Consider the following 55,390-nt stretch of genomic DNA (forward strand, 5'->3'; position numbering starts at 1 on the left):
GACCAGCAGCAGCGGTGCGCCGACACGCGAAGAAACCAGCCCCGCCACGATGGCGAGGAGAAGCAGCACGCCGGCCAGCAGGATCAGGTCGTTGACGGCCTCCACGGCATCTCCGAATCGGTCGGGCCGGACAGGGTCCGGCGGCAGTCGGGGGATCGGGCTGGCGGAACGGGATTAAACCGCGTCCCGGTGAACACATATGTGATTTGATCGCCACGGAACAACCCTCCCGGATGCTCGAAACCACCCGGACGGGTCGAAATCCGGGACCGGAGAACGGCGCATCCATGCGCCCGGGACGCGGTGCTTCCCTTCCACGCCGGCCCGTGTCACGACTGACGCACCATGAGCATCGTGAACTTCTATGCCGGCAGCAGCCTCGACCGTGCCGCGGTGAAGCGGCGGGATGCGGCATGGCTGGCCGGCCGCCTCGCCGCCGCCGGCACGCGGCTGGTGCCCGTCTGGCGCGGCAAGCATCTGGTGGACGGCCCGCGCGAGGCGCCGCAGCCGGTCTGGCTGGACCCGGCGGAGAGCTGGTGGCGGGAGATCGCCGCAGCGGAGCCGGTGTTCCTGGGGCTGGAGGGGGAGACCGCCTGTTTCGCCGTGGACCTGTCGCCGCTGGAGGACCCGGCCGCGCACCCCCGGCTGGGCGGACTCGGCGCCTTCGTCGATCTGCGCACCCTGTCGCCGCTGATCGGAGAGCGGGCCGGCAGCCTGTTCGCCTATGCCCGCGGGCTGCTGCTCTGGCACGGGCGGCACCGCTTCTGCGGCGTCTGCGGCAGCGCCACCATCGTGGCCGACGGCGGCCATGCCCGGCACTGCACGGATCCTGCCTGCGCCACCCACCATTTCCCGCGCACCGATCCCGTGGTCATCATGCTGATCACCGACGGCGACCGCTGCATCCTGGGCCGGCAGCCGAAGTTTCCGCCCGGCTTCTATTCCTGCCTCGCCGGCTTCGTGGAACCCGGCGAGGGCGCGGAGGAAGCGGTGGCGCGGGAGAGCTGGGAGGAAGCCGGCGTCCACATCACGGATGTGCGCTACCATTCCTCGCAGCCCTGGCCCTTTCCGGGGCAGCTCATGCTGGGCTTCACGGCGCGGGCGACCAGTTCCGCCATCACCACCGACCCGGAGGAGATGGAGGACGTGGCCTGGTTCGAGCGCGACTGGATCAAGGCCAACCGCGGCAGCGACGGCTTCCGCCTGCCGCCCCGTGACGCCATCGCCCGCCGCCTGATCGATGACTGGCTGGACGGCGCGGGCTGATCCCTACGGCGACCCGCGGCAGGCTCTCCTCCCGCACTCTTGCAAGTCAGTCTCAGTTGCGGTAGCGGAGTCGGGTATCCGCCGCATCGGGAGACTGTGCCGTGAAGGTCGAGAACCCCTGCGTGAAGCTCTGCAAGTTCGATGCCCGGGGCATGTGCCTGGGCTGCTTCCGCGACAAGGCGGAAGTGAAGGGCTGGAAACGTCTGGGGGAGGCGGAGCGCAGCGCCGTGCTGGAGCGCATCCGCCCGCTGGTCGCCCTGCACCCGGCGGGCAAGGACAGCGCCGGCAGACGCGGCAAGGAGCGCAAACGGCTGAAGAAGCTGGACCGCCGGATCGCCAGGCTGGAGCGCAAGCTGGCGGAGGCGCGCAGCGAGCGCGCCCGGCAGACGGCCGTCGCGGCCTGACGTCCAGGCCCGCCTGAACGGCAGCCCCGCGGATCAGGCCAGGGCGGGCAGGCCGGCGCGACGGCGCATCCGCTTGAAGGCGACCCGCGCGGCAAGGTCGTGCAGCATCCCCTGCGGCTTCAGCCCGCTGGCCTTGAACACCATGGCGACCATCCGGTCCAGGTGCTGGGGCCGGTAGTAGCTGTAGGCGTGCAGCATGTATTCCCGGGTGTTGACGGCCCGGTCGTAGGGCTGCTGCCAGTGGTTCGCCGCGTAATAGGCGTAGGCCAGCTCGTCGTCCTCGGTCTCGTTGATCCGGGACAGGGCGATCCACAGGCGCTGGAAGCGGTTCAGCCGCTCGCGCTCCAGATAGCGCTTCAGGTAATCATAGAACAGCTTGTAGTGGCGCAGCTCGTCCGCGGCGATGTGCTTGCAGATCAGCTTGAACACCGGCTCGTCGGTGCTGTCGCCCAGCGCCGTGTAGTAGCTGGAGGTGCCGGTCTCGACGATGCAGCGGGCGACCAGTTCGCCCGAGCGGGAGCCGCGGGCCGACGTGGTGGCATCGGTGTCGATCCGGTAGCCGTCGCGGAACCGCTGCACCGCGTCCTGGAAGCTCCAGGCGGGGTCCACGGCCTCGGCCCAGCGGCCCAGCGCCTCACCGTGCTGCACCTCTTCCACCGCCCAGGCGCGCGCGACCTCCTGGAACTCCGGATCGTCAGCGAAGATGTTGCAGAGATAGTCGGCGTAGATGTGCCCGTTATATTCGACGAGGGCCGCCGCCTTGGCCACCTTCAGCATGGCCGGATCGACCTTGGAGGGGTCCAGCCGGTCCCAGGGCAGTTCGTCGATCGTCCAGTGCCTGTACGCCATCGGAACGCGCCGTCTCCTCGTTGGGCCCGGCGCCGGGCGCCAGGATCGTATGACCATCGCGCGGCGGCTTGCGAGCGACCCGCAACCGCCGCGGCACCGCTGAAGATTGGCACGTCCGCCGGGCTATGCAACAGCCGACCCGGCAGGCCCCCCCCCGGCGGCCGACCATGCCGCAGCCCGATCGGGCGGGGGAACGGGCTGCGGCCCCTCCCCCGGAGGGAGGGAGCCGCTGGCCGGTGTCAGGCCGCTTCGGCGTCCTGCTGGGAGGCGATCAGGTCCAGCTTCGCCTGGGTCGTCACGAGCCGGGTCTCCAGGGCGCGGCGCTCGACGTCGGAGGTCGCGTCCTCGATATCCTCGCGCAGATCGCTGATCTGTTTTTCCAGCGCCGCGGTATCGGACTTCAGCAGCGCGTCCAGGTCGGAGGCTTCCTCCGCCAGCACGGTGCAACGGGTGTCCGTCACCTCGGCGAAGCCGCCGGCCACGAAGATGCGGCGGCTGACGGTGGTCTGGTTGTCGCCGTAGACGTCGATGATGCCCGGACGCACGGTGACGATCATCGGCGCGTGTCCCGGCAGCACGCCGAACAGACCGTCGGCCCCCGGCACCACCACCATCGCCACCGGCTGCGAAACCAGCAGCTTCTCCGGGGACACCAGTTCGAACTCGAGCTTGTCGGCCATCATGACCTCCCGATGTCAGATTTCAGAAGCCCGGGGCCGGGGGCGTGTGCCCGCCGGCACCGGCCGTCCGTCCTCTGATCACGCCGCCTCGGCGGCCATCTTGCGGGCCTTGGCGACGGCGTCCTCGATGGTGCCGACCATGTAGAAGGCCGCCTCCGGCAGGTGGTCGTACTCGCCGGCCACGATGCCCTTGAAGCTGCGGATGGTGTCCTCGATCGGCACGAACACGCCCGGGGAGCCGGTGAACACCTCGGCGACGTGGAAGGGCTGCGAGAGGAAGCGCTGGATCTTGCGGGCGCGGGCCACGATCAGCTTGTCCTCTTCCGACAGCTCGTCCATGCCCAGGATGGCGATGATGTCCTGCAGCGACTTGTACTGCTGCAGCACCTTCTGGACGTCGCGGGCGACCTTGTAGTGCTCCTCGCCGACGATGCGCGGGTCGAGCGCGCGGCTGGTCGAGTCGAGCGGGTCCACCGCCGGGAAGATCGCCTGTTCGGCGATGGCGCGGTTCAGCACCGTCGTCGCGTCCAGATGCGCGAAGGAGGTCGCCGGGGCCGGGTCGGTCAGGTCGTCGGCGGGCACGTACACGGCCTGCACCGAGGTGATCGAGCCCTTCTTCGTGGAGGTGATGCGCTCCTGCAGGGCGCCCATGTCCGTGGACAGGGTCGGCTGATAGCCCACCGCGGAGGGGATGCGGCCGAGCAGCGCCGACACCTCGGCGCCGGCCTGGGTGAAGCGGAAGATGTTGTCCACGAAGAACAGCACGTCCTGGCCTTCCTCGTCGCGGAAATATTCCGCGATGGTCAGGCCGGACAGGCCGACGCGGGCGCGGGCCCCCGGCGGCTCGTTCATCTGGCCGTAGACCAGGGCCACCTTGGAGCCGGCGGTGTCGCCGCTCTCGTTCAGCTTGATGACGCCGGAGTCGATCATCTCGTGGTAGAGGTCGTTGCCCTCACGGGTCCGCTCGCCCACGCCCGCGAAGACCGACACGCCGCCGTGCGCCTTGGCGATGTTGTTGATCAGCTCCTGGATGGTCACGGTCTTGCCGACGCCGGCACCACCGAACAGGCCGATCTTGCCGCCCTTCAGGTACGGGGCCAGCAGGTCGATGACCTTGATGCCGGTGACGAGGATCTGCGCCTCGGTGGACTGCTCGATGAACTCCGGGGCGGAGCGGTGGATCGGGTAGGTCTTCTCGGCCTTCACCGGACCGCGCTCGTCGATCGGCTCGCCGGTCACGTTCAGGATGCGGCCCAGCGTGGCCGGACCGACCGGCATGGAGATCGGGGCGCCGGTGTCCACCACGTCCTGGCCGCGGGTCAGCCCGTCGGTCGTGTCCATGGCGATGCAGCGCACCGTGTTCTCGCCGAGATGCTGCGCCACCTCCAGCACCAGGGGCTTGCCCTCGTTGGTGGTGCGGAGGGCGTTCAGGATCGGCGGCAGGTCGCCGTCGAACTGGACGTCCACGACGGCGCCCAGCACCTGGGTGATGCGACCGGCGGTATTGCTCGGCTGGGTGGCGATAGCGACCATGGGGTGAACTCCCTCGGAACCTTGCGTCGAGTAACCGTGACGTCGTGTCGGTGTTGCGTGCGTGCCTGCGCCGGGATCAGACGGCCTCGGCGCCGGAGATGATCTCGATCAGTTCCTTGGTGATCGAGGCCTGGCGCGTCCGGTTGTAGACCAGCGTGAGCTTCTTGATCATGTCGCCCGCGTTGCGCGTGGCGTTGTCCATGGCGGTCATCCGCGCGCCCTGCTCGCTCGCGGCACTCTCCAGCAGTGCCGAGTAGACCTGGACGGCCAGGTTCCGCGGCAGCAGCTCGGCGAGGATCTTCTCCTCGTTCGGCTCGAACTCGTAGAGCGGCTTCGCCTCGGCCGTCTCCGCCGGTTCGGTGGCGACGGCAGGGGCGAACGGGATGACCTGCTGGGCCGTCACCACCTGGGTGATGGCCGAGCGGAACTTGTTGTAGATGACCGTGGCGACGTCGAACTCGCCGGCCTCGAACAGCTCCAGCACCTTGGCCGTGATCCTGTCCGCGTCGGCAAAGGAGAGCCGGCGGCGGCCGACATCCTCGAAGGAGTGGACGATCATCCCGGCGTACTCGCGCCGCAGCAGATCGCGGCCCTTGCGGCCGACGCAGAGGAGCTTGACCGTCCTGCCCTCACCCGTGAGGCGCTTGATGGTGCGCCGCGCCTCGCGGACGATGGTGCTGTTGAAGCCACCGCAGAGACCGCGGTCGGAGGTCACGACCACCAGCAGGTGGACCTGATCCGAGCCGGTCCCCGTCATCAGGCGGGGACCGCCGGTGGCGCCGGAGACGTTGGCGGCCAGGGAGGCCAGCATCCGGGCCATGCGGTCGGCGAAGGGCCGGCCGGCCTCGGCCTGCTCCTGGGCGCGGCGCAGCTTGCTGGCCGCGACCATCTTCATCGCGGAGGTGATCTTCTGCGTGGATTTCACGCTTCCGATCCGGTTTCGGATGTCCTTGAGGCTAGGCATGCCGGCCCTTTGTGGTTCTTGGCCCCGAACTCAACCCTGGCGGGGGCGGATCAGACGAAGGTCCTGCCGAAGTTCTCGAGGAAGGCCTTCAGCTTCTCCTCGGTGTCCTTGGTGATCTGCTTGTCCGTCCGGATCGCGGCGAGGATGTCGGCGCCGTTGTCGCGCATGACATCCAGCAGGTGCGCCTCGTAGCGGTTGACGTCCTCGACCTTGACCTTGTCGAGGTAGCCCTTCACGCCGGCATAGATGCTGACCACCTGCTCCTCGACCGCCATCGGGCTGAACTGCGGCTGCTTCAGCAGCTCGGTCAGCCGGGCGCCGCGGTTCAGCAGGCGCTGGGTCGTGGCGTCGAGATCGGACGCGAACTGGGCGAAGGCCGCCATCTCGCGGAACTGGGCCAGCTCCAGCTTGATGCTGCCCGCGACCTGCTTCATCGCCTTGATCTGGGCGGCGGAGCCGACGCGGCTGACCGACAGGCCGACATTGATGGCGGGGCGGATGCCCCGGTAGAACAGGCCGGTCTCCAGGAAGATCTGGCCGTCGGTGATGGAGATGACGTTGGTCGGGATGTAGGCCGACACGTCGCCGGCCTGCGTCTCGATCACCGGCAGCGCGGTCAGCGACCCCGCCCCCTTGTCATCGTTCATCTTCGCGGCCCGCTCCAGCAGGCGCGAGTGCAGGTAGAACACGTCGCCCGGATAGGCTTCGCGGCCCGGCGGACGGCGCAGCAGCAGCGACATCTGGCGGTAGGCGACGGCCTGCTTGGAGAGATCGTCGTACACGATCACGGCATGCATGCCGTTGTCGCGGAAGAACTCGCCCATGGCGCAGCCCGTGTAGGGCGCCAGGAACTGCAGGGGCGCCGGCTCGGACGCGGTGGCGGCGACGACGATGGAGTATTCCATCGCGCCCGTCTCCTCCAGCGTCTTCACGATCTGGGCGACCGTGGAGCGCTTCTGGCCGACGGCCACGTAGATGCAGTAGAGCTTCTTCGACTCGTCGTCGCCGGCGTTGATCGTCTTCTGGTTGATGAAGGTGTCGATCGCAACGGCGGTCTTGCCGGTCTGGCGGTCACCGATGATCAGCTCGCGCTGGCCGCGCCCGATCGGCACCAGGGCGTCGATCGCCTTGATGCCGGTCTGCATCGGCTCGTGCACGGACTTGCGCGGAATGATGCCCGGGGCCTTCACCTCGACGCGGCGCATCTCGGCACCCTGGATGGGGCCCTTGCCGTCGATCGGGTTGCCCAGGCCGTCCACCACGCGGCCGAGCAGGCCGCGGCCGACGGGGACCTCGACGATGGCGCCGGTCCGCTTGACGGTGTCGCCTTCCTTGATGTCGCGGTCGTCGCCGAAGATCACCACGCCGACATTGTCGGTCTCAAGGTTCAGGGCCATGCCCTTCACCCCGCCGGGGAATTCGACCATCTCGCCGGCCTTGACGTTGTCGAGGCCGTAGACGCGCGCGACACCGTCGCCGACCGACAGCACCGTGCCGACCTCGGCAACGTCGGCTTCGGTGCCGAAGTTCGCGATCTGCTGCTTCAGGATCGCGGAAATCTCAGCCGCGCGGATTTCCATTATCCAACCCCTTTCATGGCGAGTTTCAGCTTGGTCAGCTTCGTGCGCACGGAACTGTCGATCATGCGCGAGCCGACCTTGACGACCATTCCGCCGATCAGCGACGGGTCCACCCGGAGATCGACGGAGACCTTGGAGCCCAGCGCCCGACGCAGCGCGTCGGTGAGGGCGTCAAGCTGCTCCTGCGACAGCGGGCGGGCGGCGACCACACGGGCCGTCTGCTCGCCGCGGCGCCGGGCCAGCTCGGCCAGAAAGCCGTCGATCATGCCGGAAAGGGCGAAGAGGCGCCGGTTCCGGGCCACAAGGCCCACGAACTGGCGCACCAGCCCGGACACGTCCACCTGTGCCAGCACCGCATCCATCGCGCGGGCCTGGTCGGACCTGGAAAGCAGCGGACTACGCACGACACGGCGGAGATCCGCACTTTCGGCCATCAGCTGCTTCAGCAGAGCGAGGTCCTGGGCCGTCTGGTCCAGAGCCTTGTTCTCGTCGGCCAGTTCGAACAGAGCGGTCGCGTAGCGCGCCGCAAGTCCGGATACGCCTGTCCCTTCGGTTGCCACCTGGTAACCTCGGCTAGTCCGTCAGACCTGAAGAATTTCAGGGCTTTAGCAATAAGCGGGCGAGCCAGGAGGATACCCCCCTGACGTCGGGCGAGCGAGCACATAACACAGCGAAGAATGCGGTGCAACTGCAACAGGACACGCTGCCGCCGCGACACGGGTGCAGGCGGCTTAAGTGGGTCTTAACCCCTCGGCGCGCAGTCTTCCTCTTGCGTGTGCCGGGTTCCGGCCGCACGCCACCCCGACTGTCCGGAGGGGGGTGTCGGGGAGACCTCCGCTGACCCATGAGCGCACCGCAGCATCCATGACCGTCGTGCCCTTCTCCCTCGCCCGCTTCACCCCCGCCGATCTGGCGGAATGGAACTCGGTGGCCCTGCCCAAGCTGGACCGGGGTCTCTGGGAGTCCGTGACCCGCAGCTCCGGTCCCGACTTCGACCGGCTGGTCGTCCACTTCCCGAATCTGGACCGGCCCGTGTTCCGCTTCGAGCGGGACCGTCGGGGCGGCTACCGGCTGCTCTTCAATGACCGCCGCGGCTGGTACGAGATCGGCAGCGGCGACAGCGCCGGGGAGTGCCTGTCCGTCTGGAAGGGCCGGCTGCCGCGCAGCCCGCAGCGCCAGCCCGAGGACGCCAGCACCATCGCCTGACGGTGCCTGCCGTCTGGCGGTACCTGACGTCTGACGGTGCCTGACGTCTGACGATGGCACCCGGCCTCAGGCCTTGGCCGGGCGGCCCAGGGCAGCGGCGGCGAAGGCGGCCAGCCGCGCCAGCGGGCCGCGATCGATCAGCAGCACCAGCGCCAGATAGAACAGGGCGCCGGCCGGCACCAGCAGGGCCAGTGCCGGCAGCGCCGGCCAGTGCGGCACCAGCCAGAGGCGGGCCGCCAGCAGCAGGGCCGCCATCAGGCAGGCCCCCGCCACCGGCAGGGCGGCCGGGCCGAACTGGTCGCGCCAGCGCACCCCCGCGCCGACCCGTACCATCCAGGCGTTCAGCGGCAGCACGGCGACGAAGCGGGCCGCCCAGACCGCCGCCGCGACGACCACCCCCGCCTCTCCGAAAGCCACCAGCAGCGCGACGCTGACCGCGAGGCCGATCGCGTTCTGCACCGCCAGCCAGCGCGGCCGGCCCACCGCCGTCAGCGCCGCATTGCCGAACTGCCGCACGAGCTGCGCCATGGCGACGATGCAGAGGATGCGGACCAGCGGCACCGCCGGATCCCAGCCCGGCCCCAGGACCAGCGCCACCACCTCCGGCGCCAGCGCGAACAGGCCGGCGAACAGCGGCTGGGTGACGAGCGCCGTCAGCTCCGTCGCCTGCCGGAAGCCGCGGGACAGCGCCTCGCGGTCATCCTGGCGGCGGGAGAACAGGGGCAGCGCCAACTGGTGCAGGGCACTGCCCAGGATCATCCGGGCCGTATCCACCAGCCGCATGGCGACGGTCAGGTAACCGACCGCCGCCGGACCCAGCAGGTAGCCGACGATCAGCACGAACAGGCGCAGGTTCGCCTGCCAGAGGAACGACGCCACGAAGGCCGGCAGCGCGAAGCCCAGCAGCTCGCGCAGATGGCGCAGGGAGAGGACCAGCCGCGGTCGCCGTGGCGGGTCGATCCAGAGCGCCAGCGTGGCCGCGGCCGCCATGGCGATCTGCTGCGCCACCAGCGCCCAGACGCCGAATCCCCAGAGCGCCAGGGCCAGCCCGGCCGCTGCCCCGGCCAGCCGGCCGAAGAGGGAGCGCGCCGCCACGCGCTTGAAGCGCAGGTCACGCCGCAGCAGGGCCGTCATCACCCCGTTGGCGCCGCCGAAGACGAGGCTCAGCCCCATCCAGGCCAGCACCGGCGCCAGCCCCGGCGCCTCGAACAGCCGCTCCGCCGCCGGCGCCAGGAACCAGCAGCCGGCGGCCATGCCGGCACCGAGCAGGAGGCTGGCCCAGAGCGCGCTGTCGGCATGGCGGTCGTCCAGATCGCGCCGCTGCACCAGGGCGTCGTGGAACAGCATCTCCGCCACCAGGTACAGCACCTGGACGATGGAGAGGGCGAGGCCGGCCAGCCCGAACTCGGCCGGGCCGATCAGCCGGGCCAGCACCAGGAGCGTCGCCAGCGACAGCAGCGAGACACCGCCGCTCTCCAGCACGACCCAGACGACGCCGCGCGCGGCGGCAAGGCGGCTGCCGCTCATCGGACGCCCCCGGGGATCGGGAGGCCGCGGACGGACGGAAGGGGTTCGGTCATGGCGGATCGCACGGCTGCGGGAACGGACGGCGTATAACGCCCGGCGGTCCCCGGCCGGCACGGCGCGGTCCGGCTAGCCCCGAAGAGCAGGCGCGCGGAAGAACAGGCACGCGGACAGCGGGAGGCACCCCCGGTGACTCCCGGCCGGTGACTCCCGGATTGCATCGGCCGGTCGATGGCGGCATGTTCACCCCATCATTCTGTCGCCTGCACCGCTGCGGCCCCTGCCCCTGCCGGATCAGGCGCGGGAGAGAGACAGATGCGTCAGTCGCGCCAGACCGACCAGCATGGCCGGCCGATCACCCTCTACGGGGCCGAGGACTGGCCCGCGCTGCGCCGCGCCGGGCGTCTGGCCGCGGAGGCGCTGGACCATGTCGCCGGCCTGATCCGTCCGGGCATCAGCACCGCCGAGCTGGACCGCCAGTGCGAAGCCTGGATGCGGGAGCGCGGGGCGGTGCCCGCCACCCTGGGCTATCACGGCTACCGCCATGCGAGCTGCATCTCCATCAACCATGTCGTCACCCACGGCGTACCGTCGGAGGACAAGCGGCTGGTCGAGGGCGATATCGTCAATGTCGATCTCTCCCCGATCCTGGACGGCTGGTTCGGGGACAGCAGCCGCACCTACTTCGTCGGCGAGCCCTCGCCGCTGGCACGGCGGCTGACCCGCACGGCCTGGCGGGCGATGTGGGCGGGAATCGAGGCGGTGCGCCCCGGCGCGCGCATGGGCGATGTCGGCCACGCCATCGAAGCCGCGGCCCGCGCCGAGGGTTTCACCGTCGTGCGCGACTTCTGCGGCCACGGCATCGGCCGCGTCTTCCACGATGCGCCGGAGGTGCTGAACTTCGGCCGCCCGGGCACCGGCGTGCTGCTGGAACCGGGCATGGTCTTCACCATCGAGCCGATGGTGAACGCCGGCGGTGCGGCCGTGAAGGTGATGGCCGACAAGTGGACGACCGTGACCCGCGACCGGTCCCTCTCCGCCCAGTTCGAGCACATGGTGGGCGTGACCGAGACGGGGGTGGAGGTCTTCACCCGCTCCCCCGCGGGACTGGACGGCGAGCCGGCCTGATCCCCTACGCCGCCGCAGCCCCCCGTCAGCGGGCGGGCGGCGGCGGTGCGATCACCGGCAGGCCGGACGGGGCCAGCGCGATCTCCACCGGCAGACGGGCGATCACGTCGCCGTCGCCCTGCACCGGCTCCCCGGCCGGGCCGTCGATGCCCACGCGCACGGCCGGCAGGACCCGGAAGCCGGGCAGGCGCTCCAGCAACCCCAGCACCATCCCGGCCGAATAGGCGAGCGCCGCCGCCCGGCCGCCGCATTCGAACAGGCAGGCGTGGAGCTGCGGCCGCTCCAGATCGGCCTGGGGGGCCAGCACGAACCGGCCGCCGTAGAAGTGCCCCTTGGCGACGATGCAGGAGGCGGCCCGGACCCGCTCCACCCCGCCTGCGGCATCCTCAACCGTCACGGTGTAGACCGGCCGCGGCCCGGCCAGAAGCTGCCCGAGCGTCTCCACCACATAGGCACCCTTGCCGGTCAGCCGCTTGAGCCGGGGGTTCACCCGCTCCACCACCGCCGCATCCAGCCCGGCACCGGCCATCATGGTGAAAAAGCGGCCGCCGGCGCGGCCCGGATGGATCAGCCGCACCGGCCCCGTCGCCAGAAGCGCCGCCAGCGCCGCCGGCCGCTCCGGCAGGCCCAGCTCCCCGGCCAGCACGTTGGCCGTGCCCAGGGGGATCACCCCCAACGGCAGTGGCGCCGGCCGCGCCCCCAGGCCGTTCACCACCTCGTTGACGGTGCCGTCCCCGCCCGCGGCGACCACGGCGTCCACGTCCGCCGCCTCCCGGGCGAAGCGTTCGGCGTCGCCGCGGGCGGCGGTCTCCCGCAGCTCCAGCCGGCAGCCGGAGTCGCGCAGGGCCTGGACGGTCCGGCGCAGGAATCCGGGGCGGCGGAACCCGGCGGTCGGATTGTGGATCAGCAGCAGGCGCCGGCCGGCCCCCGGCAGGGTAGGGGGCAGGCCCGGCAAGGAGGGAACAACGACGGTCACCACGACTCCATGTTACGGTAATGTGAAAAATAAATGAAATACCAAAGTCATCATCATGAAGGCTTGAAGAAATCTGCAAGAGGAATGTGACAACACGAATCAAGCCTTTGTCTTCGGATATATCTAGATGTATACCGCCGTCAACTTTACAAGCACCAGCCGTTCCATCCCTGGTCACGGACCATCTGCAAAGGGAGCCGCGCCATGCAGGCCGAGGAGACCGCCAGACAGTACCGGAGCATCTGGCTGTCGGACATCCATCTGGGCACCCGCGGGTGTCAGGCCGACTTCCTTCTGGATTTCCTGCGCCACAACGAGTCCGAGTACCTGTACCTGGTCGGCGACATCGTGGACGGCTGGCGCCTGCGCAAATCCTGGTACTGGCCGCAGAGCCACAACGACGTGGTGCAGAAGATCCTGCGCCGGGCCCGCAAGGGGGCGAAGGTCTTCCTGATCCCGGGCAACCATGACGAGGCGTTCCGGGAGTTCATCGGGCTCCAGTTCGGCGGCGTGGCGATCCAGGAGGACACGGTCCATGTCACCGCCGACGGCCGCCGCCTGCTGGTGATCCACGGCGACCAGTTCGACGCGGTGGTGCGCTACGCCAAGTGGCTTGCGCATGTGGGGGACACTGCCTACGTCCTGCTCCTGGGCATCAACACGGGCTTCAACTGGGTCCGGCGGAAGCTCGGGTTCCCGTACTGGTCCATCAGCGCCTACCTGAAGCACCGGACCAAGAAGGCGGTCGAGTTCATCGGGGACTTCGAGAAGGCGCTGGCCGACGAGGCCCGTCGCCGGCAGGTGGACGGGGTGATCTGCGGCCACATCCACCATGCCGAGATGCGGGACATGGACGGGGTGCTCTACTGCAACGACGGGGACTGGGTCGAGTCATGCACCGCCTTGGTGGAGCACGAGAACGGAAAGCTCGAAATCATCAACTGGGCCGAGGCTATCCGGGCGCGGGCGGCGATGAAGGTCGCGGCGTGAAGATCCTGATCGTCACCGATGCCTGGTTTCCGCAGGTCAACGGTGTGGTGCGGACCCTGGCGACGACCCGGACCGAGCTGGAGAAGATGGGGCACACCGTGGAGGTGATCGCCCCCGACCGCTTCCGCACCCTGCCGCTGCCCACCTATCCCGAGATCCGGGTGGCGATCCGGCCGGGCCGCCGGCTGGCGCGGATGATCGAGGAGGCGCGCCCCGACGCGATCCATATCGCCACGGAAGGGCCGCTGGGCTTCGCCGCGCGGCGCTTCTGCCTGCGCTACCGCATCCCCTTCACCACCGCCTACCACACCCGCTTCCCCGAATATGTCCGCGACCGGGCGCCGATCCCGCTGGCGCTGACCTACGCCATCGTGCGCCGGTTCCATGCCCCGGCGCATTCCGTGATGGTCGCCACCCCCTCCATCGAGCAGGACCTGCGGGCGCGCGGCTTCCGCAACATCCGGCGCTGGACCCGCGGCGTGGACACGGAGCTGTTCCGGCCGCGGCCGGAGGTGCGGGGAGCGGCCCTGCTGGACCTGCCGCGCCCGGTCTTCCTCTATGTCGGCCGCGTGGCAGTGGAAAAGAACATCGAGGCGTTCCTGAAGCTGGACCTGCCCGGCAGCAAGGTCGTGGTCGGCGACGGGCCGCAGCGGGCCGAGTTGCAGGCGCGCTACCCCAAGGTCCACTTCGCCGGGGCGCAGCATGGCGAGGATCTGGCCCGGCACTATGCGGCGGCGGACGTCTTCGTCTTCCCCTCGCGCACCGACACCTTCGGGCTGGTGCTGCTGGAGGCGCTGGCCAGCGGCCTGCCGGTGGCGGCCTATCCGGTGGCCGGCCCGGTGGACGTGCTGGGTCCCGCGGCCGAGGGGCCGGACCGGGTCGGCGTGCTGGACGCCGATCTGGGCCGGGCGGCGCTGGCCGCGCTGGAGATCGACCCGGTGCGCTGCCGCGACTTCGCCATGCACTATTCCTGGCAGGCCTCGGCGCAGCAGTTCGTCAACAACCTGCGCCCGCTGACCGAGGAAGTGCGCGCGGCCTGAGCGGAGAAGCCCGGCCGGGCTTCTTTCCGGGCCGGTTGACCCGGCAGGCCCTTTCTCCGGGCCGGTTGACCCGGCCTGGGGGGCCGGCGCAGGCTGGAGGGAACCCCCATTCTCCGGGAGAGGCCCGCCATGCCCGCCGCCATGATCACGCCGGCCTATGTCCGCACCATGGCCGCCTACAATGCGGAGATGAACCGCCGCATCTACGCCGCCGCCGGGCGGCTGGGCGAGGCGGAGCGGCGGCGCGACCGCGGCGCCTTCTGGGGCTCGATCCACGGCACCCTCAGCCATCTGCTCTGGGGCGACCGGATGTGGATGTCGCGTTTCGACGGCTGGGAGAAGCCGACCCAGCCCCTGAAGCAGAGCGGCGGGCTGCATGACGACTTCGCCGCGCTCACACAGGCCCGCGCGGCGGCCGACGAGGCCCTGTGCGACTGGGCCGGACGGCTGGAGGCCGACTGGCTGGCGGGGGAACAGCGCTGGTACAGCGGTGCCGCCGGTCGGGAGATGGCGGCGCCGCGGGGCTTCCTGCTGGCCCATATGTTCAACCACCAGACCCACCACCGCGGTCAGGTCCATGTCCTGCTGACCCAGGCGGGGCAGGACCCCGGCGACACCGACCTGTTCCTGCTGCCCCCGCTCGACTGATCCCCTCCCCCGCCGCCGGCCGTTACGCCCGCGCGGGAGGCGCTGGCCCGCCAGGGAGCCACCCCCAGCAGGACCAGTGCCCGGTCCAGGGCCACATCGAACGGCAGCGCCTCCACCGTCGCCCGGGACCGCAGCGCCTCGCAGGCGCGCAGCAGGGCTGCCCGCTCCGCCTCGACCTTCGCCGCCAGCCTTGCCGCCAGCGCCCCGCCGGCCCCGCTCCCGGCGCGGCGACGGGACAGGAGATTCTGCACGCAGCGGTCGGGCGGGGTGTCGAGCCGCAGCACATGCAGCGGATGCCGCGCCGCCAGCGCGGCACTGAGCCGTCCGTCCGCGCTCAGCGCCAGCCCCTCCAGCAGCACGTCGTCCCCGGCCGTGGCCCGCTCCGCCGCCAGCAACAGGGCCGCCGGCAGTCCGCCGTCGCGGGCCGGGATGGTGTCGCAGCCGCCGCAGGTCCCCCCGTACTGGCCCAGCACCACGAGCGGCCGGCCGCCGGCCGGGTGTGCCAGCCGGTAGGCGAAGGGCCGTGTCCGGCCGGGGCGGAACAGCGGTTCGGCCCGGCCCGGCCCCTGCCAGTCATAGGCGGCGAGGACACGGCGGACGATCTCGGTCTTGCCCGACCCGGCGGTGCCCCGCGGATTGACGATCAGGCCCATGCGGCTCCCTCCCGTGCTGGCGTCGCAGGGGGACAGTGGACCACCGATCCAGGGCACGGTGAACGCCGATCGCAGGCGGCGGCGGGAAAATCCCGGGCAGGCCGGAGACTTGCGGCGGACAGGCCCGCCGCCGGGATCAGAGGAAGCTGTAGGGGTCGATGTCCACCTGGACCCGGACGCCGGCGGGGATCTCCACCGCTGCCAGCCAGTCGGCGACGACCGGCTGCAACGCCAGCCCCTTGGGTCCGCGCAGCAGCAGCCGGCGGCGGTGCCGGCCGCGCAGGATCGCCAGCGGCGCCGGCGCCGGCCCCAGCACCGTCAGCTCCGGCCGGTCGTGCGGGGCGGCGCGGCCCAGGCGCAGGGCCGCCTGCTCCACCGTCCGCTCGTCCTCGCCCGAGACGATCAGGGCCGCCAGCCGGCCGTAGGGGGGCATCTCCGTCTGCCGCCGGGCCTCGGCCTCGTGCGCCAGGAAGGCGTCGCGGTCGTGCGCCGCCAGCGCCCGCATCACCGGGGTGTCCGGCATGTGGGTCTGGAGGAAGACCCGGCCCGGCCGGCTCTCGCGCCCGGCGCGGCCGGCGACCTGATGCAGAAGCTGGAAGGTCCGCTCCCCCGCCCGCAGGTCGCCGCCGGAAAGGCCGAGATCGGCATCCACCACCCCGACCAGGGTCAGCAGCGGGAAATGGTGGCCCTTGGCCATCACCTGGGTGCCGATCAGCAGGTCGATCTCGTGCGCCTTGACCCGCTCCACCGTCTCCTGCATCGCCCGCGGCCCCAGCAGCGTGTCGGAGGTCAGGACGGCGACGCGGGCGTCGGGGAACAGCTCCGTCACCTCCTCCGCCACCCGCTCCACCCCCGGCCCGCAGGCGACGAAGGACCCTTCGGCCCCGCACTGCGGGCATTCGTCGGGCAGCCGGGCGGTGTAGCCGCAATGATGGCACTGCAGGCGCCGGCTCAGCCGGTGCTCCACCAGCCAGGCGGTGCAGTTCGGGCACTGCAGCCGGTGGCCGCAGGCGCGGCACAGGGTCAGGGGCGCATAGCCGCGGCGGTTCAGGAACAGCATCGCCTGCTCCCCCGCCGCCAGCGTCTCCGTCAGGGCGTCGCGCAGGACGGGCGAGAGCCAGTGCCGCGGCGGTGGCGCCGCGTCGGGCCGGCGCAGGTCGATCAGGGTGACCTCCGGCAGTTCGGCGCCGCCGTGCCGGTCAGGCAGGTCGATGCGGCCGTAGCGCCCGGCCTCGGCATTCGCCAGCGTCTCCAGCGAGGGCGTGGCGGAGACCAGCACGATGGGGATGCGCCCCAGATGCGCCCGCGCCACCGCCATGTCGCGGGCATGGTAGACGACCCCCTCCTCCTGCTTGAAGGCGGGCTCGTGCTCCTCGTCCACGATGATCAGGCCAAGGTCCGGATAGGGCAGGAACAGGGCGGAGCGGGCGCCGACCACCACCCGCACCTCGCCCGAGGCGACCGCCCGCCAGGTGTTCCGGCGCAAGGGCGGCGGCAGGTCGGAATGCCATTCCGCCGGCCGCGCGCCGAAGCGGCGGGCAAAGCGGTCGAGCGACTGGGGCGACAGCGCGATCTCCGGCAGCAGCACCAGGGCCTGCCGCCCGGCCCGCAGCGCCGCGGCGATGGCCTCGAAATAGACCTCCGTCTTGCCCGAGCCGGTGACCCCGTCCAGCAGCGTGGCGGAATAGGCCCCGGCCGCCACCTTCTCCCGCAGCGTCTCCGCCGCGGCCGCCTGCGGGGGTGAGAGGGTGGGGCCGGGCAGCGCCCCGTCCGGCACGGCGAAGCGCGGCCCGCTGCGCAGCGGCACCGGCAGCAGCACGCCGGCATCGGCCATGGCGCGCACCACCGCGGGCGTGCAGCCGGCCTCGGCCGCCAGTTCCGCCGCCGGCCGCGGCGGCCCGTCCGCCAGCAGGTCCAGGATGCGCCGGCGCTGCGGCGACAGCTTGAAGCCGTCCGGCAGGTCGCCGTCCGCCCGCCCGTAGGCGGTCAGCACCCGCGGCCCCTCCAGCGCGGCGGAGACGCTGACGGCCATGCGCAGCACGTTGCCCGGCGGCGTCATGGTGTAGGCCGCGACCCAGTCCACGAACCGGCGCGACACCTCCGGCATCGGCGGCAGGTCGAACCGGCGCAGCACGGGCTTCAGCTTCGCGTCCGGCACCGCACCGGGGGCCGCGGGATCGCCCTCCCCCCAGACGACGCCGAAGACCCGGCGGGGCCCCAGCGGCACCTCGACATAGCTGCCGGGCGGCAGGTCCAGGCCGGGCGGGGCGCCGTAGTCGAAGGGTTCCGGAAACGGCAGCGGCAGCAGCACGCGCACGCGCCGCGCCGCCGGCGCGGGACGCGCGTCCTCCGCCTCCAGCCTGAACTCCGCCGCCTCCGGCACCCCGACCTCCGCACCCGCGATGCCCCGGTGTTAGCACCCCGGCGCCGGAGAGCGGAAGTGGCAGCCGGCGGGGGCAGGGGAGACGGGGGCCGCCGTTTTACTCGGCAGCGTCCGGGGCGGCAGCGCGGGCGAAGGCGCGGCGGGTGCCGTCCGGGTCCTGCCCGATCACCTTGAGGTAGGCGCGGGCGGGGCCGTCGGGTTCCGCCGTCCCCTGTTCCCACTGCCGCAGGGTCCAGACGCTGAGGCCGTAGGCGCGAGCGAAGGCCGTCTGGCTCAGACCGAGCCGGGCGCGCAGGACCTTCAGGTCGGGATAGGCCCGCCGCACGGCGAAGCCGGCCAGGTCCGCATCGCCGAGGTCGGGAGCGGTATCCGGGTCGTCGGCGATCTGCCGGCGGATGTCCGTATCGTCGGTCGCGTCCATCCGGGCGCGGTCGTCGGGCTCCACCCGGAGCGCATCCTCAAGGGAAAAACGCGGCATAGAGCCTCCTTTCCTTCCGGCTGGCCATCCGGGCGGAGATGATCCACCGGAACGGTCCGGCATCGGCATCGGACCGCCATGTGTAGACGACAGCCAGGGTATCGGCGCCGACGCGACCCAGCGCCACCAGACGCTCCTCGCCATACTCGAAGCGCCGGTCCGCCCTCTCGATCGTATGGCCGGCGAAGATGCGGGCGGCATACAGAAAACCGAAGCCCCGCTCCCGCCTTGTCTTCTCGTCCTTCGCCGGATCGAAGTCGAACAACGCCATGGAGCGAGGATAGCCGGCCCCCCGCCCCTGCACAAGGAAGCGTAGCGTTACAACCCACACGCCCTCCGGTCGGGGCTGTCGCCGGCGGGCCACAGGGATGCGGCGACGCTGCCGCGGCGGTGGCGGGCGCGGGGCGGCTCGGCTATGGTGCTGCCCGGCGGCGGTCCCGGCAGCGGGGCCGCCGTCGCGGTCCGGATGCCGGGGCAGCGCGCCACGCCGACCGGAGGGGGGAGGCAGGATGCCGGCGGCCGATGGCTGCCGGACGGAACCAGGACCGCGCCAGGATCAGGACCACGCCGGGATCAGAACCGTCTGAAGGTCGGAACCGCGCAAACCGCAGGACAGCGCCACCATGAAGTTCTTCGTCGATACCGCCGACCTTGCCGAAATCCGGGATCTGGCCGCCACCGGCCTGCTGGACGGGGTGACCACCAACCCCAGCCTGGTCGCCAGGACCGGCCGCCCCTTCGTGGATCTGGTGGCGGAGATCTGCGACGTGGTCAGCGGCCCGGTGAGCGCCGAGGTCGCCGCCACCGACGCCGAGACCATGCTGAAGGAAGGCCGCCATCTGGCGCGCATCGCGCCGAACGTGGCGGTGAAGGTGCCGCTCACGCCGGCCGGGCTGAAGGTCTGCCGCACGCTGGCGAACGAGGGCACGATGGTGAACGTCACCCTCTGCTTCTCGGCGGCGCAGGCGATCCTGGCGGCCAAGGCCGGGGCGGCCTTCGTCTCCCCCTTCGTCGGGCGGCTGGACGACATCGGCCAGACCGGCCTGAACCTGATCGCCGAGATCGTGGAGATCTACGACCGCTATCCCGCCTTCACCACCGAGGTGCTGGTCGCCAGCATCCGCAACCCGACGCACGTCACCGAATCGGCCCGCCTGGGCGCCCATGTGGCGACCATGCCGCCGGCGGTGATCCGCCAGCTCTTCGCCCATCCGCTGACCGACAAGGGGCTCTCCCAGTTCGTCGCCGACTGGCAGAAGACCGGGCAGAACATCCTGGAGCAGGCGATCCCCGACCGCAGCGGCCAGGACAGGGCGTGACCGCAGCGACCGGAACCGGCAGAGGCTGAACAGGGCAGGGTGAGGACGCGCGCATGGGCCGAGAGCACATCACCCGCCCGCTGGGCGAGGACCTGACGGCCGAGGATGTGGCCGCCTATCTGCGTGAGCACCCGGACTTCCTGGTGCAGCATCCGGACCTGATCGGACACCTGACCCCGCCCGCGCTCCACCGCGGCGACGGCGTGGCCGACATGCAGTTCTTCATGCTGCAACGGCTGCGCGGCGAGGTGGGCCGGCTGTCCGACCAGCAGCGGGAACTGATCGCCACCACCCGCGCCAACCTGAACAACCAGAACCGGGTGCATGCGGCGGCGCTGTTCCTGCTGGATGCCTCCAGCTTCGAGCATCTGATCCAGACCATCACGACCGATCTGGCCGTGCTGCTGGACCTGGACGTCGCCGCCCTGGCCGTGGAATCGCAGGTGCCGGAGATCGGCCTCGCCGCACGCACCGGCCTGAAGCTGCTGGAAGCCGGCGACATCGGCACCATCCTGGGCCGGCGCGACGTGCTGCTGCGCGACAATGTCGTGGGCGCGCCGGAGATCTATGGCCCGGCCGCCGCCCTGGTGCGGTCGGAGGCGCTGGTCCGGCTGCGCCTCTCCGGCGACGGACCGCAGGGCCTGCTCGCCTTCGGCAGCCGCGAGCCGGACATGTTCCACCCCGGCCAGGGGACGGAGCTTCTCACCTTCCTGGCCCGGGTGATGGAGCGCTGCATCCGCTCCTGGCTGGACCTGCCCCGGTAGCGCCATGACGGGCGGCGTCCCCAGCCTGGGTTTCGCCTGCCAGCCGGACGCGGCCGAGGCGCTGGAGCGCTGGGGCCGCTGGCTGGAGCATGAGCGCGGCGCCTCCACCCACACGCTGCGCAGCTACCGTGCCGATCTGGCCGGGTTCCTGGCCTTCGTCGCGGAACACCGCGGAAGACCGCCCGGGCTGAACGACCTGGGCGCGCTGGACCTCGGCGCTTTCCGCGCCTGGCTGGCCGCCCGCGCCGCCGACGGGGCCGGGGCGGCGACCCGCTCGCGCGGGGTGTCCGGCGTACGCAGCTTCTTCCGCTGGGCCGACCGCAGCGGCCTGCTGCACAACCCCGCCATCGCCCTGCTGACGGCGCCCAAGGCGCAGCGCCCCCTGCCCCGCCCGCTGGCGGCGGACGATGCCGCCCTGCTGCTGGAAGAGGCCGCCGCCGTGCCGGAGGCGCCCTGGATCGGGCTGCGCGACCGGGCCCTGTTCACCCTGCTCTACGGCTGCGGCCTGCGCATCTCCGAGGCGATCGGGCTGAACCGCAGCGACCTGCCGGCCGGGGCCGCCAGCGTCCGCGTCCTGGGCAAGGGGGGCAAGCAGCGCGACGTGCCGGTGCTGCCGGCGGTGCGGGAGGCCGTGGCCGCCTATCTGGCCGCCGTTCCCTGGGGCGGCGGACGCGCGGCGCCCCTGTTCGTCGGCGCCAAGGGCGACCGGCTGAGCCCCGACGTGGCGCGCCGGCAGATGCGGCACCTGCGGGCGCTGCTGGGCCTGCCCGACAGCACCACGCCGCACGCGCTCCGCCACAGCTTCGCCACCCACCTGCTGGGCGGCGGGGCGGACCTGCGCGCCATCCAGGACCTGCTGGGCCATGCCAGCCTGAGCACGACCCAGCGCTACACCGACGTGGATGCGGAGCACCTGCTGTCCGTCTACGAAACCGCCCATCCGCGTGCGCGGCGGCAGGGCCATCAGACGGTCAGGTCTGTATGCGATGCCCTTCCCCCCCGGCTTCGCAACCAGGAATCTGAGCGCTAAGGTGGAAGCATGCATCTTTTCCGCACGCTTCGCGCACCTTGGCCCGAGCCTCGCCGATGACGGATTCCAACGGGCCGGAGTCGTCAGAGCTTGATGCAGGTATGCATAATGCGTACTTTCATGGGGTCTGGTCGATCCGGATCGTCATTGAGGCCGATGACTTCTTCGACCAGGGGCAGCACCCGGGAACCTTCGTCTTCTACGTGGACCTCTGGAAGGAAGGACAGCTCTGGGGACGGCTGGACGTCATAACGACCCCGCTTGTCCAGGGCAGTGAGGTCCGGCTGCTGGATACCCATGTGCATGGGCTTTCCAGGGGTGGGCTGGGCCGTGACGGTATAAACGCCATCTGCTGGGCAATCCTGGAGGATTTCGGCTGTGACTCGCTTGTCGTTGAAGGAGGCGTACGCACGACGGGAGCCAATCCAGGGCATCGCCCAGAACCCTTCCGGTTCCCCCATGGCCCTGGTTCTGCGATGCGTCGGGCCGGTTTCCGAGCCCGTCACGCTGGCCCGGCTGCTTGTCCGGAACGGCCTGCGCCTGACCAAGGCGCATGAGGTGCTGAACAGCGTCACGGCCGGTCGGACGGTGGCAGTCGAACTGCCCCGCGTCGAGGATGCCGCGGCCCTCGTGGACTCCCTGCGGGGACTGGGTGTCGCCGCGGTCCGACGCACGGCCCCTCCTGCCCCCGATGTACGGCGGGTCCGCGAAAGGCTGGGCCTGACCCAGCGGGAATTCGCGGCGACCTTCGGGATCGAGCTTGGCACCCTGCGGAACTGGGAGCAGAACCGCAATCCTCCGGACGCGCCCGGACGCCTGCTGCTGCGCGTCCTGGAGCGTCATCCCGAAATCGTCGCGGAAGCAGCGGAAGAGACGGCGGCCGACGCCTGACGCGCGACCGCCGCCTGAGGCTTCCCGTCCTCAGATGTGGATGGGACGGCCGTCCACGGCGAGGCAGGCTTCCTTGATCGCCTCGGTCAGGGTCGGGTGGGCGTGGCTGGTGCGGGCCACGTCTTCGCTGCTGGCACCGAATTCGAGGGCCAGGGCCAGTTCCTCGATCATGTCGCCGGCGTTGGCGCCGATGATGTGGGCGCCCAGCAGCGTGTCGGTCCTGGCGTCGGCCAGCACCTTCACGAAGCCCTCGGTCACCTGCATGGCGCGGGCGCGGCCGTTGGCGGTGAAGGGGAACTTGCCGACCTTGTAGGCGATGCCGGCCTCCTTGAGCTGCTCCTCCGTCCGGCCGACGGCGGCGATCTCCGGCCAGGTGTAGACCACGCCCGGGATGGCGTCGTAGTTGATGTGGCCGGACTGGCCCGCCATCACCTCGGCGGCGACCACGCCCTCCTCCTCCGCCTTGTGGGCCAGCATCGGGCCGGCGATGACATCGCCGATGGCCCAGATGCCGGGCACGTTGGTGCGGAAATGGTGGTCGGTGACGATGCGCCCGCGGCTGTCCAGCGCCACGCCGACCGTCTCCAGCCCCAGCCCCTCCGTGTAGGGACGGCGGCCGATGGCGACCAGCACGATGTCCGCCTCCAGCGTCGTCTCGCCGCCGCCCTTGGCCGGCTCCAGCGTCAGGGTCACGCTCTCCGCGTTCATCCGGGCGCCGGTCACCTTGGTCCCCAGCTTGAAGGACAGGCCCTGCTTGCCCAGGATGCGCTGCGCGTGCTTGGACACCTCCGCGTCCATGCCGGGCAGGATGCGGTCCAGGAACTCCACCACCGTGACCTGGGCGCCCAGGCGCTGCCAGACGGACCCCAGCTCCAGCCCGATGACGCCGCCGCCGATGACGACCAGCCGGCCGGGCACCTTGTCCAGGTCCAGCGCCCCGGTGGAGCTGACGATCCGCTTCTCGTCGATCGTGACGCCGGGCAGCGGCATCACGTCGGAGCCGGTGGCGATCAGGATGTTCTTCGTCGTCAGCGTCTCGGCGGCGCCGTCCGGCTTCACCACCTTCACCACGCCCGGCGCGTCGATGACGCCGCGGCCGTGGAAGCGCGCGACCTTGTTCTTCTTGAACAGGAACTGCACGCCTTCGACGTTCGACTGCACGACCCTGGTCTTGTGCGCCATCATCGCGGGGAGGTCCAGCTCCACCCCGGTGACCTTGACGCCGAAGCCGCCCAGGCCGTGCTTCGCCTCCTCGTACTTCTCGCTGGCGGTCAGCAGCGCCTTGGAGGGGATGCAGCCGATGTTCAGGCAGGTGCCGCCCAGGGTGTCCCGCATCTCCACGCAGGCGGTCTTCAGGCCGAGCTGGGCCGCGCGGATGGCGGCGACGTAGCCACCGGGACCGCTGCCGATGACGACGAGGTCGAACTGCATGTCAGCCATGGGGATCGTCCTTGGGGTCGGGTAAACGGGGGGGTCGGGGAAACGGGAGGATCGGGAGAGATGGATCCCGGCCGCCGCTGCGGACGGGCGGGCGCGGGAGGACGTGGAAAGAAACGGCGACCTTTATCGCAAGGCCGGGTACGGCTGTCCACCGCCCGGCCCGGCCGGTGCCGGTCCGAAAGGACAGGGTGCGGTCGCGCGCGGGGCCGGACAGACCCCCACGGAAGGGTAGTGATACTTAAGGATGAGATTGCCCCTTCCGTTCCCCCTGTACATATCAGCACAATCTGCAGCAGCATGGCCGGAGCCGGTCCGTCCACCGGCGGGCGGCGGTGGACAGGTGTGGTCGGGTGCAAGGGGCTAACGGATGGTAAACCGCTGCGCGGCTACCGTCCGCACAAGGAAACACTCCGGACCGGGCGCGCGCGCCCGGTCCGGACGGGCGGAGGGCCGGATGGCGTATGACGGGCAGACACCGCCGACAGCGCGGCAGGGGGCGGACGGCGTGGCCGGCGGACCGGGCAGCCGCGTGGGCGGGGCGGTCGCGGAGATCGCGCGCGACGTGGGGTCCCTGGGTGTCTCCATCGCCGACATCGCGGGCCATGTCGATGACGTCACCGCCCGGGTGGAGGAGCAGGACCGCGTCTTCCGGGAGCTGCGGGGCGAGGCGCACGGCATGTCCGAGCGCAACCGGCGGGTGACGGAATCGACGCAGACGGCCCGCGCCGTCGCCGCCCGCGCCCGCAGCGAGGTGGAGAGCAGCCGCGACCAGGTGGAGCGCGCCCTGGCCGACATCCGCGCCCTGACCGAGGCGGTGGCCGGGATCGAAAGCCAGCTCGCAGGACTGGAGGGCGCGCTGGAGCGGGTCGGGCGCGTGGCCCAGGGCATCAACGCCATCGCCAAGCAGACCAACCTGCTGGCGCTCAACGCCACCATTGAGGCGGCCCGCGCCGGGGCCGCGGGCAAGGGCTTCGCCGTCGTGGCCGGAGAGGTCAAGGCCCTGGCCACCAAGACGACGGAGGCGACGCAGGAGATCGACGCCACCCTGCGCCAGCTCACGGCGGAGGCGCGGGCGCTGATCACCCGCAGCGGCGACAGCGTGCAGCGCGCGGCGTCGGTCCGCAACGACACCAACCGGATCGGCGAGGTGATGCGCACCGTGGCCGACGCCATGGCCGAGGTGGACCGCGAGCAGGACCGCATCGACAGCGCCGCCCGCGCCATCGGCGACAGCATCGCCGCGGTGGAAGGGCGCATCGACGGGCTGGCCGGCGGCGTCAGCCAGACGGCAGCCAACCTGACCGGCGCGCGCGACCGGCTGAACGGCCTGCTGTCGGCCGGGGAACGCCTGATCGGCGCCACCGCCGAACTGGGGGTGGAGACGGTGGACACCCCCTATATCCGCGCAGCCCAGGAGACGGCCGCGCGCATCGCCCGCGCCTTCGAGGCCGAACTGGCGCGCGGCAGCCTGAGCGAGGCCGACCTGTTCGACCGCGACTACCGCCCCGTCGCCGGCACAGACCCGCAGCAGGTGATGACCCGCTTCACCGCCCTGACCGACCGTCTGCTGCCCGATATCCAGGAGCCGGTGCTGTCCCTGTCCGACCGGGTGGTGTTCTGCGCCGCGGTGGACAGCAACGGCTACCTGCCCACCCACAACCGGCGCTTCAGCCAGCCGCAACGGCCGGGCGAGCGCGCCTGGAACATGGCCAACAGCCGCAACCGCCGCATCTTCAACGACCGCGTCGGGCTGGCGGCGGGCCGCAACACGCGGCCTTTCCTGGTCCAGGCCTACCGCCGCGACATGGGCGGCGGCGCGTTCGCCCTGATGAAGGACGTCTCCGCCCCCATCCTGGTCAACGGCCGTCACTGGGGCGGCCTGCGCATCGCCTACAAGGTCTGACGCAGCGCCCGGCGGGGCGCCGCGCCAGGAAACTCAGCCGGTCAGGGTGGTGGCCGGCCGCGGCAGTGTCGCCAGGACGCCGTCCAGGGTGGCGAGCAGCTCCTCGACGAACGGGTCCAGGTGCAGCGAAGCCCCGACCTCCGCCGCCTCCTCCAGGCGGCGGGCCGCCCCCGCCGCATCCGCCAGCCCCATGACGTCCAGCGTGCCGGCCAGACGGTGGGCGATCTCCACCACCCGGCGGCGGGCCCGCCGGTCCCAGGCCGCGGCCAGAGCCGCGCGGCCCTCGGTCAGCGATTCACGGGCCCGGGTCAGCATCGTGTCCACCGCCGCGTCCCCCAGTTCCCGGCGCAGAGCCTCCAGCCGGCCGGCCGGAAGGGCGGGCGGCGACTGCGGAGCCCCCCGCCGCCCCGCTGCGGCCGGGCTGCCGTCCCCGGCGGACGGCGGGATCACCTCGGCCAGCTTGTGCAGCAGCACGTCGATGCGGATGGGCTTGGAGACGAAACCCTGCATCCCCGCCTCCCGGCAGCGCGACACGGTTTCCGTCAGCACGCTGGCGGTCAGGGCCACGATCGGCGTCGTTGCCGCCGGTCCGTCCATGGCACGGATGCGGGCCGCCACCTCCAGCCCGTCCATGCCGGGCATGCCGAGATCCATCAGGATGATGTCCACCCGCTCGCGCGCCAGAAGCTCCAGGGCCTGGGGGCCGCTCTCGACCTGGACCACGCGGAAGCCGTGGCGCTCCAGGATCTGGCTGGCGACGAAACGGTTCACCGCCTCGTCCTCGACCAGCAGCACGGTGGGCGGTGCCGTCCAGACCGGCAGCGCCTCCTCCACCGGGCCGCTGCCGCCGGCCGGCACGCCGGGGGCGAAGGGGATCTCCACATGGAAGCGGCTGCCGCGGCCGGGCTCCGACTCCGCCTCGATGCGGCCGTCCATCAGGGCGGCCAGCCGGCGGCAGATGGTCAGGCCCAGGCCGGCGCCGCCGAAACGGCGGGAGATCGACCCGTCCGCCTGGGAGAACGCCTCGAAGATCGCGGCCAGCCGCTCGGCCGGAATGCCGATGCCGGTATCGGCCACCGTGAGCCGCACCAGGGTCCGGCCGTCGGCGTCCGTGCCGGTCGGAGCGGCGGTCACGGTGATGCTGCCGCGCTCGGTGAACTTGATGGCGTTGCCGATCAGGTTCAGCAGGATCTGGCGCAGCCGGACCGGATCGCCAAGCACATGCCGCGGCACGCCGGGAGCGATCTCCAGCCCGATGCTGAGCCCCTTCTCCACCGCCGGGGGCGTCATCAGTTCCACGACGTCGCGCAGCCGGCGGTGCAGATCGAAGTCCGCGGTTTCCAGCGTCAGCCGCCCCGCCTCGATCCGGGTCATGTCCAGAATGTCGTCCAGCAGCGCCAGCAGCGACTGCCCGGCGCTGTCCATCACCGAGATGCAGCGGGTCTGGTGCTCGTCCAGCGCGGTCGTGCCCAGGATGTCCAGACTGCCCAGGATGGCGTTCACCGGGGTGCGGATCTCATGGCTGACCGTGGCGAAGAACTCGCTCTTGGCCCGGGTGGCGAGCTGCGTCTCCTCGATGGAGCGTTCCAGGGCACGCGCCTGCTCGCTCATCCGCTCCAGCAGGCGCAGGCAGGTCACCAGCACCCCGCTCATGGCGAACAGCGTGAAGGTGACGGGCACGGCGATGGCCAGCCATTCCTGACCCGTAAGGTCGAACTCGCGCACATAGGCGGGGCGTTCGACCAGCATCGACAGGGCGTAGGCGGCATTCAGCAGGGCGATCATCGTCACCGACACCGCCTGCATCACCTCGCCGGCATTGCGCCGGCCCTGCACCCAGAGCCGGGCGGTGGCGGGAACCAGCAGCACCGCGACCGAGACCGCGGACATCACCTCCTGCAGGGCCGGGCTGCCCCGGGCCATCGCCACCCAGCCGATGCCGACGGCGGTGGACGCCCCCAGGAGCCAGTAGCGCGACAGCGCCGGCCGGCCGAAATAGCGGGCCGTGCCCAGCGCGAACAGCCAGTAGCCGATCAGGAAGCAGAGATCGGCGACCATCCCGGTCAGGATGAAGAGGATGCCCTCCTGCGGCCGGGCGACGACCCCCAGAGCCCAGCCGACGGCCGACAGGATCAGCGTCGCCGACCAGAACAGGGCATAGCGTTCCGGGCGGCAGTACCACCAGATCAGGGCGAGCAGAACGCCGGCACCGAGCAGTGTCGAGCTGTTGATCGCAATGACGATGTCGACCAGGCCCATCCGGGTCCCCGCTGCACGTACAGGCAGGAAAAGAGTAATCCGACCGCGCAGCCCCGTCAGCCCCTGTCCCGCGCCTGACAGCCCGGCGGACTGTTTCAGCGCGGCGGACCGGGCGGTCCCGCGGATCGTCGGAACGGCCCCGACGAAGAAACGCCCCGCCGATGACCGGCGGGGCGCGGAAACTCTACAGCGCTGACAGAAGAGCGTCGTCCGTCAGACATCCAGCAGGATGCGTTCGGGGTTCTCGATGCACTCCTTGACCCGCACCAGGAAGGTGACGGCCTCGCGCCCGTCGATGATGCGGTGGTCGTAGGACAGGGCGAGATACATCATCGGCCGCACCTCGACCTTGCCGTCCACCACGACGGCGCGGTCCATGGTCTTGTGCATGCCCAGGATGCCGGACTGCGGCGGGTTGAGGATCGGCGTGGACATCAGCGAGCCGTACACGCCGCCGTTGGAGATGGTGAAGGTGCCGCCCGACAGGTCCTCGATGGAGAGCTTGCCGTCGCGCGCCTTCTTCCCCAGTTCGGCGATCTTCGCCTCGACCCCGGCGAAGCCCAGCCTGTCGGCATCGCGCACGACCGGCACGACCAGCCCCTGCGGCGTGCCCACGGCGACGCCGATGTCGTAGTAGTTCTTGTAGACCAGATCGCTGCCGTCGATCTCGGCATTCACGGCCGGGATCTCCTTCAGCGCCACGATGCAGGCCTTCACGAAGAAGGACATGAAGCCCAGCTTCACGCCGTGCTTCTTCTCGAAGGCGTCCTTCAACCGGGCGCGCATGGCGATCACGTTGGTCATGTCCACCTCGTTGAAGGTGGTCAGCATGGCCGCGGTGTCCTGCGCCTCCTTCAGGCGCTCGGCGATGCGCTGGCGCAGGCGCGTCATGCGCACCCGCTCCTCCAGGTCGGCACGCGGGCGCGGACCGCTGGGCGCGGCCGGCTTCGCCGCCGGGGCTGCGGGGGCGGTGGGCGCAGGAGCCGGGGCGGCCGCCGGACGGGGCTGCTCCAGATGCTGGATCACGTCGCCCTTGGTGACGCGCCCGTCCTTGCCGGTGCCGGCGATCTTCCCGGCATCGACGCCGTGATCGTCCGCCATCTTGCGCGCGGCCGGCATGACGCCCGCCGCAGCGGCGGCAGGGGCAGCCGCGGGCTGCGGGGCCGCCTGCGCCGGGGCGGCGGCCGGAGCCGCGGCGGGCTTCGCCGCGCCGTCCGCGATCACGCCGAGAAGGGCACCGACGCCGACGGTGGCGCCGTCCTCCGCCTGGATGTCGGTCAGGGTGCCGCCGGCGGGGGCGTTCACCTCCAGCGTCACCTTGTCGGTCTCAAGCTCCACCAGCGGCTCGTCGGCCTCTACCGTGTCGCCGACCTTCTTCATCCAGCGGGCCACGGTGGCTTCCGTGACCGATTCGCCGAGGGTGGGAACCTTGATTTCCGTCGCCATGGAACTGGCCTTCGATCCGTTTCTAGGTTGGTTGTCGTCCTGCGGCACTGTCAGACGCTGAGCGCCTCGTCCAGCAGCTTCGCCTGCTCCTGGTTATGGCGCTTCAGCAGGCCGGTGGCGGGGGAGGCCGCCTCGGGCCGGCCCGCATATTTCGGCCGGCCGGCCTTGTGGCCGATCTCCGTCAGCACGCCTTCGATCCGGCGGTCAAGGAAGAACCAGGCCCCCATGTTCGCGGGCTCCTCCTGGCACCAGACGACATCCGCGCCGGGATACTTGGCCAGTTGCGCGCCCAGCGACTTGGCCGGGAACGGATAGAGCTGCTCGATGCGCACGATGGCGATGTCCTTGACGCCGCGGGCCTCGCGCTCCGCCAGCAGGTCGTAATAGACCTTGCCGGAGCACAGCACCACCCGTCGCACCTTGCCCGCCTCCGCCAGATCCGGCGTCTCGTCGCCCAGCACCCGGTGGAAGGTCTCGCTCCCCGAGAGCTGGGACAGGGGCGAGACGCAGAGCTTGTGCCGCAGCAGCGACTTCGGCGTGGCGATCACCAGCGGCTTGCGGAAGTCGCGGCGGACCTGACGGCGCAGGGCGTGGAAGTAGTTGGCCGGGGTGGTCAGGTTGCAGACCTGCCAGTTGTCCTCGCCGGAGAGCTGGAGGAAGCGCTCCAGCCGGGCGGAGGAGTGCTCCGGCCCCTGGCCCTCGTAGCCGTGCGGCAGCAGCATGACCAGCCCCGACATGCGCAGCCACTTGGACTCGCCCGAGCTGATGAACTGGTCGATGATGGCCTGGGCACCGTTGACGAAGTCGCCGAACTGCGCCTCCCACAGGATCAGGGCGTGCGGCTCGGCCAGGCTGTAGCCGTACTCGAAGCCCAGCACGCCGGCCTCCGACAGCGGGCTGTCATGCACGTCGTAGTGCGCCTGGTCCGGGCGGATGTGGTTCAGCGGGATGTACTTCGCCTCCGTCTCCTGATCGACCAGGACGGAGTGTCGCTGGGAGAAGGTGCCGCGGCCCACATCCTGGCCGGACAGGCGGACCGGCATGCCTTCGACCAGCAGCGTGCCGAAGGCCAGCGCCTCGGCCGTGGCCCAGTCGATGCCGTGGCCGCTCTCGATCATCTCCTGCTTCGCCTTGAGCTGGCGGACGATCTTGGGATTGACGTTGACGCCCTGCGGCACGCGGGAGATGGCGAGCCCCACCTCCTTCAGCACGTCCAGCGGCACCGCCGTGTCGCCGCGCCGGTCCTCGCCCGTGGCGGGGGACAGGCCGGCCCACTTGCCCTCCAGCCAGTCGGCCTTGTTGGGACGGAAGGTGGTGGCCGCCTCGAACTCCTGTTCCAGCCGCTGCTGGAACTCCTGCACCATCCCGTCCACCTCGGGCTGGGAGATGATGCCCTCGGCCACGAGCTGACGGCCGTACAGCTCCCGCGTCGTCGGATGGTTGCGGATCGCCTTGTACATCAGGGGCTGCGTGAACGCCGGCTCGTCGCCCTCGTTATGGCCCTGGCGGCGGTAGCAGACGATGTCCACCACCACGTCCTTCAGGAACTTCTGGCGGAACTCGGTGGCGATGCGGGCGATGTGGACCACCGCCTCCGGATCGTCGCCGTTGACGTGGAAGATCGGCGCCTGGATCGACTTCGCCACCTCGGTCGGATAGGGACCGCCGCGGCCGTACTGCGGCGCCGTGGTGAAGCCGATCTGGTTGTTGATGATGAAGTGGATCACGCCGCCGGTGCGGTAGCCCTTCAGCTCCGACAGCAGCAGCGTCTCCGGCACCAGCCCCTGGCCGGCGAAGGCGGCGTCGCCGTGCAGCAGCACGCCCATCACCTCGCGCCGGCTCTCCTCGGTCGGCGGGATCTGGCCGGCGCGCTGGCACTGCTTGGCGCGCACACGGCCGCAGACGACAGGGTTCACCGCCTCCAGGTGCGAGGGGTTGGGCGACAGCGACAGGTGGATGGTGTTGCCGTCGAAGTCGCGGTCGCTGGAGGTGCCCAGGTGGTACTTGACGTCGCCGGAGCCCTGCACGTCCTCCGGATGGGCGGCGTTGCCCTGGAACTCGCTGAACACGGCCTTGAACGGCTTGCCCATCACGTTGGTCAGCACGTTCAGCCGGCCGCGGTGGGCCATGCCCAGCACGATCTCCTTCAGGCCGAGCTGGCCGCCGCGCTTCATCACCTGTTCCAGCGCTGGCACCAGCACCTCACCGCCCTCAAGCCCGAAGCGCTTGGTGCCGGTGTACTTCATCTGCAGGAAGCGCTCGAAGCCCTCGGCCGCGGTCAGCCGCTGCAGCATCGCCTTCTTGCCGTTGACGGTGAAGTCGGTCTGGTTGCGGATGCCCTCGATGCGCTCCTGGATCCAGGCCTTCTGCTCGGGGTCCTGGATGTGCATGAACTCGACGCCGACATGGCCGCAGTAGGTCGCCTGCACCACCTCGACGATCTGGCGGAGCGTCGCCGTCTCCATGCCCAGGACGTGGCCGATGTAGATCGGCCGGTCGAGGTCGGCGTCGGTGAAGCCGTAGGAGCGGTAGTCCAGTTCCGGATGGTCTTCCCGCTTCTCCAGGTGCAGCGGGTCCAGCTTGGCCTGGAGATGGCCACGCACGCGGTAGGTGCGGATCATCATCAGGGCGCGGATGCTGTCCTGCGTCGCCCGGCGCACCTGATCGACCGAAAGGCCCGAGGCGGCCGAGCCCGCGGGCGCAGGCGCCGCCGCCGGGGCGGGGCGGGCCGGCCGGACCGCCGGTTCCGCGTCGGAAGTGCCGATCACGCCGGCGTCGTTGCTCGACCAGCTCGCCCCCCGAAGCTCCGCCAGCAGCTCCGCCGCATCGTCGCCCAGCTCGGCGAAGAAGGACTGCCAGCTCGGGTCCACCGAGGACGGGTCCTTCTGGAACTTGGCATAGAGTTCAGCGATGAAAGTGGCGTTGGCGCCGAAGAGGAAGGAGTCGCGCTCGGACGGAGCGAAATCGAGAGGAGCCATTGGCTGACCGCTTGTGAGGGCCGCGACCGGAGCGGCGGCCGGAAGGGTATGTCGGTTTTACGTCAAGCCTCGGGGGGCTTCAATACGCCGCAGCCCCCGGCAAGGGGCGGAACGGCAACGCTTATGGTCAGGTAGACAAGAAACCGCCTCCCGGAGCCGGTCCGGCATCCTCCCACAGATGGGCACGCCCGGCCCGTCCTCCAACTTTTCAAACACGACTCTGTCCTGAGGGGACCCTGCCCCGACATGACTCCGGTCCCTTCCGCGGCGCCGTGCTGGACAGCGGGCCCGGCCTGGCTGTCATCTTGCCGGGGCGGGCCGTCCGTCCGCCAGCCTTTCCGAGGACCCGTCCATCATGCCGCGCCTCCCGCTTCCGCCCGCCCCGACGATCCGGCCCGCCGCGCGCCTGTCCGCTGCCCTTCTCCCCGCTGCCCTGCTGTCCGCCCTGCTGCTGTCCGCCGCCGCAGCCGCCGAGGCGCCGGCCCGGGGCCCCACGGTGTCGGAGGTGATCGCCGCCGCCGCTCCCGACGACTGGCGCGGCATCGACCCCGACAGCACCCTGGTGATGGAGCTGGCCTCCGGCCCCGTGATCCTGGAACTGGCGCCGGCGCTGGCGCCGCAGCATGTGGCGAACATCCGCGCCCTGGTGCGGGAGGGCTATTTCGACGGGCTGACGGTGGTGCGCGTGCAGGACAACTACGTCGCCCAGTGGGGCGACCCGGAGGAGGAGGACGGCAGCGGCTCCCGCCCGATCCGCACCGCCAAGGCCGCGCTGCCGCCGGAATTCGTCGTCCGGGACGGCGCCGCCCTGCGCTTCGACGCGATCCCGGGACCGGACGCCTATGCGCCGGAAACGGGCTTCGTCGGCGGCTTCCCGGCGGCGCGGAACCCCCGGACGGGCGAGGTCTGGGGCGCGCACTGCTACGGCACCGTCGGCGTCTCCCGCGGGGACCCGGACAGCGGCAGCGGTGCGGGGCTCTATGCCGTGATCGGCCATGCGCCGCGCCACCTGGACCGCAACATCACCGTCGTCGGGCGGGTGCTGGAGGGGATCGAGCGCCTGAGTTCGCTGCCGCGCGGCACCGGCCGGCTGGGCTTCTACGAGACCGCAGCCGAGCGTGCGCCGATCCTGCGCGTCCGCCTGGTCGCGGACATGCCGGCAGCCGAGCAGCCGGCGCTCCAGGTGCTGAAGACCGGCACGCCGACCTGGGACGCCTATGTCGATGCCCGGCGCAACCGGCGCGACCCCTGGTTCGTGGAGCCGGCGGGCGCGGCCGATGTCTGCAACACCCTGCCGCCGGTGCGCCGCGCGCCCTGACCGAGCCCGGGAGAACGGAACGGGCTGGCGGGCGGCGGCAGCGCGACCTATGCTCGCCCTCCGTTTCCCGTTCCCGATGATGTCCGACACGCCATGCCGACCCCTGCCGATCTGTTCGAGGCTGCGGCCGCTGCCCGCGCCCGTTCCTACAGCCCCTATTCCCGCTTCAAGGTGGGCGCCGCCATCCGGGCCGAGGACGGCACCGTCCATGCCGGCTGCAACGTCGAGAACGCGGCCTATCCGCAGGGCCAGTGCGCCGAGGCGACCGCCATCGGCGCCATGGTGATGGCCGGGGCGAAACGGATCGTGGAGATCGCCGTGGTCGGCGGCGACGCCGGGTCGGGCCTGCTCTGCACGCCCTGCGGCGGCTGCCGCCAGCGCATCCGGGAGTTCGCCGGCCCCGACACGCCGATCCATGTCTTCGATGCGGGCGGGGCGGGCCGCAGCTTCACCCTGGGGGAGCTGCTGCCGCACTCCTTCGGGCCGGACAATCTGGGCTTCTGACCGGGGACCACGCCATGACCGACAGCACCCGCCTCCCCCCCGCCGCCGGCCCCTCCCCGGACGACGATGCGGCGGTCGCCGCCCGCGCCCTGCCGCTGCTGGACCTGACCAGCCTGAACGACGGCGACGATGCCGATACCGTCGTCCGCCTCTGCGACCGGGCGCAGAGTGCCGCCGGTCCGGTGGCCGCCGTCTGCATCTGGCCGCTCTGGGTCGCCATTGCGAAATCCAACCTGCGCGGCACCGGCATCCGGGTCGCCACCGTGGTGAACTTCCCCGGCGGCAGCTTCCCCCGCGAGCGGGTGCTGTACGAGATCGGCGAGGCGCTCGCCGACGGGGCGGACGAAATCGACGTGGTGATGAACTACGCCGACGTGATCAATGGCAGCGGCGCCCGCGCCGCGGCGGATCTGGCCGCCTGCCGCGAGGCCTGCGGCGACGCGACGATGAAGGTGATCCTGGAGACGGGATCGCTCGCCAAGCCGGTCCTGATCGCCAAGGCCGCGGGCATCGCCGTGGAGGCGGGGGCCGACTTCCTGAAGACCTCGACCGGCAAGGTGCCGGTCGGCGCCACCCCCGGCGCCGCCCGCATCCTGCTGGAAGCCTGCCGCGATGCCGGCCGCCCGGTCGGCTTCAAGGCGTCCGGCGGGGTGCGCGACATCGCCGGGGCGCGGGAGTATCTGGCGCTGGCGGACGCCATCTGCGGGCCGGACTGGGCCGGTCCCGCGACCTTCCGCTTCGGCGCGTCGGGCCTGCTGGACGCGCTGCTGGCCACGCTGGGCAAGGGTCCGGCCGGGCCGCGGTCCGGTTCCGGATACTGACCCCGCTCAGCCGCCGACCAGCAGCGCCACCGGCAGGGGTGCCAGCAGCCGGCCCACGGGCAGGCGGCCGTCGCCCGGCAGCGGCAGGGTCGCCCCGGTCAGCAGGTCGCGCAGCGCCGTGATCCCGCCCGGGTCGGGCAGGACCAGCGCGGTGTCCGCCCACGCCTCCGCCGGAACGGCCGGCCGCTCCGCCCCCGGACCCAGCAGCGGCAGCACCAGCCGCGGCGCCACCGTGAGGGCGAGGCGCCCCTCCCGCCGGCGCAGGAAGGCCATGACCCGGTCGGCCTGCGGGCCGACGGTCTCCACCGGCAGATAGTCGCCCAGGGCGAACAGGGCCGGGTCGTCGCAGCGCAGGCGCAGGCCCGTGGCCCAGACATGCTGCTTGATGCGGCCGTCGCGCCAGTGCGCCAGGAGTTCCTCCGCGGGAACCTCGGCGCGCAGGGAGGCGGCCAGCGCCGCCCAGTCCGGATCGCGCCGGTTGTCCGGATCGACCAGGGAGAAGTCCCAGTATTCCGTGCCCTGGTAGAGGTCCGGCACGCCCGGGCTGGTCAGGGTCAGCAGCACCTGCGACAGCCCGTTGACGGCGCCGGCCGGGGCGATCAGGGCGACGAACCCGGCCATGTCCTCCAGGAACGCCGCCGAGCGTTCCGGGTCCAGGATCGCGCGGACGAAGCGTTCCAGCGCCTCCTCGTACCCGGTGTCGGGCATGGCCCAGTTGGAGCGGTACTTGGACTCGCGCACCGCCTTCAGCATGTAGCCGTGCACGCGGTCGGCCAGCGCGGCCAGCCCGTCCGCGTCGGCCGGGTCCAGGTGCAGCGGCCAGGCCCCGGCCAGAGTCTGGTACAGCAGGTACTCGTCATTGCGGCCGGGCGCGGGACGCCCCTCGATCTCCCGCTTCTTCAGGCGGTTCATGCGGGACCAGCGGACCACCCGCCGGCCCCATTCCTCCGGCAGTTCGGACAGCACGTCGATCCGCACCCGCGTGTCCGCGCCGCGCTTGTGGTCGTGGGTCGCCAGGGTGACGAGCTGGTGCGGCCAGCGCCGCAGCCGCTCCTGGTTGGCGCGGTGGAAGGCGGCCGGGCTGACGCCGAAACGGTCGGGATCGCCCCCCACCTCGTTCAGGGAGACCAGCCGGGCGTAGCGGTAGAACAAGGTGTCCTCCACCGACTTCGCCATCACCGGGCCGGTGAGCTGCTGCGCCTTCATGGCGAAGCGGGCCACGTCCTCCGCCCGGTAGCCGGGGCGGCCGTCGCGGACAAGGTCGGTGGTCAGCGCCGCGGCCACGAAGTCGTAGACGGACAGGTCCACGGCCGCGGCGGCCGCCTTGCGGGCGCGGCCGACCGCCCAGTCGATGTAGCGCCGGTCCTCGTCCGCCACCTGCTCCCCGGTGACATAGGTGCGGTAGACCTGGAACTGGGCCACGATGTCGGTCAGGGCGCGGCGGATGCCGGTCAGGGTATGGTCGCGGCTGGCCCAGCTCTGCTGGGCGATGCCGTGCAGCTCCCGCGCCAGCACGTTCAGTTCGGCCGAGAGATTGCGCGCCAGGATCAGCCGCTTCGCCTCCAGCAGCATCTCCTCATAGGGTGCTTCACGCCCGAGGAACTGCTCGTAGGTCTCCGTCAGGGCCGCCTCGGCCGCGGGATCGACGTAGAGCCCGGCGGCCATCACCATGAACTCGTAGCCGGTGGTGCCGGCCACCGGCCATTCCTCCCGCAGGTGCTCGTGGCGGGCCAGGATCTTCTCCACCACCACGTAGAGCGGTTCGGACAGGCGCGCCGCCCCGGAACCGGCCGGGGCCGCGGCGCCGGGCCGGTCGGTCAGGTAGGCGGCGCGGGTCTGGAGCTGCTCGCAGTAGGCGCGGGGATCGTAGAGCCCGTCGATATGGTCGATGCGCAGGCCCTGGAGCTTGCCCTCCCCGATCAGCCGGAAGACGAGCTGGTGGCTCAGCTCGAACAGGTCGGGCCGCTCCATGCGCAGCCCGGCCAGTTCGTTGACGTCGAAGAAGCGGCGGTAGTTGATCTCGTCCGCCGCCACCCGCCAGAAGGCGACGCGGTAGGACTGCCGCTCCAGCAGCCCGTGCAGATCCTGGAAGCTGGCCGGATCGTCCGGGCGGCCGTTGATCTGCGCGATCATGCCCTCGATGGCGGCGCGGACGGGGGCGCTCTCCTCCACCAGCCGGGCGAGGCGGGACTTCAGCTCGTCCGCCTCCCGCCGCAGCAGGGCCTGACGCTGCACGGTGGAGCCGCCCGGGTCGAGCGCGGCGAAGGCGGTCGCCAGCCCGCCCAGGCGCTGGCGGTCGTCGCCGGCCTCCACCGTTTCCGCCGCAAGGCGCAGCAGGCGCGGATACTCCTTGAGGCAGAGCGGGAAGCGGTGCGCGAAATAGCGCACGCTGAAGGCCCCCTCGGCCAGCGAGAGCACCAGCTCGCCGCGCTCCAGCACGGCACCGTACTGGTCGCCCAGCACGGGCAGCAGCAGCCGTCCGTCGGCCCCGGCCTCCCAGTTGATGTCGAAGAAGGGGGCGTAGGGGCTGGCCCGACCCCACTCCAGCACGTCCAGCCACCAGGGATTGTCGTCGCCGCCCACCCCCATGTGGTTGGGCACGAAGTCCAGGATCAGCCCCAGGCCGTGCGCGTGCAGGGCCGCGACCAGGGCGTCGAAGGCGGCCTCGTCCCCGATTTCCGGGTTCAGGGCGGCGTGGTCGATGATGTCGTAGCCGTGCGCCGAGCCGGAGCGGGCGCGCAGGAAGGGGGAGGCGTAGACATGGCTGATCCCCAGCGCCGCGAAATAGGGAACCAGGGCGCGCACGGCGTCGAAGCCGAAGCCGGCGCGCAGTTGCAGCCGCACCGTGGCGCGCGGCACGGCGGGAATGGGCGGCGGGGTCTGCGCGTCGGCCGTGGTCATGTTGCCTCCGGGGGCGTCGGGTCGGTTCAGGAAACGCCGGAGCCGCCGGAAAGGTCGCCCGCCGCGGACGGGGATTCGGGAGCGGTGCGGGACCGCCCCGGACAGGTCTCAGGACGCGGCAGGATCGCCGGGCGGCGGTCCCTGCGACTCGGCCTTGGCCTGTGCCATCTGTTCGAGCCGGCTGCGGTAGCCGGTAACAGCGGCCTGGACCTCCTGTTCCAGCGCCGCCATGTCGCTGCGCCGGGCGGTCAGGGCCGCCACGCCCATGGCGGCGCGGCGCAGCGCCGTGGGGTTGTCGTAAGCCCGGCCGGGATTCGCCTTGAGCCGGTCCAGATGCGCGTGCAGGGCGCGCACGAAGGTCTCCACATGCGGGCGCATGTCCGGGTCGTGGACCCGGCGCAGCAGGTCGTCCGCCACCGGCCCGACCCGGGCCAGATGCTCCACCGCCATCCTGTCGGGCGGCTCCTGCGCCAGTCCGGGCAGGGCGAAGTCCACCAGGAAGGCGATGTGGAAACCGTGACGCAGCACCTTCTGCGCGTCGATCGCCTCCAGCGCCGTCGCCATCTGGGCGGCGAGGTCGGTCCGCTCATGGCCGGCCAGCGCCTTCAGCCGCAGGGTGTTCGGCACCTCGATCAGGGGGTTGGCCGGCCCGTCGCGGGGGGTCTTGCGGCGGTCGGGACCGATATAGTCGCTGGTGACGACGAAGCTCTTGCGGGCATGGACCAGTCCGTACACCCGGTCCAGCACCTGCTTGGTGGAGAAGGGCTTCACCATCAGGTCGTCGGCGCCCGAGGCGGTGAAGCGCAGCAGCACCTGCTGCGTCGCCTGCCAGGTGGTGGCGACGACGCAGACGAAGGGGTTGGTGGCGAACTGGCCGTGCCGCAGGTGGCTGACGAAGCGCAGCGTCTCCCCCTCCGGATGGTCGGCCTCGATGAAGATCAGATCCGGCGTCGTCGAAGCCATGGCCGCCACCAGTTCGGCGACGGTGGAGAATTCCTGGATCTTGTCGATCCCCGCCCGGGCCAGGATGCTGCGCAGGATGCGCCGCGTGTTCATCTCGCGGTCGACCAGGAAGCAGTTGACCGGGTGGAGATCGATCTCAGCCATGGCGGTCCACCGCTCCGCTCCCGCCGCCGGTCCCCTCCCCCTCTTCCCCGGTCGCGGCCTCCGTCACGGGGACCGTCTCCGGCGGCGCCACCGGATCAGCGGCGGCCGAGAGCGGATCGGCAGGCGGTGTCCGGGGGGGCGGCCCTTCGCCCGGTGGCCCCGCCTGGGACGGCATCTCCGGCGTGGCGGCGTCATCCGCCGCGTCTGCCGGGGACGCGGGTCCGGTCTCCTCCGGGGGCTCCGGCGGGGTTTCCGCTGGCGGGGGCTCCGCGGGGGCCGGGAGAACCGTCTGGAAATGCGCCGGCGGCTCCACCAGCTCCATCAGCAGGGTCGTCCGCGCCGGCACCTCCATCTCGCGGCCGCTCTCCTGGAAGCCGGGCGGCGGCAGGCCAACCGGATCGCCGGTGTCCAGCAGCGCCCGCCAGGCGGTGCCCCCCGGCACCTGCGGCAGGCGGAAGAAGACGGCCTCGGTGTGGGCGTTGACGATCAGCAGCAGCACGCTGTCCATGGCATGGCTGCCGTCGGGGTTCAGATACCGCCCGGCGCGGCCGTTCAGCAGCAGCCCCAGGCAGCGGGCGTGGGTGTCGCGCCATTCATCGGGGGTCTTCTCCAGACCCCGGGGGGTCACCCAGGTGATGTCCCTGACCCCGTCGGGAGAGCGTTCCTCACCGTGCAGGAAGCGGCCGCGGCGCAGGACCGGATGCGTCCGGCGCAAGGTGGTGAGCCGGCGGACGAAGGCGGTCATGTCGCGCGCCTCCGGGCCGGCGCCGGTGCCGGCCCAGTCCACCCAGCTCACGCCGTTGTCCTGGCAGTAGGCATTGTTGTTGCCGCCCTGGGTGCGCAGGATCTCGTCCCCGCCCAGCAGCATCGGCGTTCCCTGCGACAGGAACAGGGTCGCCAGCATGTTGCGCGCCTGACGCAGGCGCAGGGCGCGCACCCCGGCGATCTCGGTCGGGCCTTCAAGGCCGTAGGCGGAGGAATAGTTGGCGTCGTGGCCGTCGCGGTTGCCCTCGCCGTTCGCCTCGTTGTGCTTGCGCGTGTAGGAGACGACGTCGTTCAGCGTGAAGCCGTCATGGCTGGTGACGAAGTTGATGCTGGACCAGGACCGGCGGGCACCGCGCTCGAACAGGTCGGCCGACGCGGTCAGCCGGGCCGCCAGTTCCGGCAGCATGCCCTCGTCCCCGCGCCAGTAGCGGCGCACGGTGTCGCGGAAGCGGTCGTTCCATTCCGCCCAGCCGGCCGGGAACTGGCCGACCCGGTAGCCGCCGGGGCCGACGTCCCAGGGCTCTGCGATCAGTTTCACCCGCGACAGCACCGGGTCCTGGCGCACGGCGTCCAGGAAGCCGCTGCCGGGGTCGAAGCCGTTCGCCTCGCGCGCCAGCGCGGTGGCCAGGTCGAAGCGGAACCCGTCCACATGCATGTCCGTGACCCAGTAGCGCAGGCTGTCCATCACCATCTGCAACACGCGGGGATGGGTCAGGTTCAGCGTGTTCCCGGTGCCGGTGTAGTCCGTATAGTAGCGCGGATCGCCGCTGTTCAGCAGATAGTAGCTGGCGTTGTCGATGCCACGGAAGCTGATCGTGGGGCCGAGATGGTTGCCCTCGCCCGTGTGGTTGTAGACCACGTCCAGGATCACCTCGATCCCGGCATCGTGCAGCCGGGCCACCATGGTCTTGAATTCCTTGGTGGAGGTGCCGCACATGTAGCTCGGCTCGGGGGCGAAGAAGCCGAAGGTCGCATACCCCCAGTAGTTGCGCAGCGACTTCTCCAGCAGGTGCCGGTCGTCGCTGAAGGCCTGCACCGGCAGCAGTTCGACCGCGGTGACGCCCAGGGCGCGCAGATGCTCGATCAGGCCGGGGGTGGCAAGGCCGGCGAAGGTGCCGCGCTGGCCCGGCGGCACCTGCGGGTGGCGCATGGTCAGACCGCGGACATGCGCCTCGTAGATCACCGTGTCGGTCCAGGGCACCGACGGCGCCCGCTCCGCCCCCCAGGTGAAGGCCGGGTCGATCACCCGGCACTTCGGCATGCCGCGGGCGTTGTCGCGCCGGTCGAAGGACAGGTCCTGCCGGCTGGAGCCGACCCGGTAGCCGAAATGCGCGTCCGACCAGCGGATGCCCCCCACCAGCGACTTGGCATAGGGGTCCAGCACCAGCTTGTTCGGGTTGAAGCGGTGGCCGCGGGCGGGATCGTAGGGACCGTAGACGCGGTAGCCGTAGAGCAGGCCCGGCCGGGCCTGCGGCAGATAGCCGTGCCAGATCTCGTCTGTGTATTCGGGCAGGACGACGCGGTCCATCTCCCGCGTGCCGCTTTCGTCAAAGAGGCAGAGTTCCACCCTCTCCGCATTGGCGGAGAACAGGGCGAAGTTGACGCCTGAGCCGTCCCAGGTCGCCCCGAGCGGAAAGGGGCGCCCCGGCCAGACCGTGGTGCGGGCGGCACCGTTTGTTAGCATGCGTCCTCAGGCTATACTTTCGGGAGGCGCCCCACCATGCCAAGGGAAAGCGGTTCCGCCAAGCCCCGTGGCAGTCAGCGCCCCCTGCGCGCCAACAATGCCTCGCGGTGGAGGATGTAGAGACCGCTGCCGATGACGATGGCGCCGCCGATCCAGATGGCAGGGTCGGGCACCTCTCCGAAGAAGGTGAACCCGAAGAACACCGCCCAGATCATGCCGGTATACTCGAACGGAGCGACGGCCGAGGGCGGGGCCCGGCGGAAGGCCAGGGTCATGAGTATCTGACCGAACCCGCCGAGGATGCCGGTGGCCACCAGCAGCGTCCAGTCCAGCGCCGTGTCCGGGGTGCGCCAGTCCGGCAGCATCATGACGGCGGACAGCACGCACAGGAGCAGCACGAAGTAGAAGACGATGGCGGCCGTCGTCTCCGTCCGCGCCAGACGGCGCACATAGATCATCAGCAGCGCATAGAAGAAGGCCCCCGCCAGCGCGACGAGCGCGACCGGGGTTCCCAGCCCTTCGCCCGGCCGCAGCATGATCAGGACGCCGACGAATCCGACCAGCACCGCCGTCCAGCGCCGCCAGCCGACATGCTCGCCCAGCAGCGGCACCGACAGGGCCGTGATCATCAGCGGGGTGGCGAAGGCGATGGCGTAGACATCGGCCAGGGGCATGTGGCCGTAGCTGTAGAAGAAGCAGAAGGCCGTGGCGATGCCGACCAGCCCGCGCAGCAGGTGGGAGACCGGCCGTTCGGTGCGCAGCGCCGCGATGCCGCCGCTCTGCGCCACCAGGACGGCGATCGGCAGCAGCGAGAACAGGCCACGGAAGAACATGATCTGCCAGGTGCCGTAACGGGCGGACAGATCCTTGACCATCGCGTCCATCACGCTGAAGCAGAAGACGGTGGCGATGAACAGCAGGATGCCAGCCAGGGTCGAAGTCCTGGCCATCGGAACAGTCGCGGTCACGTCGGAACCTTTGTCGGGAACGGGAGAAGGGATCCCGGCCGTCCGGGATCACAGGGCTGCGGAAGCTGCGGGAACCGCGGGCGCTACGGTACGGTGCGCCGGGTCTCGCGGTGCAGGATGTAGAGGCCGCTGCCGATCACGATGCCCCCGCCCAGGAAGAGCCAGGCATCGGGCAGGTGCCCGAAGATGACCCAGCCATAGAACACTCCCCACAGAAGCTGGGTATACTGGAACGGCGCCACCACGGCGGTGGGCGCCTGCCGGAAAGCCGTCAGCAGGATCACCAGGGCGGCACCGCCCAGCGTCCCGCCCAGGGCCGACAGGCCCAGGTCGGCCAGGGTCGGGGTCTGCCAGAAGAACGGCAGCATCCCGGCCGTCACGGCCATCGCCGCGGCGGCGGAATAGAAGGCGAAGCTGACGCTCGTCTCCGTCCCCCGCATCAGGCGGGAGATGATCATACCCGAGGAATAGAAGAAGGCGCCAGCCAAGGCTGCCAGGGCGCCGACATCGACCATCCCGCCGCCGGGCCGCAGCATCAGCAGCACGCCGCCGAAGCCCACCGCCACCGCCGTCCAGCGCCGCCAGCCCACCTGTTCCTTCAGCACCGGCACGGACAGCGCCGTCATGATCATCGGGGCCGCGAAGGCCAGGGCGTAGACATCGGCGATGGGCATCCGGCTGTAGGCGAAGAAGGTGCAGAAACCGGAGCAGACGCCGCAGAGCGCGCGCAGCCCGTGCAGCCGCAGCCGCCGCGTCCGCAGGCTGGCCAGCACCCCGCCGCGGACCGCGGCATAGGCCAGCACCGGCCCCAGGGAGAAGACGGCGTTCAGGAAGATCACCTGCGGCAGGGCGTAGCGCGCCGTCAGCAGCTTGACGATGACGTCCAGACCGCTGAACAGCGCGAACGCGGTCACCGCCAGCGCGATGCCGCGGGCGACCGTCTCGGGCGGAACGGTTCCGGGCAGGCCGGGACCGGCGGGGGTGGGAACGGCCATGCGCGGGGCGTCCGGGGTTGCGTCTCGGGCAGGCGGCGGAGAAGAAGGCGGGGACGCGGTCAGTCCAGGATGGGCACCGGCTCCAGCGCCGCCGCATCCTCGCCCGCGGTGATGTCCAGGGTGCGGAAGTCGAACGCCCGGTCGGGTCCCTTGAACACGTCGTAGCGCAGCACCCGGTCCACCCGGTTTCCGGCGGTGAAGGTCAGGATGCGCGGCTTCAGCGTGTAGAGCCGGTCGGGCGTCGTGTACTCGCTGGCCGCGATGATGATGACGTCGCCCCGCTGGCAGGTGCGGGCGGCGGCCCCGTTCAGGATGCAGCAGCCCGACCCCGGTTCACCGAAGATCACATAGGTGGAGATACGGGCGCCCGAATTGCGGTTCCAGATCTCCACGAACTCCATCGGATAGATCCCGGCCTGGGCGCAGATCTCCGGATCGAGCGTGATGGACCCGTGGTAGTTCAGGTCCGCCCCGGTCACCGTGATGCCGTGCAGCTTTGCGCGGACGACCTTGATCATGGGGGAGAAGCCTTCCGTGAGCGGCGGCGGCAAGGCCGCGGGGCCGGACGTTGCGGACGGGCCTGATGTAAGTCATCCGCGCCCGCGGCCCAAGCCCCGAATGGCCCGGCTGCCCGGACAAGGGTGGGGATCACCCATGTCCGGCCCGCCCTGCCGAACCGCTATGCCCGCTCGGAGACCCGGCCCAGCAGCACGGGCGTCGGCGCCGGCGGGGCGCTGTCCAGGTGGAAGGCGGCGCGCACCCGGTCGGCCAGGGCCGCCGCCGTCTCCGCGTCCGCGGCGTGCAGCCGGCACAGCGGGGTGCCGCCCGGCCCGACCTGCGTGCCGACGGCGGCCACCCCGGTCAGGCCGACGCGGTGGTCCACGCCGTCGGTCGGCCGGGTCCGGCCGCCGCCCAGCGCCACCACCACGAGCCCCAGCCCGCGCACGTCCTGGCCGGCGACATAGCCGTCCTCCGCGGCGTGGACATCGACCGTCACGGGAGCTTCGGGCAGATGGCGCTCCGGCCGCTCCAGCAGGTCGGCGGGGCCGCCCAGCAGCGCCACCATGCGGGCGAACCGCTCGGCCGCCGCCCCGCCGGCCAGCGCCTCCTCCACCCGCGCCCGCGCCTCCGGCAGGGTCGCGGCCAGCCCGCCCAGCAGCAGCATCTCCGCACACAGTTCCCGCGTCACCTCGCGCAGGCGGGAATCGCCGCGCTCGCCGCGCAGCATGGCGATGGCCTCGCGCAGTTCGACCGCATTCCCGGCCGTCGCACCCAGCACCTGGTCCATGTCCGTCAGCAGCGCCACGGTGGGCAGCTCCGCCCCTTCCGCCACCGAGACGATGGCCCGGGCCAGGGCGTCGGCCCGCTCGCGCTCGGGCATGAAGGCGCCGGAGCCGGTCTTCACGTCCATCACCAGGCCCTGGAGCCCGGCCGCCAGCTTCTTGGAGAGGATGGAGGCGACGATCAGGTCCAGGCTCTCCACCGTCGCCGTGACGTCGCGGATGGCATAGAGCCGGCGGTCGGCCGGGGCGATGTCGCCGGTGGCGCCGACGATGGCGCAGCCGGCCTCCCGCACCACGCCGCGCAGGCGGGCGAGGTCCGGCTGGCTGACATAGCCGGGGATGGCGTCCATCTTGTCCAGCGTGCCGCCGGTGTGGCCCAGCCCGCGCCCCGAGACCATGGGCACGAAGCCGCCGCAGGCGGCGATGACCGGCGCCAGCACGAGGCTCACCTTGTCGCCGACGCCGCCGGTCGAATGCTTGTCCAGCACAGGCCCGGGCAGCCGCTCGCCGGTCCAGTCCAGCACCGTGCCGGAGCGGGTCATGGCGCGGGTCAGCGCCACCCGCTCCGCCCCGTCCAGGCCGCGGAACAGCACGGCCATGGCGAAGGCGGCGGCCTGTCCGTCGCCGACGCTGCCGTCCGTCAGGCCGGCGACGAAGGCCGCGATCTCGGCATCGGCCAGCGTGCCGCCGTCGCGCTTCTTGCGGATGATCTCCTGGGGGAGGAAAGGCTGTCCGCCGGACATGGAACCTCGCGCGTCAGATCAACGGGAATCGAAGGGAGCGACCGGAAGGATCGCTGATCCCTGCACAACGCATGACGCCCGGGACAAGGGGCTCAGGACAAGGGGCCCAGGGCAAAGTGCCCAGGACAAAGTGCCCAGGGCAAAGTGAATGAGCAAGGGCCGACGCGGCCGCAGGGCCCGTCAGCGCGCCTCCGGGCAGGGCATCGGGCTGGCGCCCGGATGCCGGCTCGTGGCGGCGGGATGCAGCGGGGCCGCGAGGCGCCCCGGCCGGAAGGCGTCCGCATCCACCGGGAACAGGGCCACCGGGAACAGGGCCACCGGCTCCGCCGTCAGCAGGGCGCGGTTGGCCGGGTTCTCCACCGCCCCGGACAGCTCCGCCGCCAGCCCGGTCGGCAGGCCCGGACCGGCGATCCAGAGCACGGGCTGCGCCAGGGTCTGCACCTCCCCGGCCTCTCCGTAGGTGCCGCCGGGGATGCGCGCCGCGCCGGAGAACGGCGCCAGTTCCAGCAGCCGCTGGCGCGCGTCCCCTTCGACCGGGACCAGCACCACGGCGCCGGCGGCGGCCAGCCCGGCGACGGCGGGATCGGGCACGGCGGCGATGCGGAAGACGGCATCCACCTTTCCCTCCGCCAGCGCGGCGAGTGCTGCGTCCCCCGCCAGCTCGACCATGCGGATGTCGCGCCGGCGCAGCTCGTGCGCCATCAGGATGCGGTCGGCCAGCCGCCGGTCCTCGCTACCGGCCGCGCCGACCGCCACCCGCTTGCCGCGCAGGTCGGGCACGGCCGCGATGCCCGATCCGGGCAGGGCCAGGACGTGCAGCGCCTCCGCATAGGCGTCGCCCAGGACGGTGACGTCCAGCGCCGGGGTGCGTCCCTCCGGGCAGCGGGCGCCGAAGACGATGTTCGCGGGGGCCAGCCCGGTGTCGATCTGTCCGGTGGCGACGGCGGCGACGATGGCTTCCGGCTCCGGCAGGCTCTGCGCCAGGGCGATGACGCCGGGCACGCCGCAGGGCCGGCCCTCGTCGCAGGGCGGCAGGCCGGGCGGGCGGGTCAGGGCGTTCGCCAGCGTCGTCGCCCCCTGGAAGCCCAGGCTGGTCGCCGGACCCGCGGCGATGCGCACGTAGCGCACCTCTGCCGCCGGCACGTCCGGCACGCGCCAGAGCGCGACCGCCGCGACCGCGAAGGCAAGGAACGGGGCGGAACGCCAGACGAGGCGCGAAAGGAGCGGGACCATGGGTGTGGCCGCCTTATCCGGGGAGCGGAACTACATCGCGTCAATAGAACAGCATTGGCGAACGATATCTGGCAGCCCCCCGGGCCCTTTTGTGCGAATCATGCACGCATGTTGCCGCCGCGCCTCACCCGGACGGAGGGGGTGTGGCGCGACCGGAACCGGCCGGCGCGATCCGCAGGGGAATCTCAGGGGGTATCCGAGGGGAACGGCGTTCCGGGGGGGGACCCGGAGCCGCGCTACCGGGCGCAGATCGCGGCCATGTTCCCTTCCGCCCGGCAGACCAGGCCGTTGGAGGAGCGGAAGCTGCCGTCCCGGTCGCGCCGCACCGCCATGCCGTTGCTGAACTGCACCCAGCCGGCACTGCCCCAATGGGTGGTGATGCCGTTGGAGAAGGCCAGAGTCCCGTCCATCAGCCGCAGCACCTCGACCCCGTTGTCGAACTCGATGTTGCCCTGCCCGTTGCGGCTGGCGACATAGCCGTTCGTGCAGGAGACCCGGTTCATCTGCAACTGGCAGACGAAGGGGTCGCCGCTCCCGGCCAGGGCCAGAGCGAAGACCGCGATCTCAAGCGCGTTCATCCGTGCCTCTCCCGTGACTCAGCCGCCCGGCCTGCGCGCCCGCAGGGCCGGCGGTGTCCGCCCAGAAGATCAGGGTAGCCCAAGCAGACGCACCTGTCCGCTCCGCCGGTGGGGGCGGGGACGGATGTCGCAGGAGACGCGCGGGAACGTCTCAGCGGGCGCGGCCGTCGGACCGCTTGGGCTCATGACCGGCAGGGCGGTCGTGCACGGGGGCGAAGGAAAGGGCCAGCAGCCCGGCGGCATAGATCAGGGCCATGATCTTGCCGGCGATGGCGAGGTGCAGGGGCAGGGTGCCGAGGAACGGCATGGCCAGCGCCGAGGCGACAAAGACGCCGGACAGGGCCAACGGCCCCCCGTGGAGCGTGCGCTTCATGCAAAGCCTCCGGATCGGGTCGGTCGATGGGACCCCTGCCATGTGGGGTGAGGGTACGGAATCGCAAGCCGCGATCCGCCCTTGGCCGCTGCGGCAGGGCGTCTCTCCGGCCCGCCCCTCCTCAGCCCCGCGCCGTGGCGACGATGAACAGGCGGCGGAAAGGAAAGAGGGTGCGGCCGTCCGCGTCGGGCGGGTAGAGGGCGCGCAGCCCCTCGGCATAGGCGGCGAGGAACGCCTCCCGCTCGGCGCCCTCCAGCGTTCCGGTGACCGGCAGCAGGGCGGTGGCGCGGGTCCACTCCAGCACCGGGTCGGGCCCGTCCAGGACGTGCAGATACTCCGTCGTCCAGATGTCCATCCGCGCGGCCAGCGGCGCCAGCCAGCGGTGGTAGGCGGCCGGCGGTCGCACCGCGTCCGGCCGCAGCCGCCCGGCCAGCCGCGCCGCCCAGGGGGGCTGACCCGCCAGCCGGTGCAGCAGCGCCCGGAACGGCGCCTCCGGGTCCGTCACCGGCATCTGCACCGCCAGCACCCCGCCGGGGGCGAGCCGGGCGACCAGCCGCGGGAACAGGGTCGCGTGGTCGTCCAGCCAGTGCAGCGCGGCGTTGGAGAAGATCAGATCGACCGGATCGGCCGGGTTCCAGGCCGCGATGTCCCCCGGTTGCCAGGCGATACGGCCGTCGGCCTGGGGGGCGTCCGCCAGCATCTCGGGCGAGTTGTCCAGCCCGACCACCGATGCGCCGGGATGGCGTGCCGCCAGCTCGACCGTCAGCCGGCCGCTGCCGCAGCCCAGATCGACGATGCGCGCCGGCCGCACGGGCGGCAGCGCCGCCATCAGGTCGTGCCCCGGCCGCGCCCGGGCCGCCTGGAACAGGTCATACTGCCGCGGGTCCCACGCCATGCCACCCCCTCCCCTTCCGCCGGACCCTAGCCGAACCGGCTCAGCACCCTGACCAGCAGGCGGGTGCGGTCGCTGAACAGGGCCGGGCTGTAGAAGGCGCCGGCCGCCCGCCTGCCCACCTCGCCCAGCGTCGGGTAGGGCACCATGACAGCGGTGAAGGCGCGCGCCGACAGCCGGCGCGACAGGGCCAGCACCCAGGGCTGGATCAGCTCCCCCGCCTGGGCACCCACGATGCCCGCGCCCAGGATGCGGCCGCGCCGGTCCAGCACCAGCTTGGCGAGGCCGGCCGTCTCCCGCTCCGCCTGGGCGCGGTCGTTCTCGTGCAGCGGCCAGCGGGAGATGCGCACGCCGTCGCCGTGGCGCTCCCGCGCCTCCGTCTCCGTCAGCCCGACCTGGGCCAGTTCCGGCGCGGTGTAGGTGACCCGGGGCAGCGCCGCATAGTCCGCCCGGGCCGGGACCAGCCGGAACAGCATGTTGCGCACGACCAGCCCGGCCTGGTAGCCGGCGACGTGGGTGAACTGCGGCCCGCCCGTCACGTCGCCGACGGCGTAGACCCGGCGGTTGGTCGTGCGCAGATGTGCGTCCACGGTGATGCCCGTCGGCGTCCAGGCGATGCCGGCCGCGTCCAGCCCCAGCCCCTCCACGGTCGGGCTACGGCCGGCGGCGACCAGCAGGTCCGTGCCCTCGATCCGGCGCTCGCCGCCCGAGCCGGCCTCCCGCAGCACGGCGGCCACGCCGCCGCCGGGACCGGGTTCCAGCCGCAGGATCTCCGCCCCCTCGACGATCTCCACCCCTTCGTCGCGCAGGCTGTCGCGCACGACCTCCACCAGTTCCGGATCGTCCTTGGGCAGCAGGGTGGCGCGCTCCAGCACGGTGACGCGGGTGCCCAGGCGGCGGAACGCCTGCGCCATCTCCACCCCGATCGGGCCGCCGCCGACGATCAGCAGATGGCCGCCCAGGGGCAGCCGCTCGAAGACCGTCTCGTTGGTCAGCACCGGCACCGACTCGATGCCGGGGATCGGCGGCAGGGCCGCCCGGCTGCCGGTGGCGACGACGATGCGGCGGGCGCGGATGCGCTGGCCGGCGTCCGTCTCCACCGTGTCCGGCCCGGTGAAGCGCGCCGCCGCCGGCAGCACCCGCACGCCCAGGCCGGTGAATCGCTCGACCGAATCGTTCGGCTCGATGGCGGCGATCACGCCGCGCAGGTGCGCCCGCACCGCGGCCGGGTCCACCGCCGGCTCCGTCGCCACGATGCCGAAGCGGCCGGCGGTGCGGACGGCGTGCGCCGCCCGGCCCGCGGCCAGCAGCGCCTTGGACGGCACGCAGCCGGTGTTCAGACAGTCGCCGCCCATGCGGCCCTTCTCGACCAGCACCGTGGGCCGGCCGAGCTGCGCCGTCCCGGCGGCGACGCTCAGCCCGCCGGACCCGGCGCCGATGACCAGGATGTCGGTGTCGATCGTCTCGGCCATGCGCGGGTGTCCCGGTCAGGGGGTGGGGGCGGAGCGGCGGCGCAGCCGCCTGTAGAGAACGGGCAGAAGCGAGAGCAGGGCCAGCCCGACCAGCGGGGCCACGTATTCGATGCGGCCCAGATCCTCCGGCCCCGGCAGCCGGCCGGCGTCGAACACCGTCCCCAGCCCGGCCCCGACGGAGGCGTAGACGAAGCTGCCCGGCATGATGCCGACGAAAGTGCCGACCGCATAGTCGCGCAGCCGCACGCCCAGGAAGGCCGGCACCAGATTGACCAGGAAGAAGGGGAACAGCGGCACCAGCCGCAGCACCAGCATGTAGCTGACGGCGTTCTCCCGGAACCCCTCCTCCAGCCGGCCGAGCCAGGGGCCGGCGCGGCGGCGCAGCCCGTCCCCCAGGGCCGTGCGGGCGACCAGGAAGATGGCGACCGCCCCCAGCGTCGCGGCCACCACCACGGCGGCCCCGCCCAGCAGGGTGCCGAAGAGGAATCCGCCGGCCAGCGTCATCACCGTGGCGCCGGGGACGGAGACGGCGACCAGCCCGGCATAGACGGCGATGAAGGCCAGCAGCGCCAGCCCGCGGTGCGCCGCCACGAGGTCGTTCAGCGCCTGCCGGTTGGCCGCCAGCGCCTCGTAGCTGATCTGGCGGTCGAGCCCGAGGGCGAAGAAGGCCGCCAAGGCCGCCAGCACGGCGCCCAACGGCAGGAAGCGCCGCCAGGACGAAGGGCCGGCGGCGGGAGGGATCGGCGGCAGGGGCGGCGTGGTCGGGGGGGCCATCGGGCGGGCGGCTCCGGGCGGCGATTCCGGGGATGCGGTGCGGCGGGGGCTTGCCTTGCGGGCTCCCGTCCGGCACAAGGAGCTAGATGCGGCCCGCGGTCCGGCCAGTGCCGGCTTACCGATCGGGTCCGTTCGCCGGTTCCGACTGCTCGGCCCAGGATTGCGCATCCCGGGCCTGGGGTGCGGTTGACTCATGCACCCGGCGTCACTATACAACGCGCTTCGTTTTCAACGTCTCACTTTGGAGTACCTGCCGTGAAGCGTACGTTCCAGCCCAGCAAGCTCGTGCGCAAGCGCCGCCATGGCTTCCGCGCCCGCATGGCCACCGTCGGCGGCCGCAAGGTGCTGGCCCGTCGCCGCGCCCAGGGCCGCAAGCGTCTGTCGGCCTGAGTCCGATGGCCCCCCGGCGCGATGCCCCCGAGGCTGCGTCGGTCCCTGAATCGGCCTTCGGGAACGGTCCAGGGGTGGGGCGCCTGACCCGGCGGCCGCAGTTCCTTGCCGTCGCCGGTGCCCGCCGCAAGTGGGCCGCCCCCGGCCTGATCCTTCAGGCCCGCGCCCATGACGAGCGCCAGCATCCGCGGCCGGACGAACCGTCCGTGCGGGTGGGCTTCACCGCCAGCAAGAAGGTGGGTGGCGCGGTTGAGCGTAACCGCGCCCGTCGCCGTCTGCGCGCGGCGGTGGCCGAGGTGCTGGCCCCCCATGCCGCCGCCGGGTACGATTTCGTGCTGGTGGCGCGGGGGGAGACGGTGCGCCGGCCCTGGCCGGATCTCAAGAATGACCTCGCCACCGCGCTGAAGAGGCTGAAGGCCTGGCGCGATGGCGTAGCCATGTCCGCAGCGACCGCGCCGCCAGCGGCGGACGGGCGCCCGGACACCGTATCCGCCCCCCTGGCGGATACCGAGGCGGACCCCGCCACCGGCGGAGACCGGCCGTGAGCCCCACCGTCAGCCCGCTGGTCTGGCTGCTGCGCGCCCCGATCCATCTCTATCGGTGGGTCGTTTCGCCGCTGCTGGGTCCGAGCTGCCGGTACGTCCCTTCCTGTTCCGAATACGCGCTGGATGCCCTATCTAAGCACGGGGCCGTCCGCGGCTCCTGGCTCGCGGTGCGGCGCATCCTGCGCTGCCATCCCTGGGGCGGTTCCGGCTGGGACCCCGTACCGGGGACGGAGGGTCGGGACGCACGGACGACTCCCCATAGCCACGCCTGCTGCGATCCTGGCCGCCACCCGCAAGACGGGGCCAGTCGCGGCGGGATTTGACCTGCCCCGGGAATGCCGCCGGCCCGCACGGGCGGCGCGGACGGACCTCGAACAGAAGCCTCAGATCCCATGACGGACCAGAAGAACCTCATCCTGGCGATCGTGATCTCGGTCGCGATCCTGTTCGGGTTCAATTACTTCTACGAGCGACCGCGGCAGCAGGCGCTGGAGGAGTACCGGCAGCAGCAGGCGGCCCTCCAGGCGGAGACCGCCCCGGCCGCCGTGCCCGGCGTCACCGCCCCCGGCTCGACCGTGCCCGGCCCGGCGGGGGACATCCCCGTCCCGGCCCCCGGCGCCCCGGCGCCGACGGACGCCGTGCCCGCCGCCCCGCGCGACCGCGGTGCCGTGCTGGGCGACAGCCAGCGCGTTCAGGTGGACACGCCGCGCCTGCACGGCTCGGTGAACCTGCGCGGCGGCCGCATCGACGACCTGACGCTGGCGAACTATCACGTCACCCCGGACAAGAGCAGCCCCGAGGTGGTGCTGCTGTCGCCGGTCGGCACCAGCCAGCCCTACTTCGCGGAGTTCGGCTGGGTGCCCACGGCCGACACGGCGGGCCAGCCCCTGCCCGGCCCGACCACGGACTGGCAGCCGGTGTCCCAGGGTCCCCTGACCCCGGACAGCCCGGTGGTGCTGCGCTGGGACAACGGCCAGGGGCTGGTGTTCGAGCGTGAGATCGCCATCGACCGCGACTACATGTTCACGGTCACCCAGCGGGTGACCAACCAGTCCGGCCAGCCGGTGACGCTGCACCCCTACGGCTTCGTGCAGCGCCGCGGCACCCCGACCACCAGCGGCTTCTTCATTCTGCACGAAGGGGCGCTGGGCGTGTTCGACGGCACCCTGCGGGAATTCGACTACAGCGACCTGAAGGACAGCACCCAGCCCGCCACCCAGACGACGACGGGCGGCTGGTTCGGCTTCACCGACAAGTACTGGCTGGTCACGCTGGTGCCCGACCAGGCCTCCCCGGTGGATGTGCGCGTGCTGCACCAGGACCAGGGCGGCCAGCCGCTCTATCAGGTGGATTTCCGCGGCCAGGGCCTGACGGTCGCACCGGGCGCCACCGCGGAGAGCACGCACCGGCTGTTCGCCGGCGCCAAGATCGTCCGCACGCTGGACGCCTATGAGAGCGAGCTGGGCATCGCCCGCTTCAGCTACGCCGTGGACTGGGGCTGGTTCTACTTCCTGACCAAGCCGTTCTTCTACGGCCTGGATCTGCTGGGTCAGGCGCTGGGCAACTTCGGCATCGCCATCCTGGTCTTCACCGTGCTGCTGCGGCTCGCCTTCTTCCCGCTGGCGAACAAGCAGTACAAGGCCTTCGCCAAGATGAAGCTGCTCCAGCCCAAGATGGAGGAGCTGCGCAAGCGCCATGGCGACGACCGGCAGAAGCTCTCCATGGCGACCATGGAGCTGTACAAGCAGGAGAAGGTGAACCCGCTCTCGGGCTGCCTGCCGATCCTGTTGCAGATCCCGGTGTTCTTCGCCCTCTACAAGGTGCTGTTCGTCACCATCGAGATGCGGCACGCGCCGTTCTACGGCTGGATCACCGATCTGTCGGCGCCCGATCCGACCACGGTGTTCAACCTGTTCGGCCTGATCCCGTGGAGCCCGCCGGGCTTCCTGATGGTCGGCGCGCTGCCGCTGATGATGGGCTTCACCATGTGGCTGCAGCAGAAGATCAGCCCGGCGAACCCGGATCCGATCCAGCAGCGCATCTTCATGGTGCTGCCGTTCCTGTTCACCTACATGATGGCGGCGTTCCCGGCCGGTCTGGTCATCTACTGGACCTGGTCGAACCTGCTGGCCATCGCCCAGCAGTGGTACATCATGCGCCGGATGGGCATGAGCGCGAAGACCACGCCGAAGAAGGCGTGATCCGCCAGACCGGACAGTCCGTCCGCCGGGTCCCCGGGCCCGGCGGCGGCGGTCCGAGCGACGACACGGCCCGCCGGCAGCCCCGGCGGGCCGACTTCTATGTAAAGTACGTGAAGATCACGCTTCCACCGCGACCCGCGTCGCGGCAGCAGAGGGACGGGACATGGCGCAGACACCGGAGATCACCCCGTCGCTGGCGGACGACCTGACCGCCGAGGACATCGAGGCCGGGCGGCTGCTCTTCGCGCGGGAGTGCAATTTCTTCTGGGGCGCCCCGGCGGCGTCGGAACTGCCCGAGGCGGACCTGCCGGAAGTCTGCTTCGCCGGCCGCTCGAACGTCGGCAAGTCCAGTCTGGTCAATGCGCTGACAGGGCGGGTGACGCTGGCCCGCACGAGCCAGACCCCCGGCCGCACGCAGCAGCTCAACTTCTTCAATCTGGGCGACCGTCTGGTGCTGGTGGACATGCCGGGCTACGGCTACGCCAAGGTCTCCAAGGAGACCTCCAGCGCCTGGACGGACTTCGCCAAATCCTACCTGAAGGGCCGCGTGACCCTGCGCCGGGCGCTGGTCCTGGTCGATTCCCGGCACGGCCTGAAGCCGCAGGACATCGACATGATGAAGATGATGGACCAGGCGGCCGTGGCCTATCAGATCGTGCTGACCAAGGCCGACAAGCTCACCGACAAGGCCCTGGTCCATGCCCGGGCGGCCGTGGCGGCCGCCCTGGTGAAGCATCCCGCCGCGCATCCGGAGGTGATGGCCACCTCCTCGGAAAGCGGTCTGGGCATCGCGGAACTGCGGGCGACGCTGACGCGCCTCGCCGCTCCGGCTCTCTGATCCCCCCTCCCGGCGGAGCGGGGAAACCGGCCGCGAAGCGCCGGCGGGGGAGCCGGGCCGGGCTCAGAACATCCCGGCCAGGGTCGCCACCATCACCACCGCCGACGCCAGGGCGGGCAGGCCTTCGACCAGGTCTTCCATGGACGGCAGGAACTCGGTCAGGGCGGCCAGGGTGCCGGTGGTCTCGGTGATCTCGGTGGTCGTCTCGGTCAGCATGGTCATCGTCGTCTCCATCGTCTTATCGGGTTGGCTTCTTCGGGGTGACCGGCTCGTCCGGTCCTGTCCCCTTATCAGCAAGCGGCGTGCCAGGTCCGGAATCCGCGGGATTCCGGACCCTGGCCGCAGCGACGATGGTTCTTTCCACCATCCGATGGCGGAAACCGCGATCCGGTGAAGATCGCTGGCCCGCACCAGGGCTCAGAGCCCCAGGGCCAGCCCCAGCCGCGCCGAAACGACGAACCAGACCCCGGCCAGCACGATGCCCGCCGCGAGCATCGCCCGGCCACCGGGGGTCGCCGGTCCCTGCCCCGGCTCCGCCCGCCAGCGCAAGGCCGCGGCCACGCCCAGCGCCAGCACGATCCAGGGCGCGGCCAACAGCGGCACGAACCACTGCGGCACGCCCAGGATCAGCAGCGCCCCGGCTTCCCTCGCCAGTTCCGCTTCCGCCACGGCC

Annotated in this window: 53 protein-coding genes (2 of these 53 only partly in view); 20 read left to right on the plus strand and 33 right to left on the minus strand. The window is 71.5% G+C overall.

Features of this window, described 5'->3' with window-relative positions; translation table 11 throughout:
- Nucleotides 1–105 carry the beginning of a potassium/proton antiporter gene (locus tag RC1_RS10720; RefSeq protein WP_012567408.1) on the minus strand. It extends 1,692 nt beyond the left edge of the window, so only the first 105 of its 1,797 coding nucleotides appear in the window; it begins with the start codon at nucleotides 103–105; its stop codon lies beyond the left edge, outside the window.
- Nucleotides 106–345: 240 nt separating this feature from the next.
- Here RC1_RS10720 and nudC point away from each other — a divergent pair, with 240 nt between their 5' ends.
- A complete protein-coding gene (nudC, locus tag RC1_RS10725; RefSeq protein ID WP_012567409.1) occupies nucleotides 346–1,266 on the plus strand; it encodes an NAD(+) diphosphatase in 921 nt (306 codons plus the stop codon).
- Nucleotides 1,267–1,367: 101 nt separating this feature from the next.
- Nucleotides 1,368–1,670 carry a DUF1289 domain-containing protein gene (locus tag RC1_RS10730; protein ID WP_012567410.1) on the plus strand — a complete coding sequence of 101 codons (303 nt, stop codon included), beginning with the start codon at nucleotides 1,368–1,370 and terminating at the stop codon, nucleotides 1,668–1,670.
- Nucleotides 1,671–1,703: 33 nt separating this feature from the next.
- On the opposite strand, the gene RC1_RS10735 is transcribed toward RC1_RS10730, so the two are convergent.
- The 6 genes from RC1_RS10735 to RC1_RS10760 form a co-directional block, all read right to left on the minus strand.
- The gene (locus tag RC1_RS10735; protein ID WP_012567411.1) at nucleotides 1,704–2,519 is read right to left on the minus strand and encodes a ferritin-like domain-containing protein; all 816 of its coding nucleotides are present in this window, start codon (nucleotides 2,517–2,519) and stop codon (nucleotides 1,704–1,706) included.
- A gap of 239 nt (nucleotides 2,520–2,758) precedes the next feature.
- The gene (gene atpC / locus RC1_RS10740) at nucleotides 2,759–3,199 is read right to left on the minus strand and encodes an ATP synthase F1 subunit epsilon (protein WP_012567412.1); all 441 of its coding nucleotides are present in this window, start codon (nucleotides 3,197–3,199) and stop codon (nucleotides 2,759–2,761) included.
- A gap of 78 nt (nucleotides 3,200–3,277) precedes the next feature.
- Nucleotides 3,278–4,732, minus strand: coding sequence for a F0F1 ATP synthase subunit beta (gene atpD, locus RC1_RS10745; RefSeq protein WP_012567413.1), 1,455 nt, complete (start codon nucleotides 4,730–4,732; stop codon nucleotides 3,278–3,280).
- Nucleotides 4,733–4,808: 76 nt separating this feature from the next.
- Nucleotides 4,809–5,696: a F0F1 ATP synthase subunit gamma gene (locus RC1_RS10750; protein WP_012567414.1), complete on the minus strand. Its 888-nt coding sequence runs from the start codon at nucleotides 5,694–5,696 to the stop codon at nucleotides 4,809–4,811.
- Between the two features lie 50 nt (nucleotides 5,697–5,746).
- Entirely contained in the window at nucleotides 5,747–7,276 is a 1,530-nt protein-coding gene (atpA, locus tag RC1_RS10755; protein WP_012567415.1) for a F0F1 ATP synthase subunit alpha, read from the minus strand.
- Nucleotides 7,276–7,836 carry a F0F1 ATP synthase subunit delta gene (locus RC1_RS10760; protein ID WP_012567416.1) on the minus strand — a complete coding sequence of 187 codons (561 nt, stop codon included), beginning with the start codon at nucleotides 7,834–7,836 and terminating at the stop codon, nucleotides 7,276–7,278. Before RC1_RS10760 ends, atpA begins: the two co-directional genes overlap by 1 nt.
- Before the next feature lie 304 nt (nucleotides 7,837–8,140).
- On the opposite strand from RC1_RS10760, the gene RC1_RS10765 reads away from it, so the two are divergent.
- Nucleotides 8,141–8,482, plus strand: a complete 342-nt coding sequence (locus RC1_RS10765; protein ID WP_012567417.1) for a hypothetical protein — start codon at nucleotides 8,141–8,143, stop codon at nucleotides 8,480–8,482.
- A gap of 66 nt (nucleotides 8,483–8,548) precedes the next feature.
- On the opposite strand, the gene RC1_RS10770 is transcribed toward RC1_RS10765, so the two are convergent.
- Nucleotides 8,549–10,009 (minus strand): lipopolysaccharide biosynthesis protein, encoded by a 1,461-nt coding sequence (locus RC1_RS10770; protein WP_012567418.1) that lies wholly within the window; start codon nucleotides 10,007–10,009, stop codon nucleotides 8,549–8,551.
- Nucleotides 10,010–10,321: 312 nt separating this feature from the next.
- Between RC1_RS10770 and map the strand changes: the two genes are divergently transcribed.
- Entirely contained in the window at nucleotides 10,322–11,134 is an 813-nt protein-coding gene (map, locus tag RC1_RS10775) for a type I methionyl aminopeptidase (protein WP_012567419.1), read from the plus strand.
- 25 nt (nucleotides 11,135–11,159) lie between these two features.
- Here the strand turns inward: map and RC1_RS10780 are convergent, their stop codons facing one another.
- Entirely contained in the window at nucleotides 11,160–12,110 is a 951-nt protein-coding gene (locus tag RC1_RS10780; protein WP_012567420.1) for a diacylglycerol/lipid kinase family protein, read from the minus strand.
- 204 nt (nucleotides 12,111–12,314) lie between these two features.
- On the opposite strand from RC1_RS10780, the gene RC1_RS10785 reads away from it, so the two are divergent.
- The 3 genes from RC1_RS10785 (at nucleotide 12,315) to RC1_RS10795 (ending at nucleotide 14,788) form a co-directional block, all read left to right on the plus strand.
- Nucleotides 12,315–13,100 (plus strand): UDP-2,3-diacylglucosamine diphosphatase, encoded by a 786-nt coding sequence (locus RC1_RS10785; protein ID WP_012567421.1) that lies wholly within the window; start codon nucleotides 12,315–12,317, stop codon nucleotides 13,098–13,100.
- Nucleotides 13,097–14,140: a glycosyltransferase family 4 protein gene (locus RC1_RS10790; protein WP_012567422.1), complete on the plus strand. Its 1,044-nt coding sequence runs from the start codon at nucleotides 13,097–13,099 to the stop codon at nucleotides 14,138–14,140. The genes RC1_RS10785 and RC1_RS10790 overlap by 4 nt, the downstream gene beginning before the upstream one ends.
- A 129-nt stretch (nucleotides 14,141–14,269) precedes the next feature.
- Entirely contained in the window at nucleotides 14,270–14,788 is a 519-nt protein-coding gene (locus RC1_RS10795; RefSeq protein ID WP_012567423.1) for a DinB family protein, read from the plus strand.
- Here RC1_RS10795 and RC1_RS10800 read toward each other — a convergent pair.
- The 4 genes from RC1_RS10800 to RC1_RS10815 form a co-directional block, all read right to left on the minus strand.
- The gene (locus RC1_RS10800) at nucleotides 14,710–15,441 is read right to left on the minus strand and encodes a hypothetical protein (RefSeq protein WP_041785306.1); all 732 of its coding nucleotides are present in this window, start codon (nucleotides 15,439–15,441) and stop codon (nucleotides 14,710–14,712) included. The genes RC1_RS10795 and RC1_RS10800 overlap by 79 nt on opposite strands.
- Nucleotides 15,442–15,577: 136 nt before the next feature.
- Complete coding sequence (locus RC1_RS10805) at nucleotides 15,578–17,824, minus strand: primosomal protein N' (protein WP_012567424.1); 2,247 nt, start codon at nucleotides 17,822–17,824, stop codon at nucleotides 15,578–15,580.
- A gap of 97 nt (nucleotides 17,825–17,921) precedes the next feature.
- Nucleotides 17,922–18,302, minus strand: a complete 381-nt coding sequence (locus tag RC1_RS10810) for a helix-turn-helix domain-containing protein (RefSeq protein WP_012567425.1) — start codon at nucleotides 18,300–18,302, stop codon at nucleotides 17,922–17,924.
- Nucleotides 18,283–18,573: a BrnT family toxin gene (locus RC1_RS10815; RefSeq protein ID WP_012567426.1), complete on the minus strand. Its 291-nt coding sequence runs from the start codon at nucleotides 18,571–18,573 to the stop codon at nucleotides 18,283–18,285. Before RC1_RS10815 ends, RC1_RS10810 begins: the two co-directional genes overlap by 20 nt.
- 352 nt (nucleotides 18,574–18,925) lie before the next feature.
- Between RC1_RS10815 and fsa the strand changes: the two genes are divergently transcribed.
- From fsa to RC1_RS10830, 3 genes are read left to right on the plus strand one after another with little or no spacing between them, the layout of a single operon-like run.
- Entirely contained in the window at nucleotides 18,926–19,621 is a 696-nt protein-coding gene (fsa, locus tag RC1_RS10820; protein WP_012567427.1) for a fructose-6-phosphate aldolase, read from the plus strand.
- 53 nt (nucleotides 19,622–19,674) lie between these two features.
- Nucleotides 19,675–20,385 carry a DUF484 family protein gene (locus tag RC1_RS10825; protein WP_012567428.1) on the plus strand — a complete coding sequence of 237 codons (711 nt, stop codon included), beginning with the start codon at nucleotides 19,675–19,677 and terminating at the stop codon, nucleotides 20,383–20,385.
- 4 nt (nucleotides 20,386–20,389) lie between these two features.
- Nucleotides 20,390–21,415 carry a tyrosine recombinase XerC gene (locus tag RC1_RS10830; RefSeq protein WP_012567429.1) on the plus strand — a complete coding sequence of 342 codons (1,026 nt, stop codon included), beginning with the start codon at nucleotides 20,390–20,392 and terminating at the stop codon, nucleotides 21,413–21,415.
- Between the two features lie 83 nt (nucleotides 21,416–21,498).
- On the opposite strand, the gene RC1_RS21450 is transcribed toward RC1_RS10830, so the two are convergent.
- Entirely contained in the window at nucleotides 21,499–21,876 is a 378-nt protein-coding gene (locus tag RC1_RS21450) for a hypothetical protein (RefSeq protein WP_148213432.1), read from the minus strand.
- On the opposite strand from RC1_RS21450, the gene RC1_RS20120 reads away from it, so the two are divergent.
- Nucleotides 21,875–22,306: a helix-turn-helix domain-containing protein gene (locus tag RC1_RS20120; RefSeq protein ID WP_049766690.1), complete on the plus strand. Its 432-nt coding sequence runs from the start codon at nucleotides 21,875–21,877 to the stop codon at nucleotides 22,304–22,306. The genes RC1_RS21450 and RC1_RS20120 overlap by 2 nt on opposite strands.
- A gap of 30 nt (nucleotides 22,307–22,336) precedes the next feature.
- Here RC1_RS20120 and lpdA read toward each other — a convergent pair whose 3' ends face one another.
- Nucleotides 22,337–23,746: a dihydrolipoyl dehydrogenase gene (gene lpdA, locus RC1_RS10845; protein WP_012567431.1), complete on the minus strand. Its 1,410-nt coding sequence runs from the start codon at nucleotides 23,744–23,746 to the stop codon at nucleotides 22,337–22,339.
- A 454-nt stretch (nucleotides 23,747–24,200) separates the two neighbouring features.
- Between lpdA and RC1_RS10850 the strand changes: the two genes are divergently transcribed.
- A complete protein-coding gene (locus tag RC1_RS10850; protein ID WP_148213433.1) occupies nucleotides 24,201–25,649 on the plus strand; it encodes a methyl-accepting chemotaxis protein in 1,449 nt (482 codons plus the stop codon).
- 33 nt (nucleotides 25,650–25,682) lie between these two features.
- Here the strand turns inward: RC1_RS10850 and RC1_RS20125 are convergent, their stop codons facing one another.
- The 3 genes from RC1_RS20125 to RC1_RS10865 all read right to left on the minus strand — a co-directional run bounded on the left by RC1_RS20125 (nucleotide 25,683) and on the right by RC1_RS10865 (nucleotide 32,332).
- Nucleotides 25,683–27,908, minus strand: coding sequence for an ATP-binding protein (locus RC1_RS20125; RefSeq protein WP_012567434.1), 2,226 nt, complete (start codon nucleotides 27,906–27,908; stop codon nucleotides 25,683–25,685).
- 213 nt (nucleotides 27,909–28,121) lie between these two features.
- Entirely contained in the window at nucleotides 28,122–29,354 is a 1,233-nt protein-coding gene (odhB, locus tag RC1_RS10860) for a 2-oxoglutarate dehydrogenase complex dihydrolipoyllysine-residue succinyltransferase (RefSeq protein ID WP_012567435.1), read from the minus strand.
- Between the two features lie 50 nt (nucleotides 29,355–29,404).
- On the minus strand, nucleotides 29,405–32,332 hold the full coding sequence (locus RC1_RS10865; protein WP_012567436.1) for a 2-oxoglutarate dehydrogenase E1 component: 2,928 nt from the start codon (nucleotides 32,330–32,332) through the stop codon (nucleotides 29,405–29,407).
- Between the two features lie 355 nt (nucleotides 32,333–32,687).
- Here RC1_RS10865 and RC1_RS10870 point away from each other — a divergent pair, with 355 nt between their 5' ends.
- From RC1_RS10870 to deoC, 3 genes are all read left to right on the plus strand, one after another.
- Nucleotides 32,688–33,650, plus strand: coding sequence for a peptidylprolyl isomerase (locus tag RC1_RS10870; RefSeq protein WP_012567437.1), 963 nt, complete (start codon nucleotides 32,688–32,690; stop codon nucleotides 33,648–33,650).
- A 93-nt stretch (nucleotides 33,651–33,743) separates the two neighbouring features.
- Complete coding sequence (gene cdd, locus RC1_RS10875; RefSeq protein ID WP_012567438.1) at nucleotides 33,744–34,154, plus strand: cytidine deaminase; 411 nt, start codon at nucleotides 33,744–33,746, stop codon at nucleotides 34,152–34,154.
- Nucleotides 34,155–34,168: 14 nt separating this feature from the next.
- Nucleotides 34,169–34,975 (plus strand): deoxyribose-phosphate aldolase, encoded by an 807-nt coding sequence (deoC, locus tag RC1_RS10880; protein ID WP_012567439.1) that lies wholly within the window; start codon nucleotides 34,169–34,171, stop codon nucleotides 34,973–34,975.
- Between the two features lie 6 nt (nucleotides 34,976–34,981).
- Here deoC and treY read toward each other — a convergent pair whose 3' ends face one another.
- From treY to RC1_RS10945, 13 genes are all read right to left on the minus strand, one after another.
- On the minus strand, nucleotides 34,982–37,876 hold the full coding sequence (gene treY, locus RC1_RS10885) for a malto-oligosyltrehalose synthase (RefSeq protein ID WP_012567440.1): 2,895 nt from the start codon (nucleotides 37,874–37,876) through the stop codon (nucleotides 34,982–34,984).
- Between the two features lie 108 nt (nucleotides 37,877–37,984).
- Nucleotides 37,985–38,983, minus strand: a complete 999-nt coding sequence (locus tag RC1_RS10890) for a response regulator (protein WP_012567441.1) — start codon at nucleotides 38,981–38,983, stop codon at nucleotides 37,985–37,987.
- Complete coding sequence (gene glgX, locus RC1_RS10895) at nucleotides 38,976–41,432, minus strand: glycogen debranching protein GlgX (protein WP_012567442.1); 2,457 nt, start codon at nucleotides 41,430–41,432, stop codon at nucleotides 38,976–38,978. Before glgX ends, RC1_RS10890 begins: the two co-directional genes overlap by 8 nt.
- A 74-nt stretch (nucleotides 41,433–41,506) precedes the next feature.
- Nucleotides 41,507–42,382 carry a DMT family transporter gene (locus RC1_RS10900; RefSeq protein ID WP_041785313.1) on the minus strand — a complete coding sequence of 292 codons (876 nt, stop codon included), beginning with the start codon at nucleotides 42,380–42,382 and terminating at the stop codon, nucleotides 41,507–41,509.
- A 101-nt stretch (nucleotides 42,383–42,483) separates the two neighbouring features.
- Complete coding sequence (locus RC1_RS10905; RefSeq protein ID WP_012567444.1) at nucleotides 42,484–43,395, minus strand: DMT family transporter; 912 nt, start codon at nucleotides 43,393–43,395, stop codon at nucleotides 42,484–42,486.
- A 59-nt stretch (nucleotides 43,396–43,454) separates the two neighbouring features.
- Nucleotides 43,455–43,913 carry an aspartate 1-decarboxylase gene (gene panD, locus RC1_RS10910; RefSeq protein ID WP_012567445.1) on the minus strand — a complete coding sequence of 153 codons (459 nt, stop codon included), beginning with the start codon at nucleotides 43,911–43,913 and terminating at the stop codon, nucleotides 43,455–43,457.
- Between the two features lie 161 nt (nucleotides 43,914–44,074).
- The gene (gene deoA / locus RC1_RS10915; protein ID WP_012567446.1) at nucleotides 44,075–45,421 is read right to left on the minus strand and encodes a thymidine phosphorylase; all 1,347 of its coding nucleotides are present in this window, start codon (nucleotides 45,419–45,421) and stop codon (nucleotides 44,075–44,077) included.
- A gap of 180 nt (nucleotides 45,422–45,601) precedes the next feature.
- Nucleotides 45,602–46,654: a TAXI family TRAP transporter solute-binding subunit gene (locus tag RC1_RS10920; RefSeq protein ID WP_012567447.1), complete on the minus strand. Its 1,053-nt coding sequence runs from the start codon at nucleotides 46,652–46,654 to the stop codon at nucleotides 45,602–45,604.
- A 236-nt stretch (nucleotides 46,655–46,890) separates the two neighbouring features.
- Complete coding sequence (locus RC1_RS10925; RefSeq protein ID WP_012567448.1) at nucleotides 46,891–47,232, minus strand: hypothetical protein; 342 nt, start codon at nucleotides 47,230–47,232, stop codon at nucleotides 46,891–46,893.
- A 151-nt stretch (nucleotides 47,233–47,383) separates the two neighbouring features.
- Nucleotides 47,384–47,605: a hypothetical protein gene (locus RC1_RS10930; RefSeq protein WP_012567449.1), complete on the minus strand. Its 222-nt coding sequence runs from the start codon at nucleotides 47,603–47,605 to the stop codon at nucleotides 47,384–47,386.
- Nucleotides 47,606–47,726: 121 nt separating this feature from the next.
- Nucleotides 47,727–48,500 carry a methyltransferase domain-containing protein gene (locus tag RC1_RS10935; RefSeq protein WP_012567450.1) on the minus strand — a complete coding sequence of 258 codons (774 nt, stop codon included), beginning with the start codon at nucleotides 48,498–48,500 and terminating at the stop codon, nucleotides 47,727–47,729.
- Nucleotides 48,501–48,526: 26 nt separating this feature from the next.
- The gene (locus RC1_RS10940) at nucleotides 48,527–49,969 is read right to left on the minus strand and encodes a dihydrolipoyl dehydrogenase family protein (RefSeq protein ID WP_012567451.1); all 1,443 of its coding nucleotides are present in this window, start codon (nucleotides 49,967–49,969) and stop codon (nucleotides 48,527–48,529) included.
- A gap of 15 nt (nucleotides 49,970–49,984) precedes the next feature.
- A complete protein-coding gene (locus RC1_RS10945) occupies nucleotides 49,985–50,743 on the minus strand; it encodes a TVP38/TMEM64 family protein (protein ID WP_012567452.1) in 759 nt (252 codons plus the stop codon).
- A gap of 255 nt (nucleotides 50,744–50,998) precedes the next feature.
- Between RC1_RS10945 and rpmH the strand changes: the two genes are divergently transcribed.
- From rpmH to yihA, 5 genes are all read left to right on the plus strand, one after another.
- Nucleotides 50,999–51,133 (plus strand): 50S ribosomal protein L34, encoded by a 135-nt coding sequence (gene rpmH, locus RC1_RS10950; RefSeq protein ID WP_012567453.1) that lies wholly within the window; start codon nucleotides 50,999–51,001, stop codon nucleotides 51,131–51,133.
- 74 nt (nucleotides 51,134–51,207) lie between these two features.
- Entirely contained in the window at nucleotides 51,208–51,678 is a 471-nt protein-coding gene (gene rnpA / locus RC1_RS10955) for a ribonuclease P protein component (protein WP_049766691.1), read from the plus strand.
- Nucleotides 51,675–52,001, plus strand: coding sequence for a membrane protein insertion efficiency factor YidD (gene yidD, locus RC1_RS20785; protein WP_336884694.1), 327 nt, complete (start codon nucleotides 51,675–51,677; stop codon nucleotides 51,999–52,001). The genes rnpA and yidD overlap by 4 nt, the downstream gene beginning before the upstream one ends.
- 69 nt (nucleotides 52,002–52,070) lie before the next feature.
- The gene (gene yidC, locus RC1_RS10960; RefSeq protein WP_012567455.1) at nucleotides 52,071–53,879 is read left to right on the plus strand and encodes a membrane protein insertase YidC; all 1,809 of its coding nucleotides are present in this window, start codon (nucleotides 52,071–52,073) and stop codon (nucleotides 53,877–53,879) included.
- Between the two features lie 163 nt (nucleotides 53,880–54,042).
- A complete protein-coding gene (gene yihA / locus RC1_RS10965) occupies nucleotides 54,043–54,717 on the plus strand; it encodes a ribosome biogenesis GTP-binding protein YihA/YsxC (protein WP_012567456.1) in 675 nt (224 codons plus the stop codon).
- A 63-nt stretch (nucleotides 54,718–54,780) separates the two neighbouring features.
- Here the strand turns inward: yihA and RC1_RS21770 are convergent, their stop codons facing one another.
- Nucleotides 54,781–54,939 carry a hypothetical protein gene (locus tag RC1_RS21770; protein ID WP_012567457.1) on the minus strand — a complete coding sequence of 53 codons (159 nt, stop codon included), beginning with the start codon at nucleotides 54,937–54,939 and terminating at the stop codon, nucleotides 54,781–54,783.
- A gap of 195 nt (nucleotides 54,940–55,134) precedes the next feature.
- Nucleotides 55,135–55,390, minus strand: the end of a protein-coding gene (locus tag RC1_RS10970) for an alpha/beta hydrolase (protein WP_188346933.1). The gene runs 1,640 nt beyond the window's last position; 256 of the gene's 1,896 nt are visible here — the last part of the coding sequence; its start codon lies beyond the right edge, outside the window — the gene reads right to left on this strand; its stop codon occupies nucleotides 55,135–55,137.

The sequence above is a fragment of the Rhodospirillum centenum SW genome (assembly GCF_000016185.1).
GTDB classification, from domain to species: Bacteria; Pseudomonadota; Alphaproteobacteria; order Azospirillales; family Azospirillaceae; genus Rhodocista; species Rhodocista centena.

What these genes read in the sequence shown, in the direction of transcription:
- nudC (WP_012567409.1), top strand. Translation starts at nt 346, where the DNA reads ATGAGCATCGTGAACTTCTATGCCGGCAGCAGCCTCGACCGTGCCGCG.
- RC1_RS10735 (WP_012567411.1), bottom strand. Translation starts at nt 2,519, where the DNA reads ATGGCGTACAGGCACTGGACGATCGACGAACTGCCCTGGGACCGGCTG.
- atpC (WP_012567412.1), bottom strand. Translation starts at nt 3,199, where the DNA reads ATGGCCGACAAGCTCGAGTTCGAACTGGTGTCCCCGGAGAAGCTGCTG.
- atpD (WP_012567413.1), bottom strand. Translation starts at nt 4,732, where the DNA reads ATGGTCGCTATCGCCACCCAGCCGAGCAATACCGCCGGTCGCATCACC.
- RC1_RS10750 (WP_012567414.1), bottom strand. Translation starts at nt 5,696, where the DNA reads ATGCCTAGCCTCAAGGACATCCGAAACCGGATCGGAAGCGTGAAATCC.
- atpA (WP_012567415.1), bottom strand. Translation starts at nt 7,276, where the DNA reads ATGGAAATCCGCGCGGCTGAGATTTCCGCGATCCTGAAGCAGCAGATC.
- RC1_RS10765 (WP_012567417.1), top strand. Translation starts at nt 8,141, where the DNA reads ATGACCGTCGTGCCCTTCTCCCTCGCCCGCTTCACCCCCGCCGATCTG.
- RC1_RS10770 (WP_012567418.1), bottom strand. Translation starts at nt 10,009, where the DNA reads ATGAGCGGCAGCCGCCTTGCCGCCGCGCGCGGCGTCGTCTGGGTCGTG.
- map (WP_012567419.1), top strand. Translation starts at nt 10,322, where the DNA reads ATGCGTCAGTCGCGCCAGACCGACCAGCATGGCCGGCCGATCACCCTC.
- RC1_RS10785 (WP_012567421.1), top strand. Translation starts at nt 12,315, where the DNA reads ATGCAGGCCGAGGAGACCGCCAGACAGTACCGGAGCATCTGGCTGTCG.
- RC1_RS10795 (WP_012567423.1), top strand. Translation starts at nt 14,270, where the DNA reads ATGCCCGCCGCCATGATCACGCCGGCCTATGTCCGCACCATGGCCGCC.
- RC1_RS10800 (WP_041785306.1), bottom strand. Translation starts at nt 15,441, where the DNA reads ATGGGCCTGATCGTCAATCCGCGGGGCACCGCCGGGTCGGGCAAGACC.
- RC1_RS10810 (WP_012567425.1), bottom strand. Translation starts at nt 18,302, where the DNA reads ATGCCGCGTTTTTCCCTTGAGGATGCGCTCCGGGTGGAGCCCGACGAC.
- RC1_RS10815 (WP_012567426.1), bottom strand. Translation starts at nt 18,573, where the DNA reads ATGGCGTTGTTCGACTTCGATCCGGCGAAGGACGAGAAGACAAGGCGG.
- fsa (WP_012567427.1), top strand. Translation starts at nt 18,926, where the DNA reads ATGAAGTTCTTCGTCGATACCGCCGACCTTGCCGAAATCCGGGATCTG.
- RC1_RS10825 (WP_012567428.1), top strand. Translation starts at nt 19,675, where the DNA reads ATGGGCCGAGAGCACATCACCCGCCCGCTGGGCGAGGACCTGACGGCC.
- RC1_RS10830 (WP_012567429.1), top strand. Translation starts at nt 20,390, where the DNA reads ATGACGGGCGGCGTCCCCAGCCTGGGTTTCGCCTGCCAGCCGGACGCG.
- RC1_RS20120 (WP_049766690.1), top strand. Translation starts at nt 21,875, where the DNA reads ATGGCCCTGGTTCTGCGATGCGTCGGGCCGGTTTCCGAGCCCGTCACG.
- RC1_RS21450 (WP_148213432.1), bottom strand. Translation starts at nt 21,876, where the DNA reads ATGGGGGAACCGGAAGGGTTCTGGGCGATGCCCTGGATTGGCTCCCGT.
- lpdA (WP_012567431.1), bottom strand. Translation starts at nt 23,746, where the DNA reads ATGGCTGACATGCAGTTCGACCTCGTCGTCATCGGCAGCGGTCCCGGT.
- RC1_RS10850 (WP_148213433.1), top strand. Translation starts at nt 24,201, where the DNA reads ATGGCGTATGACGGGCAGACACCGCCGACAGCGCGGCAGGGGGCGGAC.
- RC1_RS20125 (WP_012567434.1), bottom strand. Translation starts at nt 27,908, where the DNA reads ATGGGCCTGGTCGACATCGTCATTGCGATCAACAGCTCGACACTGCTC.
- odhB (WP_012567435.1), bottom strand. Translation starts at nt 29,354, where the DNA reads ATGGCGACGGAAATCAAGGTTCCCACCCTCGGCGAATCGGTCACGGAA.
- RC1_RS10865 (WP_012567436.1), bottom strand. Translation starts at nt 32,332, where the DNA reads ATGGCTCCTCTCGATTTCGCTCCGTCCGAGCGCGACTCCTTCCTCTTC.
- RC1_RS10870 (WP_012567437.1), top strand. Translation starts at nt 32,688, where the DNA reads ATGCCGCGCCTCCCGCTTCCGCCCGCCCCGACGATCCGGCCCGCCGCG.
- cdd (WP_012567438.1), top strand. Translation starts at nt 33,744, where the DNA reads ATGCCGACCCCTGCCGATCTGTTCGAGGCTGCGGCCGCTGCCCGCGCC.
- deoC (WP_012567439.1), top strand. Translation starts at nt 34,169, where the DNA reads ATGACCGACAGCACCCGCCTCCCCCCCGCCGCCGGCCCCTCCCCGGAC.
- treY (WP_012567440.1), bottom strand. Translation starts at nt 37,876, where the DNA reads ATGACCACGGCCGACGCGCAGACCCCGCCGCCCATTCCCGCCGTGCCG.
- RC1_RS10890 (WP_012567441.1), bottom strand. Translation starts at nt 38,983, where the DNA reads ATGGCTGAGATCGATCTCCACCCGGTCAACTGCTTCCTGGTCGACCGC.
- glgX (WP_012567442.1), bottom strand. Translation starts at nt 41,432, where the DNA reads ATGCTAACAAACGGTGCCGCCCGCACCACGGTCTGGCCGGGGCGCCCC.
- RC1_RS10900 (WP_041785313.1), bottom strand. Translation starts at nt 42,382, where the DNA reads ATGGCCAGGACTTCGACCCTGGCTGGCATCCTGCTGTTCATCGCCACC.
- RC1_RS10905 (WP_012567444.1), bottom strand. Translation starts at nt 43,395, where the DNA reads ATGGCCGTTCCCACCCCCGCCGGTCCCGGCCTGCCCGGAACCGTTCCG.
- panD (WP_012567445.1), bottom strand. Translation starts at nt 43,913, where the DNA reads ATGATCAAGGTCGTCCGCGCAAAGCTGCACGGCATCACGGTGACCGGG.
- deoA (WP_012567446.1), bottom strand. Translation starts at nt 45,421, where the DNA reads ATGTCCGGCGGACAGCCTTTCCTCCCCCAGGAGATCATCCGCAAGAAG.
- RC1_RS10920 (WP_012567447.1), bottom strand. Translation starts at nt 46,654, where the DNA reads ATGGTCCCGCTCCTTTCGCGCCTCGTCTGGCGTTCCGCCCCGTTCCTT.
- RC1_RS10925 (WP_012567448.1), bottom strand. Translation starts at nt 47,232, where the DNA reads ATGAACGCGCTTGAGATCGCGGTCTTCGCTCTGGCCCTGGCCGGGAGC.
- RC1_RS10930 (WP_012567449.1), bottom strand. Translation starts at nt 47,605, where the DNA reads ATGAAGCGCACGCTCCACGGGGGGCCGTTGGCCCTGTCCGGCGTCTTT.
- RC1_RS10935 (WP_012567450.1), bottom strand. Translation starts at nt 48,500, where the DNA reads ATGGCGTGGGACCCGCGGCAGTATGACCTGTTCCAGGCGGCCCGGGCG.
- RC1_RS10940 (WP_012567451.1), bottom strand. Translation starts at nt 49,969, where the DNA reads ATGGCCGAGACGATCGACACCGACATCCTGGTCATCGGCGCCGGGTCC.
- RC1_RS10945 (WP_012567452.1), bottom strand. Translation starts at nt 50,743, where the DNA reads ATGGCCCCCCCGACCACGCCGCCCCTGCCGCCGATCCCTCCCGCCGCC.
- yidC (WP_012567455.1), top strand. Translation starts at nt 52,071, where the DNA reads ATGACGGACCAGAAGAACCTCATCCTGGCGATCGTGATCTCGGTCGCG.
- yihA (WP_012567456.1), top strand. Translation starts at nt 54,043, where the DNA reads ATGGCGCAGACACCGGAGATCACCCCGTCGCTGGCGGACGACCTGACC.
- RC1_RS21770 (WP_012567457.1), bottom strand. Translation starts at nt 54,939, where the DNA reads ATGACCATGCTGACCGAGACGACCACCGAGATCACCGAGACCACCGGC.